Origin of the sequence: Leptospira mayottensis 200901116 (genome assembly GCF_000306675.2) — a bacterium.
In the GTDB taxonomy this organism is placed as follows: Bacteria; Spirochaetota; Leptospiria; order Leptospirales; family Leptospiraceae; genus Leptospira; species Leptospira mayottensis.
This window is the reverse complement of sequence record NZ_CP024871.1, coordinates 2157501-2215171: the sequence shown is the minus strand read 5'-3', so window position 1 is coordinate 2215171 and position 57671 is coordinate 2157501. Positions and strand designations below refer to the sequence as shown.

The window sequence follows — 57671 nt, the reverse complement described above, 5'->3', positions numbered from 1 at the left end:
ACGATCGGAGATCCGATCGAGAGATTTACCGAAGACGGTCTTCGCCCAATCCGCGCGATTCGTTTTGTAAGTAGTCTCGATTTCACTCTGGAGTCGGAAACCACAAAGGCGATTGTTCGGTGTAGAAACGTAACCGCAAAGGTTTCTAAAGAAAGGGTTCACGATGAACTAAATAAAATCCTCAAAAGCAAAAATCCGGTTCCTTCCTTGAAGTTATTCAAAGAGTTTCAAATCCTGGAATTATTTACAAGTCTCAAATTGTACCCAACAGAAAATACGAATGTAGAAAAAAAAATCCAGGAAGTTCCTATACTCCCTTTGAGTCTTAGGCTTTCTTTTTTACATGCTTGGTTATTCGGAAGTTTTCAAGATAGAAATTTGGCAAAACAATTTATGAAGGATCTCCGATATTCCAATCAAAACACGAAGGATTCCCTATTTTTCTCAGATATGCTTTCTATGATGTTAAACCGGAAAGATGACGCATCTTTGACCGATGCGGAAGTTCGAAAGTTTGTTTTGCATCCGATTTGTGTGTATGGAGGAAGAAAAAATCTAAAAGTTTTGACAGAACATATTCTTAATCTTGCATATACTTACGAACCCATTCTCAAGGATGTTTTCGACTTTCGGAAAATTCTGGATCTGACCGAACGAACTCAAGCTCTTGTTGTGACTGAGTTGGCTCTTCGGGGAGAGGATGTCCTTAAGGCTTGTCCGAATCTTCCTCCTAAAGAAATAGGATTTGTCCTTGAGAGACTCCTGTTTCATGTTCTGGAAAATCCGGACGAAAACCGAAAGGATTTCCTTTTTCCTCTTCTTTCCAAGTAACTCGTCCACTATTTCCTGCATTCGAATCGGATGAGAGTTCTTTCAGTAGACATACTCGATTGTCGTTTTTAAGAATGGCCCGATTCTTTTAATCTGGGAACTTGAGACAAGAAGGACTTCTAAAGTCTAAAAATTTCCAATTGCGTTCTAAAGTCCTATAAAAATCAAAAACTCTACAAAAATTGAATTAATTTTTGTATAAAAATTAAGCATAAAATTTAAAAAATAAATATAATGGAATTTATTTTCTATTTTATGGGCATTGAATGCATTTGAATGATTAAAATACGCCTGTTTTTTGGTCAAGTGCTCGGTTTTGAGCATTGGCATGCATTTTGCATGATAGAGAAGCATAGGAGATTTAGAAGAATGATGAGAATAAAAACAATAAACCTTATTGGTTCTGTTCTCTGCCTCCTGGTTTTTTCTCAGGTCTTTGCTCAGGCTGGAAAAAAATCAGGAGCAGATGCTTCAGTCGTTCCGGCGCCTGCTTCCCAGACGATGGAACAGGAAGATAAGAAATGGTATGATCAAGTTGAATTTTCCGGGTTCGCTGATGTATATTACATGTATAACCTCAATCCGAAACAAGGAGGAGACATTGATGCGACCCGTGCTTTTGAAACAAGCAACAAGAACTTTGCGGTCAACGCGGTAGCGCTTACGATCCAAAAAGCCGCTGAAAAAAGTTCTCCTTGGGGTTTTAGGATCGACCTCCAAAACGGTCAGAACAACGCATTTCAAGAAGCTCCTTATTCCCAAAGTAATAGCATTTACAATTACAACATGCTCAAACAGGCGTATTTAAGTTTGTATTTCCCCGTTTTAAAAGGAATGACCTTAGACGCCGGTAAGATGGCCACGCATATTGGTTACGAGGTTCTTGAATCTATGAGCAATCCGAATTACTCGATAGGCGCAATCTTCCAGAATACGATTCCCTTTATTCATACCGGTGTTCGTCTGACCACTCAGTTCACAGAGAAATGGGCAGGAACCTTTTATCTCTACAACAGTGGTGGTGGTACCGGTTATAATTCTCCTGCAACTACGACCACCGCTCCGTTGAATGTGATTACGGATCCGGCTTACAGCGGTAATGCGGCGGGAAAAAGCTACTTTGTGGAAGGTCAGACCGAAAGAAAGGCGATCGGAACTCAGGTTAAAGGTCAGTTGATTGAAGACAGGCTTTCCGTTACTTGGAACACTCTCTATTCCAGCGATGGAGCTTATGCTCGTGTCGATCCTTCCAAAGCGGCTATGGCTGCGGAACTGGCGAACGTTTTCGGAGATCCGAATATGGGAATGTACAATATCGCCAATCCTAGGAGAGCAAAATACAACAAAGACTACTGGTTTATGAATCACGTAATTCTTTCCATTACTCCTACGGATAAAATTACGATCGACTTGGATTACACTTGGAGTGAAAAAGCCGGAGCACTTGCAAATAACAGCTTGGATCAGAAACGTTATAATGTGGACGTAACAACAGGCGCGGAAGTTTTCAACAAGGACACTCTTTTTTGGGGGTTGAACAACAAGCGCGATTCTAAAACCACTTACAAAGCTTACGGTATTTTTGCGAAGTTCAAAATCAACGAAGCTTGGGGTGTGAACGTTCGTGTCGAATACATAGACGATAAACACAACAATGGTACTTTAACTACTTTCAATCCTTTTATGGGACCTAACACTTACATCAGCGCATATAAAAAAGCCACGGATCTTGCGATCGCGGACGCAGTGGCGACTGCTTTTGCAGCGGATGTTAGTTTAGGATCCTTAGGAATTACCAAAGAACAAATTCTCGAAGTGATGAGCGACGATTACAAGAACTACTCAGGAGTCAGAAACGCGGGACAATACAAAACTTTTACCGTTACTCCCGTTTGGAATTTTACCGAAAATTTACTGATCAAACTTGATCTCCGAAGAGATTGGGCGACCGGCAAACAATTTGTGGATCAAAAGGGCGATAAAACGGATCACCAATACGGTATGACCTTGGGAGCTGTCGCAAAATTCTAAAATTAGAGATTTTCCTCATTTTAGAGGCGTTTTTCTAAAAAAGCGCCTTCTTCTTTTAAAAAGAAAACGGTTCAAATACGATTCGTTCTTTGGAAAAGTTTGGATCGGGGGTCTCATTGAAAGATACCAAACGATTTGTAGAATATTCAAAATCCTTAATTCTTAAGTAGTTGATAAGTTCTTAGGGAAAAGTCCAGGATCTTCCTTTGATCTTTTACTTTGTAATAGCGATTCGGGTCCGGAAAACGAACCGCTATCTTTTCTTTAAATTGTTTTTCGGGAAGATTCGGGTCCCGAGGAGGTTCTGACTCGTATTCTAAGATAGAATACGAGTCGACTTGGTTCTTTTTTAAAGTCTGTTCCAATTGAATCGCGTCTTTTTCCGTGTTTACCGTGAAGTGGACGGAATTTAGATAAGAAAAACCGATTAAATAATTCGTAAATTGCCCCTTGTGAACGATGATTCCCTTGGATTGAAATTCATTTTGTATTTGCAAGTAAGGTGCGATCGATCCGAATAAAATCTTAAAACCTTCTCTCGTGAATTTGTAGTTATAATATAAACTCAAAGAGGTCAACAAAATCAAAACCCTTCCAATATTTGGAAATTCGATACTTCTTTGGTACAAAAAGATAAGGATTCCCGCAGATAAAAAGATAAAACCGGACTCCAAATAACGGAGTCCGAAATGATGAACTCCTGCCGTATAAGGGCTGAAAAAGGAAATTGAAAAGAGAGTTCCAATTCCTACAAGGCCGAGAATCGACTCACCGGAAAGTTTGTTCTTACGAATAAGATCGGAAAAAATACCAAAGATTAAAATCGCATAAGGAGATGCCTTTAGGAATCCGGATTTGGTCGCATCTCCCAAAAGATATCCTTGAAGAATTACGATTTGTTTTTCGATAGAAAACTGATTCATCGCGTCCTGTGAACTGACAAGAAAACGAATTCCCATTGGATGACCGGAATAAAAGAAATTCAAGACGCCTATAATTCCGAAAGAAAGAACTCCACCAAGAACCGAAAAAATCAAATATTCTTTAAGATTGTTTCTCGTTTTTTGGGAAAAAAAGGCAAGAAAACCGAATAAGAATACAGGAAATGCAGATTCGGTTCTTAGAAAGAATGCGGCTACCGCCAAAAGCCCAGAAGCAAACGAGAATATTCTAAAATTCGAATTTAGATTTTTGTTTTGAACTGTAATTTTGTCCACAAAAAGGGAACAAATCAAAAAATATCCGAAAGATAATAAAAGAAAATTATTGAGAGGAACTTCCGAAAACTCGACCGAGGATAGGGCCGGAAAGCTGAGAGTGAAGGGAACTAATGTGCCGATCAAAACAACCCAGGTTTTATCGATGAATAAGGAAAGAATTTTATCAAAGATCAAAAGACACCCGAGCAGACAGAGAAGAGGTAACAATGTAATGATTTTTGCTCCGAAAAAATACGCCGGAATTCCGTTTAAAAATGCAAATAAAGGAGGATACTGAAAGAGACATTTTCGGTTCTCATTTTCCTTCAGAAAAGCCCAGGGATAGTCGAAGGGAAAATACCTAAATTCAGGATCGTAAACCTTTCCAGGGTAGAGACATTCCGATTCAGTGATCGCCTTAAGTCCTTTTTCGAAGAACATTATAGTTTGATAATACTTAATCTCGGAGTCGCTGGAAACGAATGGAACTTTATTGTCGAGTTTGAAACGATTGAAAGTCAGGAATAATACTACGAGTATGTAGATGAAATAGCGAGAATAGGGAGAAAGAATCAATCGACTGAGCATTATTGTTTATTCCGTAAAAATGATATGGAACGGATCCGTTTTTTTTCCTTCTTCCAATTCTTTTCGGATATCTAAATTCGGATCTTTTTTTCTAAGAACATCGACTTTTTCTTTCCAACAAACGGAAGAATACGGATTTTTTCGGACACAGCGATCTAATAAGGATTCTATCAAATCTGAGTGACCCGGACTTTTACGAAGAATTAGGGACGCCAGAACTAAATTTTCTTCAGAACGGATCCAGATTTGATTGTTGGTAATTTCTTCGATCGGATGAGAAAACTTTTTACGGTTTCCAGAAACTTTTTTTTCTTTGTATATTAGAAAATTATCAAGTTCTATTTCGTCTTGAATGGAGACTATGATCAGATTCCTGAGTCTTTGCTCCCAAACCAACTGAAAAGAAAGATATCCTAAAAGAATCAATGAGATCGCGTAAACGGCCTTAAACGAACTGTTCTGATGGAACGTTCCCATCGTAGAACTGGATCGGGTCCGAATCAAAGATAACACAAGCACTACCGGAATGAAGAAATGTTGTTCCCCCAAATTGTAATCGAAGAACTCGTGAGCAGCGACAAACACAAGGACTCCTGAAATGAATATCCCTATATCGGAAATTTTTTTACTTTTGGAAACTAACATTCGGTAGGCGAGAAGAGAAAGATAAATGGTGATCCAAAGAAAAAAGAGGGAACCTAAAATTCCGAGACTCGTAAACGTTTCCACGTAGAGATTATGAGCTTGCGGGTAGGATCTGAAAGAATGCAGAAACTTATAAAAATCGTCGTACCCGATTTTTTCTGAATCTGTTCCGGGCAGATGAGCCAAAAGAGAATCTGCATCCAATCCGATCCCTAAGATCGGAAAATTTTGAAGCACTGATTGAAAGTGGAAGTTCCACAGAGAAAATCGAATGAGAAGGGTTTTTGGATCGAAATATTGAGAAACGGCTTCTTGGGGAAAGAAAAATACGCTTCCGACCAAGAATAAAATAATTAGACAGAATGCCGGAATAAAAATCCGGAAGAAGACTTTCTTTTTATTCCAACGGAAAAGAAAAATACAAAAAATTGCAAGACCAAAAGCCAATAAACTTGCGCGCGAATGATTGAAATACGTAAGGTAAATTGCAATAAGACCTCCTGGAACTAAAAACCAGAAATATCGAACATATTGGGATGCGGTATAAAAGGCGACTAACGCGGAAAATGCGGATATCACCGCGATCGACGACACAGGAAAACCGGCGTACGTAAGCAAAAGAGAAGGTTGTAAAAAGTCAAAGGGCCAAATCGTGTGGATCGCGGAGAACAAGTTTATGGTATTCAAAAGAAGATTTGAGGAAAGGATTAAAAGAAGTCCTTTTTTAATAAACAGACTTGGATAAGAAGAAACCAAAAAGAAAATCAGAATTCCGGAAAATAAAAGACAGAGTTGCAAGAGGGCCGCTTGGGATTTATAGGAAAGTAAGGATGAAATCAGTAGCACAAAAAAGGAAATGGAAACGATAACATACAATTTACGAAGCCGAATTTTTTTCGGAGTAAGATAGAATAAAGAAGCGGCTACAAAGAGTAAAAGCGGAACCGATTTGATGCTTGAAAAAAGAGGGGGAGAACATGCAAACGCAACGGTATGAACGAATAAGAAGATCGGATGGACGTTTTTAAGGAATAAATAAATTGTAAGACACAAAGCCGCTACATAGAGAAGTTTTAAATTCAACTTTTGGGAAAAGTAAACGACCGGAGCCCGGTTGATTCCGTTGATCGTAGAAAGTCCGATTAATAATAGACAGGCCAATAGGAAAAGAGGATGAATTTTGAATTTCTTTTTCCGAAAAGAAATTCCTAAAGAGACGAACCAAACAAAAAAACTAAATACCACCGAATCTCTGGAAAGAGAGGGATTCGAAGGATCGAAAAAAAACAGCAAAGAGAGAGAAAAAGCGAGTGCTATAAGTGGAACTGTTTTTAAGTTGAGAAGCGGACTCATTTATTTTTATTTGGTTTTGTAAATGATAAATAAATGCAAGATGTCCTCGCTACCCAATTTTAGCAATCAAGATTCTTCCGACAGAAATAAGGTTTGCGCTATAAGAAAAAATTATAAATTTTTTAGATACCATTCTCGTCTCTTTTTATCTTCTCCGTTTCGGAAGTAATAAAGATCGAATTCTGAAAATTTTTTCTTTCGGAGAATCGGATCAAGTTCTTTATATTTATGTTTGTAAGTGTCTAAATAAGATTCGAAGTCCACCGCTCGAAACGAAGGAATTTTAAGAAGTTCTTTCATTACGGAAGGTGAATACGTTAAAATCCTCCAAGGTGTGGAAAAATCTCCCGTGAGGAATTCGTCGTATTCCGTTTTAATCGGAAGTCCGCTCGAGTATAAAAGGAGATGAACGTTTCTATCCCGGAGATACTGTAACGGAACTGGTTTTCCATGGCCGACTCTTTCTCGATTTTCAAATTTCATCCTTGCGATTACCGGATCGGTGAGCCCCGCTTCTGTTTCAATTGCCAAAATCGGATTTAAGTAATAAATCAAAATACATTCCGAACCAGTAAAGGCGACTCGAACTTTGGAATTCTCAAAATGTTTTTTCCAAGGAAAAATCCGATTTCGGATTTGTTCCACCGATTCCCTTTTGTAGATTTGATTTTCGTCCGCGATTCCGGACACGACCGGCAGGGGAAGTCCTTTGTAAATATCCCAGCGTAATAGAATTAAAATCGGAATCGAATAAAAAATCACGTTCAGGATTTTTTTCCCTTTAGAAAGAGATTCTCGGAGCGAAAGAATCTCTTGTTCCGTCCAAACAAAAACCATAGGAAGAATCGGAAGATAAAATCGGGAAAACATAAAGTCCCCTCCGATCCAGGTGTAATAACTCGAATAAAGAATTGGAAATAAGACAAGTAAAATCCAATGAAAGTCCTTTTTTTCTTGAGTTGGAGAGAAATGTTTTCGGATCGTTTGAAAGAAAGAAAAGAAAACAAATCCGACGATCGGGATCATTCCGTAATACATCCTTAAGAAGGAAAAGAGATAGACGAATCCTTGCCATAGATTTGCGCTTCCTCCTGACTTTGCGTAAAAAGTATTGGGAAGTAGATTTCCATAATATTCTAATTTCCAAATATAAAAAAAGACCGGGGATAAATAGGTGATACAAAGGATTCCAAAAGAAGGTTTCAAAAGTAACGAATGCGTTTCGTTTGATCTGACTTTTTGGGAGAATTTTAGGATTAGATAAATTCCAGCGAGGATGTGGAATAAAAGTCCATCCGGTCGGTTAAAACAGCTCAATGAGGAAAAAACGATTCCGGGCAATATACTGTAAAAGGTGACGGTTTTGGAATTCGTTAGATAATAAGAAGCGGCTAAAAATAAAAATCCGTGCAATGACGTTTCCAGTCCTCCGGTTGCAAAAACCCGATTGTGATGGAGTAAAACAAAGCAGGAAAGTGCAAATGGAAATTCCGTTTCTAAAAACTTCTTTCGAAATAGAATCAGATAGATGCAGGTTCCAAGAAAAGAGAGAATTCCCCAAAAGTAACTCGCGTTTACGGGATCGATATGATCAGAAAGATGGAATGGAATGAATAGAATCGTCCAAAGAAAATTCGTATAACCCTCCACGAATTCCCCTTCATTAAAGACTAATCCTTTTCCGTCGGCAAAATTTTTGGCATACCGTAAACTAATAAACGCGTCATCCGAAATCCAACGCATTCGATAAGCGGATATAATGCCGAATAGAATCAACAGAATCGTAAAGATGAAATAAAAGATACGTTTCAAAATTAAATTCCCATAAAGTATATTGGAAAGATATAAAACCTTGAGAAGGTTTCGGGATCAACCCGGAAAAATTCATTATTTTCGAATGTAATACCTTTGTCTGAGACCTGCGAAAAACCTATAATTTCTATATATTCAATTTTATGAATGTATAGGATGCCGGATTTTTTGGATCTAATTCGAAATCAGAGTTGAAGTTGGCCGCTTTCCGCGAGAAGTCGATTGACGTTATCTATATATTTTTTTCTTTCCCCAGGCCTTGAGGAATTTCCTTCGATCGAAAGGCCTACGTAAAGATTTCCCTCCGCATCCTTGGTAATAGAGCGAATGAGTCCGAAAGCGGTGAGAGGAGCCTGCATCTTAAAAAAGATATCAAACGTAAATCCTGCCCTTTTCGTAAGATCTTGATTTAAGTCCGGGTGATTGATTTTAACTTTTAGACCTCCCGTGGAAATATTCACGATTGGAAATCTTTCTTTCACTAAGATTGTATTGGATTCCCGGATTCGATCTACCATTTCGAAAGTGAGGGTTTTAATTTCCATCACTTCCAGAATATCTATTTCCCTATTTCGATTTTGGGCGTGGACGAATCCAATCGGGATCGCCTGTTCCTCGTGGCTCAAATAAATAACCGGAACGATCAGTTCGGATTTGATTTTCTGATTTGCGTATTCTATGATTTTTTTACGAATGTCTTCCGCGTCTCCTAGTTCGGAAGCGTAGTCGATAAAACCTTCCTGATCATAAGCCGCATAACTTTCTTCCTTCTGAGTGTTCGGGATAAAAAGAATCTTACGCGTTTTTTTAACGAGATCTAACTTGTCCCCAATTGTTCCGAACACATCGATCTTTAGAAAGTCGTACTTCGATTTTAATTTCGTTTCATAGTCTGCAAAGTTTACTTTTACGGAGGTGGGAATATTAAAAAGATTCGCGTCGATTGTAGTTCTGCTCGTACGGATGTTTGTAATCCAAACAGCCCCTTCGGGAGGCGAGATTCGACTGAGACTTCTTTCTTTACTTGCAATTGAGATATCCGAAACGGAAAGAATCAATTGGTTGTTCGGTTTTTCGTCTATAACTTCGCAATTGAGTTCCACGTATTTTGCAAGGAGTTTTGTAAGGGTGACATGACTGTTTAACGGAAAGGCATTCGGTATTTCCGTTTGAATCAGGATTTTTGTGGCGTCTTTGGAAACTTGTAAGATTTTAATGATCTGAATTGTGGAGCCCGGAACACGTGCGATGATATCTGTTTGTACAAGAAATTTCGAGATAATGTGAAACTTTTTAGTGGGGTCGGAGATTGTTTCCTTCTCCCTTTTTTTTCTCTGAATCGTTTCCATAGTTTTTCAAAGCGAACGAGGGGAAATTCTCTTGATCTTAGTTCTCAGTTTACCTTTTATGTACTAGGTAATGTCAAACCAAACTTACCGCGACTCCGAATATTTAGATGGATTGTCCGGAGATGAATTATTTAGTCTTCAGATCGGTCTAACGTACAGAGATTTTCTCGTTCTCCCTGGATTTATCGACTTTCATCCGTCCGAAGTTGAGCTTGAAACCAGACTAACCCGAAATATAAGACTAAAGAGACCTTTCATAAGTTCTCCGATGGACACGGTAACGGAATCCCAAATGGCGATTGCGCAGGCTCTTATGGGAGGGATCGGAATCATTCATTACAACAACACGATCGAAGAGCAGGTCGCTCTTGTGGAAAAGGTAAAACGTTTTGAAAATGGATTCATTACAGATCCCGTGGTTTTAGGGCCGAAAAACATTATCCGTGATTTGGATTGGATTAAAGAACACAAAGGATTTACGGGAATTCCGGTAACCGAAGACGGCACAAGAAATTCTAAACTGATCGGAATCGTTACAAATAGGGACATTGATTTTGAGAAGAATCGAGAAATTACCCTCGACGAAGTAATGACTAAGAGCGTGATCACTGGTAAAGAGGGAATCACTTTGCAGGATGCAAACGACATCATAAAGAAATCTAAGATCGGGAAACTTCCGATTGTGGATTCCGATGGAAAATTGGTGTCTCTTGTGAGTCGCTCTGACTTAAAAAAGAATAAAGAATTTCCAGATGCTTCAAAAGACGAAAGAAAAAGGCTTCGTTGTGGCGCGGCGGTTTCCACTCTTCTGGAATCCAGAGATAGGGTGGCGGCGCTTTATGAAGCGGGAGTCGATGTAATCATCATCGATTCCGCGCAAGGAAACTCGAATTATCAGATCGAGATGATTCAGTTCATCAAGAAGGAATTCAAGAATTTGGATATAGTTGCAGGGAACGTGGTGACTCGTGCACAAGCAGAGAATTTGATCCAAGCCGGTGCCGATGGACTTCGAATCGGAATGGGACCTGGGTCCATTTGTATCACACAGGATACGATGGCGGTTGGACGGGCTCAGGCGACTGCGGTCTATCAAACTGCAAAACATGCTGCAAAATACGATGTTCCCGTTATTGCGGACGGGGGAATTTCCAATATTGGTGATATTGCCAATTCTCTCGCAATCGGTGCTTCTACCTGTATGATGGGATTTATGTTCGCCGGGACCACGGAAGCTCCCGGAGAGTATTTTTATGAAAATGGAATCCGTCTCAAGAAATACAGGGGTATGGCGTCGATTGAAGCGATGAAAGCAGGCGGTGATAAACGTTACTTTAATGAAGGTCAAAAGGTGAAGGTCGCCCAGGGTGTCAGCGGGTCGGTCGTGGACAGAGGATCGATTTTGAACTTCATTCCATACTTATCCCAAGGTCTTAGGTTGTCCTTTCAAGACATGGGTTATAAATCGATACCTGAAATTCATAAAGCTCTTCGGGAGGGAAAGCTTCGTTTTGAAAGAAGATCTGAATCCGCACAGGCTCAAGGTTCTGTTCATGGTCTCTATTCTTTCAGTGCGCCGACGATGAGGGCGGAATAAATTGGATCGGATTCTTGCGTTTACGGTGGTTTTTTTTGCCCTCACTGTATTAAGTAAAGAAACAAATTCGCAAGGATCCAATGTAAGGGTTGCCCAAGAGTTAGTGGCTAGACTCGATCAGGCTCTCGTAAAATCCAATCAAGGTTTGATCAAAGGGAATCTAATTCTCATTCGACGCAGTGGAGAAACCTGGAGTTGGGACGTAAATATGTTCAGGAAAGAAGAGGACACGCTCTATTTATTTGAAAGTAGGGGAAGGGGACTTGAATACAAGATTTTGATTAAGGATGAGGGAGAACAGATCTATACATTCAACGTACTTTCCAAAAAGATATTTCGGAAAGTAGACGAGGAAAAATACGAATCCCACTTATCGACCGGATTCAGTTTTATCGATTTATCCGGTGCTTCCTATCAGGCCAATTATAATCCAATCGTTCAGAGCGATCTCAAAATTGCCGATCAAACTTTCAAAAGGATTACGCTCAAGCCGATCATACCGTATTTTTATTCCAAGTTGATTCTCCTTTTGAATTTGGATTCTTTAAGACCCACACGATTGGATTTTCACGATCGGGACGGAGTATTGTTCAAAACGATGAACATCAAATACGGACTCATAAAGGTGAGACAAAATCAGAAGACTACAAAGGAAGAATACGCAAGCCGACTTGAGATGTTGGACTTAACTACTGGGTCCATCAGTGTATTAGAATATACGGAAATAGATAAGGGAGTAAGACCGGACTCTTCCTTGTTTGAGCTTGCAAACTTGAATCGATAAGGGCTCATTTTGGAAGAAGCGATTCTTTTCAGAAGAGGTTTCCGCTGCGAATCGCAGTTTTCCTTGAATAAAGAGGAGGTTTCCCATTTAAAGGCTCTTCGGATTTTTTCCGAAGATAAAAATCTTAGAGTGTTAAACGGAATTGGATCGGAATGGATCTACGAAGTAAAGGGAAATTCACAACAAGGGATTCTCAAAAAAACTGAGGTTCACGTAAAACCGGAATCGACTTCCGCGATCGCAACTGCAATTCCTAAAGGGAATCGTTTGGAATGGCTTTTACAAAAAGGAACCGAACTGGGCTTAAGTCATTTTTATTTTTTAAACTTCGAACAATCGGATCGGAAGGATTTTAATTTGAGTCGAGTTCAAAAGATTGTGGAGGAAGCGGCGGTTCAATCGAAAAGAATTTTTCTTCCTGAAGTATGTGCCCCAGTTTCCTTAAAAGAATTTTTGAATTTGCAAGAAAACCGAAATCTTTCCATTTATCAATTCGATCCGAAAGGAGAATCAAAACCGAAGCCGGAATTTTTTCAAAATTCGGTTTGGATTGTAGGGCCGGAAGGCGGATTTCGTGAAAAGGAGATTCATTTATTGCGAGAAAAGAATATACTCGGAGTCAAAGCGGGAAACACTATTTTAAAAATCGAGACCGCGGGAATTTTTGCGGCCTCGTTGTTTCGCTATTTTAACGATTGAGGTTGCTCAATTGAAGATACAAACCAAGAACGTTGCAGTTCGTTGTACAAGCGCTCGTACAGGAAGTCAGTGCTTGTAAATTTGCATTTGTTACGTCTGTTCCGTAAGTTGCTCCGCAAGCCGCATTGCAGGAATCAATTGTTCCACCAGGACCACAATATAAAATATAGTTAAAAAGTGCTTTTTCTTTTGTTTCGTCTTTTCTTGAACTACACATCAAAACGAAAAAAAAGGATGAAAAAAGTAAAATCGAAGACAATTTCCTCATAAATGTATGATCGCTCGTTTCGGAGTTCCGCGTAAATCAAAAAAGATTGGACGTTAAAAGATTCTTAAGTCAAACTTTCTAGAACCACTCTATGAAAGTAAACGTAAAATTGTTTTCTCCCTTCAAATTGGAATCTATAAGAATTTTTTCTTTATTAGAATATTTGAAACTTAGTTCGGGCATGTTTGTCATTCAAAGTAAGTCGAGGATTCTTTTGGGAAAAAATTTGAAGTCGGGGCCGATGGGAAACGGAGGCGACTTGAGATCGTAAAATTTGTTGCTACAGGTTCAAACTTTCTCTTGGCCGTTGCCTGGAATTTATCCGATTCTTGATTGGGATTTTTGTAAAAAGAAAGATCTCGATTTTTTAACTCTCCCCAGGATTTGGTTGGAATATCCGGATCTTGTTCCTTTTGTGCAGATCCGTGCCAAGTCGGCTTCCGTTCCCGAACTGGAATTTCTTGTTAAGTCCCTCCAGGATCGATATCCTCAATTACTTTTGATTTTAAACGATTTTTGGGAACAAGCGATCGAATGGAATTGTTTCGGCGCTCATGTCGGAAAAGAAGATTATGAGGCTTTGAATTCCGAAGAAAAGAAAGTTCTATTCAACTCGGAACTCTATCTCGGGACCTCGTCTCATACGTTGAAAGAAGTGAACGTTTTGGATTCTTCCCTTTGGAATTATACCGGGCTTGGACCGATTTTTCCCACCGATAATAAAGAAGATGCAAAGCCCGCAATCGGAACGGAAATTTTAGAGAAAGTTGCAAGAGAATCTTTATTACCTGTAACTTTAATAGGTGGAATCCAAGTTGGAAATTTGGATCTGATTTTGAAAATGGGGGAGTTCTTACTTTCAAGTATTTCCATGGCTTGTTTAGAAAGAGAATTTAGAGCAGCAGCTGCGAAAATACGAAAGTAAAATCGCTAAGTTTCAATTGACTTTGAACTTATGTCTTATAGGATGCCTTTAGATGAAGAAGCCGGATGAAATCGTACATCTTTCCGCCAAAGACGATAGGGATTATCTTTTAGATTATCAGGTCATTCAAACAGAAACATTAGGAAAAACCGATATTCTCGGAGTTCCATTCGATAATGTGACCCAGGATGAATCCGTAGCCAAGATTTATAGACTCTTGGAGGAAAAAGAAAAGTTTCACCACATTCTTTTTTTGGATCCGGTCAAAATCATGTCCGTTCGAAAAGGGAAAAAGCTCCATAGAATCACAGAAAAAGCGACTATGATTCTTGCCGAAGGAGCTGGTTTGCAGTGGGCCGCGACCCGTCTCGGCAAAGTTCTGAAAGAGCGGATTTCTACGATTGCTTTGATGATGGATCTGGTTCGTCTTTGTGAACTCAGAAATTATTCCATTTTTATGCTCGGTGGCAAAGAGGATGTTATCGAAAAAGTTTATTTTACTCTCTCCAGACATTTTCCTGGGGTGAGAATTGTTGGAAGACACGCCGGCTATATGAATCCCCAAAGGGAGTTGATGGTAAAGGAATCGATTCGTAAGACGAGTCCGAATCTCATTTTTCTTGCTATGGATTTTCCGGAACAGGAAATCTGGATCGAAAATAACACTGCGTTTTTCGGACATTCCGTAATTATCGGAGTCAGTGGTTCCTTAGATATTCTTTCCGGTAGGGTGAGAAAGGCTCCGAACTTCTTCAAACTCAGAGGACTAATTTGGTTGTGGAGGATCTTAAGCAAACCCTGGAGATTATTCCGTTTTTTTAGAATGTTTCAGTTTTTTACGATCGTATTCTTTAAATCTCTTTTTCAAAAAAAATCTTAAAGATCATTCCTTCTTTTTTGATTCTCATTTCATCCTAAAACTTCAAATTGATTTTAAATTGTAAGATTTCAGGTTTTACGAGTAACATAATGTTTTTTTGAATAAATCTCGGAGCCATGAATTCAAAAAAACGGATTTGATCCGTTTTTTAATTATGTACGGACTGGAAATAATGTGTAATTTTATTCCGGTCTCATCAATGGAAACAGAATGGTATCCCGAATAGAATGGGAATTGGTTAAAAGCATTACCAAACGGTCGATTCCGATTCCGAGTCCTCCCGTCGGAGGCATTCCGTATTCCAGCGCACGGATATAATCCTCATCCATCATAAATGCTTCATCGTCTCCAGCTTCTCTTTGTTTTACCTGATCTTCGAATCTTTCTTTCTGATCGAAAGGATCGTTTAACTCTGTGAATGCGTTTCCGATTTCCCTTCCGGCTACGTAAGGTTCGAATCGCTCCACATAACCCGGCTTATCCGGATTGGATTTCGCGAGGGGAGAGAGTTCTTTCGGATAATCGATGATAAAAACGGGTTGGATTAGATTCGGTTCCGCTTTTTCGGAAAAGACCTCGTCCGCCACTTTCCAGATCGTATTACATTTGGAAACATCTACTTTCAATTCGGAGGCTTTTTTCTTCGCTTCTTCCAAAGAAGTGATCAGACTAAAATCGATTCCGCTATATTCTTTGATGATATCTGTATAAGTCACTTTTCTCCAAGGAGGAGAAAGATCGATCAGATCTTTGCCGTATTGAATTTTTAACGCTCCGTGGATTTTTTGTGCTAAGTGCGTGATAAGCCTTTCGGTAAGATCAAGCATCGTAGTCATGTCCGCGAATGCGATGTAGGCTTCCATCATTGTAAATTCGGGATTATGTTTGGTTGAGGTTCCTTCGTTTCTAAAGTTTCGATTGAGTTCGAAAACTCGGTCTATACCTCCCACGATCAAACGTTTGAGATAAAGTTCGGGAGCGATTCTCAAAAACAACTGCATGTCCAGTGTATTATGATGGGTTACGAAAGGTCTTGCTGCAGCACCTCCCGCAATCGGTTGCATCATCGGAGTTTCCACCTCTAAAAAACCTTCGTTGGTGAGGAAATTTCTGATTTCAGAAACGATCCGGCTTCTCGTGATGAACGTATCTCTGACGTGATCGTTCACTATAAGATCTACGTACCGCATTCTATATCTCTGTTCGACGTCGGCAAATGCGTCGTATATTACTCCGTCTTTCTCTTTTACCACGGGAAGAGGGCGAATACATTTGGCGAGAAGTTCCACAGATGTGACGTGTAACGTGACTTCTCCTTTTTGAGTTTTAAAAAGATAACCTTCCAGTCCGATGATATCTCCCAGATCGAGAGACTTAAAAATTGCGTAGGAAGTTTCCCCTAAATCGTCGCGGGTCGCGTAAAGTTGAATGATTCCCGTGCTATCTTTGAGATGGGCGAAACTCGCTTTTCCCATTACTCTTTTGGAATGTAATCTTCCGCCTAATTTGAATTTGGTTTCTGGTCCGGTAGGATTTTTTTCGAACTTTTCAACGATGTCTTTTGATTTTGAATCCGGAAAAAAACGAACCGGATACGGATTGATTCCCTGTTTTTTTAATTCTTCGATTTTTTGAATTCTTTGTTGAATCAGTTCGTTTGAGTCTAACATTTTAGATTTTATTTTCCTGGGAGTATTTGATAAAACATTCTGGCTATGTTTAAAAAAACAACTTCGAATCCTTCTTCGCTTAAAAACCAATTTTTGAGTCCGATTTTATCCGACAAAGGGACCACATGAATTTTTAAACCCGCCGGACCCAATACGGATTCGTAGAGTTTTTGGTTTAGAGACGATTCGAATCTTTTGGAGAGAATAAGAATATTCTTAAGCTGTCTATCCAGACAGATTTTTAGAAGAGATTTAGAGAAATTCCTCGCGCCGATCGGATACGGTTCGAGTTTATAGATTAGAATTTTAGATTCTTCAACACCTAAGGCGACGAGTGAATTTTGAATTTCGGCCGTTAAGTCTTGAGTCACGCCTAAGTTGGAGTTTGTTGTGGCGGGAGAATAAAGAACGATGAGTATTCCCGCGTATCCTTTTTTGAATCCGTCGGCTGCATTCTTGAGTATGTCTTGCGGAATTGTTTCCTTTACCTCCAGTACCAGAGCGTCACTTTTCGGAAAGGGGCGGTCTTGGATCAAAAAGAGAGGGCTTAAAACGATCAATCCGAAAATTAAGAACAAACTGAGAAAGAATCCGGAAAAAAATAACCGCGCTTTATGTAAAACTTCCTGTACGGATATCGGTCCTGGATGTGCAGACATATAAAACGAGAGTTTTTTCCAGGAATCAAATTACAAGAGGAAATTAGGAAACGATTCGATGCTTTCTTTGTTTGTAAGATTATGGCTCTCTTTCCAGATCAATCGTAACCCTCGGTTCTACCAAATGAGCGACTTTTTCTACGATCTCCGCCGGAGGTTTATTCATAGAAAGCAGAATGTCTTCCCAGCAGAATCGAAGTCCTATAAATTTAATGATTCCATAACCTAGGAGAAAAGCGTTTCCTAAGTTGTAGATCGAATAGATCCAGTTTCTGTGCAGATAGTTCGTGATAAATCCGAAAAGCAATTGCGCTAAAAGAGAGTATTCAGCGACTACGTAAAGCGCAGGGATTGCAGTCCTACCGATCACCTTCGGGGTTCTACTAAATGGAATTTGTTTTCCCGTAATCGCCTGGTTGATCGACATAAAAACGCCGGCTAAGTTTACGGGAATCAAAAGTAAGTTGAGGGAATAAACCTGAATTAGATCGATCCACTTATATCCGATTCTTACCAAGTCCATCCCGTATAAGATGAAATATGGAAGAGAAGAGATCGCTATCCAATATGTTTCCATTCCTTCTCCTAGGGGGCTGCCCATGAGAATGACAAGGCCTATGTTCACTGCCGCGATCGACCCGAGATAGTGGACTCGAAAAAAAGCTTCCATGAATTTTATAAGACTCCAAGGTCGCCGAAATACGTAACGAAGAAGTTTTGGAAGAATAATAAGACCTCCATTGGCCCATCTTCTTCTTTGAATTAAAAGAGATCCGAAGTCTGGAGGAGTTGCACTGTAGGCGAGTCTTTCTGGATAATTATAGAGATTCCAATTTGCATCCAAAAGATCGATGCTGGATTCCGTGTCTTCAATGACCGTATTGTCTTGAATGTATTTATGAATTTGAAAACCGCGTTCTTCGTAAACGGTCCTGATATCCAGAAGCGCTTTGTAGCGAAGCATCGCGTTTGCACCTACCCAGAACGTGGCTCCGAAATGTGTGAACCCTTGATGAATCTGATACTGAATGTCCGTGGTTGCTCCGGCCATGTTTTCTAAAACGTTAAGCGCTCCCGGAAAAGAACTGTAAGGAGCTTGTACCACGGCTATTTTTTCATTTTCTGAAGAGGACATGACGCGGGACAATTTCAGAATGTAATCGGGAAGAAGAACGCTATCCGCGTCTAACGTAACGAGTAAATCTGTCTCAGGAATTTCAAAAGAAAAATCGGTATTGTTGGATTCTTCCAAAAAAATTCCGTGAGAATCTTCTCGTTCTTTCCATCTTTTTCCCAAGAGAGCTATATAGCTGTTCAAGTTCATCGCTTTGTTGGGAAGATTAGAAAGGTTCAGGTATTTCTTTCTTTCAAAAGTGGAAAAATTTACGCAAAATAAGAATGCAAGACGATTGTATTCTTTTTCGATTCTTTCTGGATCGGCCCCGCCTTTTGCCCAAAGCAACTCCAGTTCGGAAACTCTCTCTAAATGAAGTATGCCCCATTCCTTAAAAAAGAAATCCCTCATAAAAGTGCGGATATGTTCCGGAAGTTCCTTTCGGATCGCAAGATCGTCATACGAGTTCACCCGATTGTGAAACCAAAAGGTGGCATCCTTATAAAGTTGAATCAAACGTTCCGTTTCTTTCAAAGGTTTGGATTTGTGAGAAAGTTTACGTTCCAGATATTCCTTCTGGGCTTGAACAAAAGGATAGGCAGCCTCGTTGAATTCCTTCTGGAGAGAATTCGGTAACGCTCTCATATTTTGTAGGGCTTCAAAATCCGCATAACTTTTCGGTTTTGGAGGATCGTCGATGAGTAATACAACTCTCCGATTCGGATAATCTTGAAGTGCCGCCGAAAGAAGTGTTTCGCGAACTACATCTAATTCTTCCTTGTAGGAAGGAACCAATATCGCCAAGGAAGGACAATCCTGTTTGTAGATCTTTTCTAACTCTGCCCGGCTCAGGGGGGAATGTTTCAAAAGTCTTTTGAAGTAACCGATTCTGGTAAATTGATAGACGAAGTTACCGTAGGTTAGAAGGGCGATGATGATGAAAAACGCGACTTGTCCTATAGCTGCAAAAGGCCTATGATCGAGAAGCTGTTCCCAGAAAATTCCAATCATCTCAAAACCCGCGAAAGAGCAGGCGACGATTGTTAAGAGAAGAAAGATTTTTGTGATCCAGATCTGGTTCCGGTAATACCGGTTATTCTTCAAATGCGTGGATTTCGTTGCAGAAGCTGGATTGATGCTCATTCAAATTTACTTAGATTTACAATAAACAAAACTATGCTTCCACGATGAAATCATAATAATTCTCCAAGGAAGAAAAATTTATTTTGGGAGATAAATTTAAAAAATTTTAATGAGAATAGGGAGAATTTCCCTGTGTGGGTTTTTTAGACTTTTGACATACGATGTATCTTGGATTTTCCAATTGTTTAATAAAAGAAATAAGATCACATTTTCCATCTATAAAGACACGTTTGATTTTCAGAGGGTCTCCTCCCGGCAGATTGGTTCCATCTTCCGTTGTAAGTATCGCTTTATAACCTGACTGCACTGCTAACTGTATGAGTTTATCATTATACCAGCCGCAGGGCCAAGCTATATAGTCGACAAGGATGTCTAACTTGGACTCAAGGATTCTTTTGGATTCTTTCAATTCAAAGAGCGCATTTTTTTCACTTTTTCCATCGACACGATTGTCGACCCAAGTCACCAAGTTATCATTTGGATCCCAGGGATGACTGTAAGTATGAGATCCAATTTCAAATCGAGGATTTTTGGCAAGTTCTTGGATGTCGGACCATTCCAGATATTCTCCGTTCCCGATACCTTTCGGTCCGGCTATGATCCAAAAGGAAGCTGGAAAGGAGTATTGATTGAGTACTGGAACTGCGTTTAAGACGTTTTTCCAACCGTCGTCGAAGTTTAAAACCACGGACTTGTCCGGTAAAACTTTTTCTTTCCGTATATAGGAAATAAGGTCCTTCATCGTAATCGGGTTATAACCTTTGGAAAAAAGATATTGCATCTGTTCTTCGAACTTTTGCAGAGAAATCACGGTTTCTCCGGTTTCTCTTTGAGGATCGGTTACGATTTCGTGGTAGATAAGAACCGGGATTCCGTTCGGATTGGTTTTTGAAGAAAGGGAGGTTTTGGATTCCCGAAAAGGAGAATTACAAACATTGAATGTGATCCAAAACGTTCCGATCCAAAAAATTGGCCATCTTAGAATTGCGAGAGATTGTTTCAAGAAGTCCTCTGTGATTGAGGTTCACTTTTAAGCGGCATTTCGCCGAGGTAATTTTTCTTTCCGATATCAACCCCGTTGTGACGGAGTATGGAATACGCAGTCGTGATATGAAAGTAGAAATTGGGAATCGCGTGTTGAATTGCGAATTCTTTTCCGGTCAGATATTTTCCATCCCAGCGCGGATGGAAGATCTTTCGTTCGTTGGAATCGGCGAAGTCCTTTTCCGTAAAGGTCAAAAGATAGTCTAACGTGGATTGGATTCTTGCCTGTAATTCCACGATGGTTTTTTCTTGATCATCGTGTTTTGGCGCTTCCTTTCCGGTAAGCCTGGAAACCCCCAGTTTTGCCGTATCGCAGGCGGTTTGAATTTGTTTGATGAGATGGAACTGATCGGGAGCCAGCCTAGAGTTCAATAGGATTTGCACATCGAACTTTTTAGATTCCGCGTATTCTAGGATAAGTCTTAGATTTTTGAGCATTTTGGAAAATTGAAGAATTGTGATTTCGTAGAGCATAGGATTGGTCGTCTTTGGGGTTTATAGTTTTTCTCATTTTTTGAAAAGGCTTCTATCGAGATAGGATTTTTCGGTAAAATAACGAGAGGTTATCTCAAAAACTCCTAATAACGATCATGATACATGCGAGTATCAGAATTCCATAAAAGTTTTGATCGTTTCGTTCGTATCGAGTTGCAAATCTTCTGAAGTTCTGTAGCCAAGAAAAAGTTCGTTCAATTTTCCATCTTCCACGATATTTCCGCAGCTTACGTCCATCCTGTGTCTTTTTCTTTTTTCGATTTGATTTGTGTGGAGCGATCAAATTTACTTTATATTTCTTTTTAAGATATTCATCTAAAGGATCAGAATCGTAAGCACGATCTCCGACTAAATCTTTGATTTTGCCTTTGACTTTTTTGCGGATGATTGCACCTTCCGCGAGCTTACTTTCATGCGGCGAAGCACTTTCAATCCCGGCGGAGATAGGAATACCATTTTTGTCGACGATAACCATGACTTTTGTACCCTTTCCCCGTTTAGTTTTGCCAATACGTAGGCCCCTTTTTTTCCAGGAACAAAAGTCCCGTCAATGAAACACGTACTTAAATCCATCTTGCCTCTTATTTCTAAGTCATGAAGAAGCGCTTCTAAAATTTTATCCAGGGTTCCATTTTTGCGCCATTCTTGAAATCTTCGATGGCATGTTTGATATGCGGGATATCTATCAGGTAGGTCTATCCACGGAGCACCAGTGCGAAGAATCCATAATATACCGTCCAAAATTGATCTTGAATTTACACGCGGACGACCTTTACCGTCATCTCTTGCTTCGGGTTCTACAAGTAAATCGCAAAGCAAATCCCATTGTTCGTTCGTTAAGTCACCTAATCGGCTCATAACGATCAATTATATTATTTATAGTTTAAGTACAAGAAATTTTAAGTCTGACTACACGGATGACGGTTTTTGAGATAACCTCGAGTAAAACAATCGCATTGAAATTTTTTGTCTCTCTAAAGCTGAAAGACTGAAATTTTAGGGGAAGGCTTTGTGATAGGGAAATTTTTTCGGTATTTTCGAATTTAATCCCGCTGGTTGAAAGTGTATAACTCTTATCTTTTTCTAAAAAGCACAGAATAACCTATGAATGTCAAAAGAATTCCCAAGTTAGAAAAAACGATCCATTGAACGTCTCTAATTTGATCTTTAATATTTTTTAAGCCACTTAATATTCCTTCATTAGGAATTGTCGAAACAGGGGAGATTATTTCCGTATTTTCAATAATTCTTGAGGGTAATCTTTGTATTAGATTTTTTCCTTCTGAAACACTTTTTAAATTGTTGAGACATTTTCGGATCTGACTTTTAACGTGATGATTGTTTGCCCATTCCTTATCAACTTTCGAATAATAATTCAAAGCTAAGTCGATGGATCCTTTTTGAAAAAAACTGTCCGCATAAGCAATCCACAATTTGTTCTGGTATAATTGTAAAGTCGCGTCGTCTGGATAAATCTTTAAAAGATCCGACAAGCTTTCCTGTGCAATTTTGAGATTTCCTCTTTCAATGTAAGACTTTATGTTTTGATACGGTTCGCTAAAATCTTCTCCGAAGAGTTCAAAGGCGAAAAATAGGATGAGCAAATAGACAAAAGTCCCTTTCATATTAATGACTCAATATAATTGATTTATGGCCGTATCTTGGAAGTGGCATTTTAGAATTTACGGATTGCCATTGAGAGGTCGCGGGGGTGGAAAGATCTAGGCTGAAAACCCCGTCGCTTAAACTACCTAAGGATGTTTCGCCGCCAAAGACAAATGCACTTCGACGATCGTATGAAATTTCCATAGAAGGGTAATAAAGATCGGATGGAAGGTTAGCATAAGAATTGAAAGCGGAGGGATTGATTTGACTATATTCGAACGAATTCGTTGGTAGAATCCCGGAAGAAGGTTGGATTAAATTTGATGAAGTAGATCCTCCCGCTATTAAGATTGCTGGCGGATCCGATGGAAAAGGATCTTTTGAATTGGGAATATAACAAGCAGCAGCTGATCCGTGTCGGGCTACGTTCAACGGACTTTCGACGATAAAGGTTGTGGAACTTATACCTGGAATGTATCCATCGGAAGTAGCAAACGGGCTTCCATCCGATGCCCTTCGACCTCCGGCAAAAAAGAGTGAACCCCCGGTATTACAGGAAGCTATGTCGATTCTCTGGAAGATTGCACTATTGGAAACGTATTTTGTCCAAGTTCCTAAAGAAGGGGAAAATTCGTAAACAGTATTTGTCAATGTGCCTGTTTGCATCGCTTCAGATGTGGTTCCGGCGATAATTACGATTGAATTTTCAACCGATAAGGAATTGCCACTTTGATGAGTATTCGGCATCGGAGAAAGGGTTTTCCATAAATTTAAAAACGGATCATATTCATCCACTCGATCGGTAGCGTTGAAAGAAGGCCCAGACTTTATCAAACCGCCCATGACATAGATTTTATTTTTATGCGCAATAATATTTGCGAAAGCTCTCGGAGTTGGCATTTGCGTAATATTAGGGTACCATCGGTTTTCCACCGGATCATACAAATCGATTTGTGAAATTGGATTCCCGTCCGTTCCTATGCCGCCTATAAGCCAAATACCTCTGGTTTTGATTGGATCGTCACTCACTGCGGATTGAAAACTGTTGATCCAAGTTATATCATCGAGATTATTTCCACAAGAAACGGTATAGACGTAATCCGTTTGCGGAATCAATCCGGTTAGGGTGAGGATATGCGATTTTCCGAAATTTAAACTGGGAATTACCTTATCCAAGGTTTCTCTTCCGTAAGTCACGTAAGCATTCATTTCGTCTTCGCAATTCCAGACTAAAGTTGCTGAATTTGGTCCTATGTTTAGAAAGAAAATACTTTTTATGTTATTTTTGCGAGTTTTACTTCCCTCAAATAAAGTAGAATCTCCACACGATAAGAATAACGTGAACGTAACAATAAAGTATCTCATAACAAATACATGGCTCCTAATTCGACTCCTGTCGCACAAAATGTTCCGGCTCTCTCAAATGTACAAAACGAGTCGATTCCAATTCGGAGTTGAACCGAACTGAAATTAATTCCCTGCCATCCAAAACCTAAAATTGCAGAGGGACTCGCTCCGCTATGTTGTTCTCCATTTCCTGTAAAACTTGTAATCGAGGCGCCTAATCCGATATTGAAATAAAAATTCAAACTAGGATTATCGAAGAACACTTTTCCTTTGTTGAAATAGACAAACTGATTTAGAAATAAGTAATTCGCTTCCGAGGTCTTAGATTGTAAATAATCCATTCGAAAAGATAACCGATAACCGGAAAAATCGAAAGCGGAAGGTTCAATAAAAAGAGAGCCTCCATACGATACGGGGTTTGATCGGGAAATTGGAGAGTGGTTTGCTAGAAGATTCAGACTGAATCCGAATCGATTGTTCCAGATCTTACTATGATAAGATAGGTATTTTCGATCTAATTTCGGATGAGGTTCTAGGTTTGAATATGTTTCTAAGAGTTTCTGTTTTTCAATATTAATAAAACCTAAATTTGTTTTTATGACAATTAGTTCTTCTGATTCTTCGACTACAACGCCTACAATTACACTTCCATCTTTTAATTTGAGGGAAGAATAGTGGTAAGAGGTGTCTGCTCCTTTTTTCTTTCTGTCGATCGAAGAAATATCGGATTTGGGAATTTCATACTCTTCGCCTTTCCATAAAAACTTCGTTTTTGCTTCCGTTTCTTCAATTACGGATCCGATAAAAGAATTTCCGTTTTTTAAAACTAATTCCGCCGCATTCAGATCCGAGAAACAGATCACAAATACAATCATTGAATTCCGACCAAAATGTTTCTTGAAAAATGACATTTTAAATGATTCGCAAGTCTTCGGAACCGAGGGAAAAATGAGTTTTCCGGAAGTAGAGGAATTCAATCCATAGGATAAACAAAATTTTCTTATTCCATATTAGGAGGGATAAAAACGGCTCTTCTGATTTCAAAATTATTATGAAACGCTGTCGGAGAATCTCGGATTACCTGCCAGATGTAACCGATTTGATCGGAAGAGGTGCTTACTAAAAAGCTGTTTCTCTGGCATGAAGCAAGGTTGATTCTGACATATAATTCAACTAATCTTCCTCCGGTCCAATCACTAGGGTTGGTCGGATAACTCGCCAATGGAAGACTCTTGACAGTGGATTTGGAACGAGAGGGAACTGTTCCAAAATCGTAAACGGTTGGAAGTCCAGGATACTTTGGGGCAGCATTTGGGTCACAAGCGGAATTATCATAGATCGCCGCCGCAACGGGAACGTCTCTTTGGTTGTCGACTCGTATGAGGGTGTTCATTTTTAAAGTAGAACCAAGTAAAAAGAGATCCTCAAAGTTATTCATGGTGATTTTATTTTCTTTTGGTTTATTAAAGTTTTCGCATGAAACGAAGGATAAAAACAAAACGGAAAGTATTAAATTCTTATTAATATTCATGGTTTTTAATTTCACTCTATTTGAATGGATATTTATTGTTTTCTCTTTTATCCGCAAATCCCCGCAAAGAAACAAGCCGCAATTTCATCAATGGAATTGATTACGACTGGAAAAACTTGCATATTTCCGGTTGCATCGATAACGATTACGGAGAACGGATACAAGCCTAAGAAATTTGCGGTTGCAGGTCCGGTCAGTAGACCGGAAGTCGATAAATTCACTCCGGGCGGATACGCATTCGGATCTCCGGCAATGTACCATTGATAAGGTGAAAATCCTCCTGAAGCGCTGAATTGTATGGAATAAGAGTTCAACCAATTCACTTGACATTCCGGTTGGCAGGTAGAAGTGGAAGGGTCCATTGGAACACCATCTTGCTGAACGGAATACACGAGCGTTATATCAATTTCTTTACCATCGATATCTAAGCCTTTTACGCTTAACGTTCTTCCTACGCCCACGGCTCGGTTCGATTGGCCCGGGATTACAAGTCTATCGTTAAAAAGATCAGCTCGATTGATCTGAAATCGATTCCCGATACTGGAACCAATCGGACCAGAAAATGTAAAAGAATCCGATTGAGTGGATTTATCAAATTGAATTTGAATCGGAGAACTTTGGTAAATTCTCGTGGTATTGGAAGGACTTAGAGCTTTCAGAATGGGGGGTAGAGGAATAAAATTAGTATCATTGATATATTCAGAGTTATGGTAATTTTGGGCTATTCCACCATCAGATTTAACACAAGTGCTTACATCCATACAGCCCATCGAACCGTTAGGAAGTTGAACCGTTTTTCCACAGTATTTTCCATTCGGATCGATTTCCCAGTGGGATGAATAGCCATAAGGAGAACCATATCCGATTTCATCGTCTTTGCAATAACCAAATGTAAATCCATATTCACATCCTTTGCAAGCTGGACTACGCAAACTTATAGCCGTTTGACTCACAAATGCACACACTGGAGGTTTGACACCCCAATCTGCAGGCCAAAACGTGCACGTTCCAATTAAAATGCTTTTTAATTGTTCTTTGCTGATTTTACAATTGTAATAACTGTAACCTAAGCCAATGATTGCAGTGATTAACAATAGTTTCGGAAAATAGCTCTTTTTCACAAATTCCCCTTCCAAGATTGAACGATTTCTTTTATACCAGGTTGATCGAAAATACTTTTGTTCGGATCATACCCGCCTGAGTTTACTAAACTCTTAAATGCATTTTCAATGGAATCCGATTGAACCGGTAAAATCCATTGAAAGTCTTCACTTGGATTATTTGCAGAGTCTTTCAGAATTTCTAAGGCAGATCGATTTGAAACATAAAGGTATTCATTCCTTTTTGAGATTAGAATCTTATGGGGGCTGATTATCTTTTTATAAGGTCTGATCTCGGGGAGAAATTCATATACGTCGGTGATTCTTAAATCTCCGTTAAATGAGTAAATTGCGTCTTCAGAAGGACAAGTTGCGTAAATGACGCCGCTTGAATTGACTGCAATACCTAAAAATTGAGGGGCGTTGTACCTGGCTCCTTTTTGTGTGACAAAAGAAAAGTCTTCCAGAGAATTTGTGAAGTTGAATCGTCCGTTTCCTTCGGAGAATAAAGTTAATTTGGTTCCTTTATTTTCTAAAACACCTAGGAAACCGTTATTATAGGCTAAGGAAAACACTTCTGTCGGTTGCGGATTTATATTCAAAGCGGTTAAAGAATTATTGATTGTATTGAATCTCTTTAATTGTTTTTGGTGATCCAATAAAATCACTTCCTCGTTATCGGGCTTAAACTCAAAAATTGAATAAGCGCCTATGTTTGTTTTGATACAGTTCGGAGTGAAGGTAACGTTACCAGTTGCATTGTATGTGTAACACAGATCTAAAAAGTTATCAGAGGAAATGAAGAGGATTTTTCCGTTAGGAAGAACATAAATTTGCTTATAGTTTTCGATACGATCGTCATGAAAATATCGAATGCTTTGGTTTGAATTGGAGTAAATAATGTTCCCTTTTGGCGAATCTAAGATGAAAAGATTCACATCAGTCTGTGAAAGATTCGTATCGCGAATGGAATCGTTTAGATGAACCACGGAAAAGTCCTGAATCCTACGTAATTCGGGGAAATTCAAGTTTCGGGTGTAAAGGAAACCTACGTTTTCGAAAATTTCTGGGTTGAGTTGGAATTTTGAAACTAACTGAGAACTCTGTAGGTTTGTTGATTTACTGTTATTCCCTTCAAGACGGTTTATCGGAGAGCTATTTTGAGAAAAGAGGCTCAATATTTGAAGTGAAGTAGCGCGGAAATTTCGATCCCCTTCTTGATTCTTACAATGTATGATTGTTGATAAAATAATGGCTAATGTGATTTTTTTACACAAATTTAACATATATTGCAGCATAAGGAATTTAGATTATACTTTATGTCAAATAATAAAATATAATATGAAAATAATTTATTATATTTTGATCTGATTTTATTTGAGTCATTATATTGTTGGGTAAATTGTTTTGTAAATTATTGTCAAATTTTCGAGTTTCATTTGTTTAATTGAAATTTTATTCACCTAAACTTTTTGAAATAAACAGGCTCAGCTTTTTTAAAGAATAGAAAGGGATCAGGAAAAAATAAGGTGATTCGGGAGGAATGTTTAAGGGTGAATGGATTTAAAATTTAGTTTCACAGTTTTTCACTTTGACCTCGCCGCACCTATGTGGCTCGGAAGGCTTTCACTTCTTAGAATTCAATGTATTGCTTCCTATGGGGCGCAATATAAGCTCGAAACACTTTACTAAGTCTCGTTTCGAGCCCCGAATTTGATAGTGGTTGATTGTTGAATTTTAAAAAGAGAAGTATTTTTTTGCTCGAGAGGGGACTCGAACCCCTACACCTAAACGGCACAAGCACCTCAAGCTTGCGTGTCTACCAATTCCACCACCCGAGCGGGTTGCAATGACAGAATGAGAAAAGAGTCTTGGGAGTCAAGGAACTTACGATCAAACCAATTCGTATTTCTTTCGAGTCTTTTTATCTGCGGGATCGATTTGAATTTTTTCCGGATGAAATACGATATTCCAGTAGCGTTTGGAATAAGCGAAGATTCCCGCACAAAGAATCATAACGAGGATGTAACCGGAGATTTCGGGGTGTTTCAAAATACTTTCTCCTGGAATTCGAAATTTGATGAGAGGGATACACATATACCAGAAAACTGTAATCGCTACGAGCCCAACTCCGAACTTTCCCCACCAATTTGGTTTTCCTTGAATTCCCCGTTTGAGGTAAAGAAAGCTTCCCAACCAGATTCCTAAAATTTCACGGATGATGTAAGCGATTAGAATCCAAAGCGGAAACCGAAAATAATGAACGATGACTGAAAGTCCTCCGATTGTCACAATCTTATCGCAGATAGGATCTAAGTATCTCCCGAGAACGGATTCTTGATGGAGGAGCCTTGCAAGAAATCCATCGAGATAATCGGTAAGTACTGCTAAAAGGCATATAAGTATGGCGTAGAAAAGGAATTCAGTTTTTTCCGACGAAGCCATATAAGTTTTTGTGAAAGTGATGAAAAAGGGTAAAAGAAAAACTCTACTGATCGAAAGCAAATTGGAAATGGTGAAGATCCTGTCTTCTAAAAGTTCTTGAGGTTTTTTTTCCTGAACGATCATTTTTGCTTTCGTTCCAATATTTTTATGGAGAGAATTCTGTATTCCAGTAAATGAAAGAATGAATTTCAGGAATAGAATTTTTCGAATTAATTTAAATGAAATCGATTGACCGGAGATGTTCTTTTGAAAAAGTATCAAGAGAACAAGGAGCTGTAGCTCAGCTGGTTAGAGTGCCTGCCTGTCACGCAGGATGTCGCGGGTTCGAGTCCCGTCAGCTCCGAGATTTTCCTTTTTTAAAATCCCATTTAACGTCTACAAATTGTTTAAGGACTCGAAGCTTAGAAGCGAGAGCGTTTTTTCGCTTTCGTAAAAAGTGTAAAAACGCGAAGCGAGTCCATGGATGGACGAGCCGCGACTAAGACGCCGTGGAGCTTACTCTTTCATGATGAAAGAGTGCGTAATGGCGAGTCCCGTCAGCTCCGAGATTTTCCTTTTTTAAAATCCCATTTAACGTCTACAAATTGTTTAAGGGCTCGAAGCTTAGAAGCGAGGACGTTTTATACTTTCGTAAAAAGCATAAAAAAATGCGAAGCGAACCCACCAGTAAGACGCCGTGGAGCAAATTCTTTTGACCCATAGCGAAGAACCTGCTTATAAAAGGCGAGTCCCGTCAGCTTCGGAATTTTTTCTTTTTTCCAAATCAATTTCTTAACTCGATACAAAGTAAACTCGAAGTTTTCGTTTTCATTCAAAAGTTTGGAAGCGTGGTGCGAATTCCGGTCGCATGTTTTCCTGGGAAACTGCTTATATGCGATCTACTGTCTATTGGCATTTAATTGTATAGGTGAGGTAGGTTTGAACTTACGTTATTAATTATTCACCTACGAAATAGAAAATTTTGTTTGTTTTTGAATAGACTGAGAAGCTCTTTTCGTGGAAAATATACGGGGTTATAAACGTACTTGGAGAGGAAATCATGAAAAAGATTATAATTTTAATACTTTTCCTATTTGGATTTTCCAGTGGAATTTTTGCAATTTCGGAAATAGAAGAGTTGTTAATCAAAGAGGCAACGAATCCGGAATTAAAAAAGATCGCAAAGGAGTATCTGATTAAGAAAGCGAAGGACCATAAGGATCTTGCGGAAAGGTATAAAAACCTATCCAATTTGAGTAAAGGTGGAAAAGCGATTTCTTCTATTGAAGAACACAAAAAATATAAAAAATTAGCGGAGCATTGTGAAAAAGAAGCGAGTATTTACGAGCATGAAGCTAATAATCTTTAGGACTTGTTCCAAAATCTCGATAGAATTCTTGAATAAACGAAAATTTTAAAAGACTCGAATAATTTCGGTACGGGCTCAAAGAAAATTTCGCATTTTGGAAGAAGTTTCCGAATCCTTTTTTTTCTTTCTCAGAAAAAGAATTAGAATCTTGTAAATATAACTTGTCGAGGCTCCTAGATTCCGAGGTTTTAAAACAGACTCCTAAATATATTCTTCTCCGTCCTTTTTAACAAAGATGGTTCCTTCTTCTTCCAATTCTCGGACGAAGTTTAAGATGACGTTTCTTGCATCGTTGATTTCTCGTAAGGTGAGTTTGCCTCTGATTTCCATCATGTCCAAAATTTCCGCGGCCCGGTTTCGGGACATGGCATTCAAGAAATGATTTCTGAGTTCGTCTCCAGCTCCGCGCAGAGCCATGCTGAGACAATCGTCGTCACCTATGCGGTTGATTAAAATTCTCATTTCCTTCTGGTCCAAAGCGAGGATGTCTTCAAAAGTGTATAACTTTTCTTTGACTTGTTTAGCGAGTTCCGGAGAATTCGCTTCTAACTCTTTGAGAATATTCTCTTCTTGGGATTTGTCCATATGATTGAGAATGTTTGCAAGTGCTTCCGCTCCTCCCGCCTCGCTGTATTCGGAACGATCTCTTTGTTCGTATTTTTTCTTGAGAACTCTCGCGATTTCTTTGATCGCATCGGGATGGGTTTTAGTCGTATTTGCAAGACGATAGGCGACACTTGCTTGAAGTTCGCTCGGGAAAAATTTTAGAATGTCAGCGGCTTTTTTGGGGCTCATGAACGCGAGAGTAACTGCGACCGTTTGGGGGGATTCGTGTTGAAGCAGACTTGCAAGAGTTCCCGGTTCGGCCTCGCTTAAGAATGAAAAATCGTCTTCTATATCTTTTCGGGAAAGTTTACCGAGAATATTTTCCGCTTTTTCTTTTCCTAGGGATTGTTGCAGAATTTCCCGAGCGGCATCCATACCACCTTTGATTTCTCCGTCACCTGGAAGGACTGAATTCTTAAATTCTAAGAGAACTTCTTCTTTTTCCTTTTTGGAAACCGTTTTAATCTGTGCCATTTCCAGGATAATCTCTTCGATCATAGAATCGTCGAGTTTCGATAGAACTTTGGCGGCGTCTTCTTTATTTAAAGAGAGGAGGAGCAGGGCCGATTTTCTGGTTTTTTCTTTTCGAGCCGATTCTTTTTCCACTAAAATAAAATCCTTAACCTGTAAGTAGGCGAAGGGGATGTTCCATAAGATCTCGGAATAAGGAAAGAAATCTAGCTCCTGTCGCTCCATCTATGACTCTGTGATCACAAGAAAGTGTAACGTTCAAGATTTTTCCTGGAACGACGCTTCCAGCCTTGAACACCGGTTTTTCAACGAGAGCGCCTACTGCGAGAATTGCCGCTTCGGGTTCGTTGATGACTGCGGTAAACGAAGAGATTCCAAACATTCCGAGATTGGAGACGGTAAAGGTGCCGTCCGTGTATTCCCCCGGTTTGAGTTTTCTGTCTCTTGCCCGGGAAGCAAGTTCTTTTATCTCTCGACTGATTTCGAGAACGGTTTTCTCTTCCGCGTTTCGAATATAAGGAGTGATGAGGCCTCCTTCAATCGAAACTGCGACTCCGATATCGACTCTTCCATACTCAAGGATATGATCTTCTCTCCAGGAAGAATTAACTTCTGGAACTTGCAACAAAGCATAAGAACACGCTTTGAGAATGAGATCGTTTATGCTGACTTTTCCCTGGCCGCTGAGTCCAAGGTCTCTATTGATAGAGTTTCTGAGATCGTCGATCGGCTCCGCGTCCAATTCCATCGTAAGATAAAAATGAGGGATGGTCGAAGTGGAATGTGAAAGACGAGAAGCGATTGTTTTTCTCATTCCTGTAAGTTCCAACTTACGGTCTTGTCGCTTAACAAAAGAATTTCTGTCACCGCCACCCGACTGATAAGAGAGAATGTCTCGTTTGATGATCCTCCCTCCGGGACCGGAGCCAATCACTTCACCAAGATTGATTCCTTTTTGAAGGGCGAGATTTTTTGCTAAAGGAGAGGCTTTGATCGGACGACCGTCGCGCACCGATCGAAGTGGAGAATGTTCCGATTCTTCCGAGCCGAATGCAGAGGATGTTTTTAATCCGGAAGATTTTTCTTTGGTTGTGGATAAACCGTCGTTTCCGACATTCTTCCCTGCGCCCGACGTTGGGGAGGACGAGACAGAAGCTTCACTTTGCGCGGGAGAAGTTGACCCTGTTGCGGATGACGCGCTCGGTGTAAAGGTAGTAGCTTGGCTTGGTGCGGCCGAACTTTCTTTTTTAGCTGGAATGGATTTCTTTGCGGTTTCGACTAATGTTGAAATGTCTTCTCCCGATTTACCGATGATTGCGACGGGGGCGCCGACGGGAAGTAGGGATCCTTCGGGTGCGAGAATTTCCAATAAGACTCCAGTTTCAAAAGCTTCCATTTCCATGACGGCTTTGTCTGTTTCCACTTCGGCGATGATTTCTCCTGGAGAAACTGAATCTCCTTTTTGTTTGAGCCAGCGGACGATCTTGCCTTCCGACATAGTAGGACTGAGTTGAGTCATCTCTGCAATTTTAGCCATTTTGAATCTTCCTCGCTCTTTTTATTCGAGCATCCCCCGAACCTTCGCAATGATTTTTTCTTCACTCGGAAGAGAGGCTTTTTCCAGGTTTGCAGCATAGGGCATGGGAACATCTTCCTGAGTGATTCTTTCCACTGGAGCGTCCAGATCATCGAAAGAATTTTTCTGAATGAGATAAGCGATTTGAGAACCGAAGCCCGCCACCTCCCAACCTTCTTCCACGATCAAAGCTCGGTTCGTTTTTCGGATCGAAGTGTAAATCGCTTCTTCATCCAAAGGTCGGATGGAACGAAGATCCAAAACTTCCACCGAAATTCCTTCTTTCGAGAGTTTCTCCGCAGCAGGTAGGACATACATTAAGCCTCTCGACCAGCTAACAATCGTTATATCGGAACCCTCTCGTTTGAGATCTGCTTTTCCGAAAGGGATCGAATATTCCTGATCGGGAACTTCTCCTCTGGTTCCGTATAACACTTCGCTTTCGATAAAGATCGTAGGATTATTATCTCGGATTGCCGTTTTTAAAAGACCGCAAGCATCCGAAGGAGTATAAGGAGCGATCACTTTCAAACCGGGGATGTGTGCATACCAACTTTCAAACGATTGAGAATGTTGGGCTGCGAGTCTTCCTCCGGCGCCACCCGCACCTCTAAAAACAATAGGAATCGGAAATTGACCCGCGCTCATATAGTTCATCTTGGCGGCAGAGTTGATGATCTGATCGATCGCGACGAGAGAAAAATTCCAAGTCATAAATTCGATGATCGGTCGTAAGCCCACCATCGCCGCTCCGATTCCCACGCCTGCGAAACCGTTTTCGGAGATAGGAGTATCGATGACTCTTTTTTCTCCGTATTTGGTGAGCATTCCTTGCGAAACCTTATAGGCTCCGTCGTAGTGGCCGACTTCTTCTCCCATGAGAAAGATGTTCGGGTCCTTATCCATTTCTTCGCACATCGCTCTATTGAGAGCTTCTCTATACGTGAGAATCGCCATTACAGATCCTCCGCATAAACATTCTTATATAGCCAACCTAGTGGAGGTTCTTCGCTTTGGTCTGCGAACCGGATTGATTCTTCCACTTGAGTTTGTATATCTATATCTAGTTTTTCTAATTCTTCTTCTTTCCATTCGGAATGAAGAAGATCGTCCTTTGCTTTTAAAAGAGGATCGCTTTTTTTGTAACGATCCAATTCTTCTTTGGTTCTATATTTTGCGGGATCGGACATGGAGTGACCTCGAAAACGGTACGTGGAAATTTCCATGAGAGTGGGGCCCTCTCCTCTGCGTGCACGCTCTACGGCAACGCTAACGTGATCTCGAACCTTACGAACTTCGTCTCCCTCAATGTGATCTCTTGCGATATCGTAAGCTCCTGCACGAACCGAAACGTCCTTCACCGAAAGTGCTCTATATTCCGGTGTTCCCATTGCGTAGTGGTTGTTTTCGCAGATCATTACGAGAGGAAGTTTCCAGATTGCGGCGAGATTCATTCCTTCGTGAAAGGAACCGATGTTTGCGGCACCTTCTCCGAAAAAACAGATTGTGACCGAGTCTTCGTTTTTGAACTTGGATGCGTAAGCGATTCCCGCCGCCAGGGAGATATGACCTCCCACGATTCCGTGTCCACCCATAAAACGTTTGTTCTTATCAAAGAAATGCATTGAACCTCCGTAACCTTTGGAGATCCCCGTCCTTTTTCCGAAGAGTTCGGCCATCAAAGCCTTCGGATCCAAGCCTCTTGCAAGCGCGTGACCGTGATCCCTATAGGTGGAGACGATGTAGTCTTGTTCTTTGAGGGCTGCGATCGATCCGACTCCCACTGCTTCTTGTCCAATGTATAGATGGCAGAATCCACCGATTTTGCCGATACTGTAAGATTTAGCGGCGCCTTCCTCAAATCTTCGGATGAGAAGCATCTGTTTGTAGAGTTCGAACAGGTCCAGGGTTTCTTTTTTGGTTTTGGGATGATTGTTCATAAAATTAGATTTTGAAAACAATCGCAAAGTATCTTTCCGGAATCGACTTATGCAAACCGATTTCGTTTCCGCTTAAAAAAAAATCCAAAGATTTGAACTGGACAAAAACTTCTTTTCGTAAAAGAAGAATTGGATTTTCATTCATTGTTATGCGTACGATTTTACTCACAGAAGACGAACCGGGAATTCGAGATACGATTCGAGTCGTTTTAGAATCAGAAGGTTTTAAAATGATCTATGCGATGACCGGTAACGAATGTCTTTCTCTTTTAAAAGAATCTCCCGATCTGTTGGTATTGGATGTAGGACTTCCGGATGGAAACGGTTTTGAAATTTTGAAAGAGCTTAGAAAGAAAAACTCTATCCCGGTCATTTTACTGACCGCCAGGGAATCGGAACTTGACCGGGTTCTCGGTCTGGAATTAGGCGCGGACGATTATATGGTAAAACCGTTTAGTCCTAGGGAGTTGGTAGCTAGAATCAAAGCCGTTCTGAGGAGATATGACGGAAACTCCGAAAAAAAACAAACTGAGTTTTTAGCGGACGAGGATCGTAAGGTTATTTATTATTACGGTAAATCTTTAACTTTAACTCCTTACGAATACAAAACACTTCTTTTATTTTTAAAACGACCCGGAAAAATTTTCACTCGGGAGGAAATTATGGACAATGTTTGGATGGAACCGGAAGAAAGTTTTGATCGAGCCGTGGACACTGTAATCAAAAATATTCGATCCAGGTTAAAGGAAATTCGACCGGATACGGATCCGATAGAAACTAGACGAGCCCAAGGTTACGGATTGAAGGAAACATTATGAGTCTTTGGATACGAATTGTGATTGGTTTTTTTTTGCCTTTTTTGCGGGTTATTATTACTTCGTAGATAAAATTGAAGATTCGATTCGACCGCGTTATATGGAAACCGTGGAGGAATCTTTAAACGATACGGCGTACCTTTTAGCCTCTTTATTGGAAAGTGAACTATTTCAAAGGAACGTTTCCTTGGAAAAAACAAGCGAGCGCGTGTTTTCACCTATATTAAGAATCTCTAAAGAAAAAAAATTAAATTCTAAAATTTTCGAAATCACCAAGAAGAAAGTAGATTTGCAGTTGTATGTGGTTGATGAGCGTGGAATCGTGATCTACGATTCGGAAGGAATTAGAAAAGGACTCGATTATTCCAAAAAGAACGACGTGTATCTCACCTTACAAGGGAAATACGGAGCGAGGTCCAGCCCTTTGATGGTTTCCGAATCCGATAAAGGATTGTTTATCGCAGCCCCGATCCGACGAAACGAAAAAATCATCGGTGCGGTTACGGTAATCAAACCCAAAAAAAGTATAGTTCCTTTTATCGAATCGACCCGAAAGAAATTTTGGAATCTGAGTCTGTATGTGGCTCTTTCCATAATTGTTTTGTTTATTAGCATTTTATATTTCTTGTTTTCGCCGATTCGAAAATTATCCGAGTATGTTTCGGCTTTAAGATTTCAAAAACGGGTTCCTTTTCCGAAAATCAGTGTGCCTGAGATACGAGGATTGGGAGAAGAAATGGATCGATTGTTTCGGGAACTTGCGGGAAAAGAATACGTGGAAAATTATGTGCAATCCATGACTCACGAGATCAAGAGTCCTTTATCTTCTTTACTTGCCTCTTGCGAATTGATTGTCGAAAATCCGGATCGTTTAGAATCTTTAATTTCTAATATTCAATTAGAAGGAAAAAGAATCCAAGCGATTTTAGAAAAACTTTTAGAGCTTAGTTCTTTAGAAAATCAATCTCAGTTGGAAAAAACTTCGAATCTCAATTTACAAGACGTGGTTCAAGAGACGATTGTTTCTTCTATTTCGGAAGCCGTCCGAAAAAAAATAAAACTGAAAGAGTTAACCGAAACTGTATGGGTGGAAGGAAATTCTTTCTTTTTAGGAATGGCTCTTCGGAATTTAGTTCAGAACGCATTGGATTTTTCAAACTCGGGATCTGAAATTACGGTTCGTTGCGGTAAAAAAAACGGATTTCCCTTTTTAGAAGTGGAAGACTCCGGTTCTGGAATTCCATCGTATGCTTTGGAAAGAATTTTTGAGAAATTCTATTCTTTGCCTCGTCCTGACACTGGACGTAAAAGTTCCGGATTGGGTTTGGCATTTGTAAGAGAGATTGCAAAATTACACGATGCGGATTTGCAAGTGAAAAACGGAACTTCAATGGGTGTGGTAGCTCGGATTTGTTTCAAAAAAAAATTTCAACAATAGAACCGGTTTTTAGCTACGGATTTTAACGGCAAATTCTTTGTCCCAATATAGAATTTCTTTCAAAATTCAGGTTGTTTAATAAGGATCAGTAAGTGCGAGTCCTAAGGTCCTCACACAATCCTCACAATTCGCCCATCAGTTTCTCATTCTTACGTTACATACTCTTAAGGCAAGGGTAGGTAGTATGATTAAAATTCAATCTTTTGTAAGTATCAGAATGTTGTTCTTTTCCATATTTTTGATCGGACTTTTAATTCCGACTTATATGGTCTGGGAAAGTCGAGGAAGAATCTTAGTGGAAAAAGCCCATTTGAGTAAGAGTGACATTTTGAGCAGGGAAGAAAAAATGAAATGGTGGGAACAATCATACCGAACGCACGAAGATGATGGATGCGCGGATTGATCATTGGAGAAAATAATATGTTTAAAATTCAATCGTCTGTGAGTCTTAGGATTTTAATTTTAGGAATAATGCTTGGTTTACTGTTAATTCCGATCGGCTTGGTCGGTTCGTTGGTTTTTGAAAGACAGGAAAGAGCCGGAGAAGCGTTAGGAGAAATGAGTTCCAAATGGGGTGGTAAGCAGGAGATGGCCGGCCCTTTTTTAGTAATTCCTTATCAGGCGCTCGAAGAAGAAATAAGAGCAGATAAGCATGGAAAGGAAATCAGTGTTCAAGTAAACGTATTCAAAGAAATGTATTTTCTTCCGGAAAAACTCAGTTTAGAAACGGATTTAAAAGCAGAAAAGAGAAAGAGAGGTATTTATGAAGCGGTTTTATATCATGGAAATGTAAAGTTCCAAGGAAATTTTAAACAACCGTCCTTTTCTGATTTTCCAATGAATACAAAAAAAATTTTCTGGGCGGAATCAAAAATGATCGTTGTTGTCAATGACGCAAAGGGAATTGGAAATGATGTTAAATTGTTTTTAGCTGAAAAAGAAAAAACGTTTCAACCGGGTTCTTCTTCCGAACATTTTACATCTGGGTTACATTCCAAAATGAATCTTTTGGATTTTAAGTTTCCGCTTACGTTTCAAATTCAAATTCCAACTCAAGGTTCTGATTCTATGGGTTTAATTCCACTGGGTAAAGAAACTAAGATCCAAATTTCTTCGAATTGGAAAGATCCGTCTTTTGAGGGAAGTCTTTTACCAAAGGAAAGAAGCATCTCTGAAAATGGATTTCAAGCAACTTGGGAATCTTCTTATTTTTCTAGAAATTATCCACAAGTAATTTCTTCCGAGGAACGCTCAACTTTGGGTACTATTTTATCTTCTGGACTTGGAGTTCGTTTGATCGTTCCTGTGGATCATTATTTAAAATTAGAAAGATCTATCAAATACGCGATTTTATTGATCGCAGCTAGTTTTGCTCTTTTCTTTTTATTAGAAATTTTTGGAGGAAAAATTCTTCATCCATTTCAATATCTAATGATTGGATTTGTTATGGTGGTATTTTACATTTTAAACTTATCTTTGTCAGAACATTTAGGTTTTATAATATCTTACGCGATTGCATCTCTTGCGGTTTCGGGTCTCATATTTTATTATGCGACTTCCATTTTACAAAGTAAAAAGAGAGGATTCATTGCTGGAGGATTTTATTTCGGTCTATATTCTTTCTTGTATGTGATTTTATCTTCCGAAGACTACGCCTTACTTATCGGTTCCATTGCGGTGTTTGTATTTTTAGCGCTTTTAATGCATTTCACCCGAAAGATCAACTGGTATTCTTTTGGGCTTCAAGGATCGGAAGAAACAAAGTAAAATATTTCGAAACGGTTTAAAATTTTTCAGAACCGTTTGATAACGTGAGAAATAGGAAAATTTTTTCTAAAAGTAGGAGTTCCTACAGATACAAAGATGATTTTACGCCTAATTTTCTGGTTTCTAAAAGGTAAAAATGTGGGAACTACCACATTTTTACCTTCCGAGGTACGCAAACTTTTGAGAAATGAATTCCTTACTTCGAACTCACGTTAATTACAATGGAAATGTGATTGAATTTGTAGGAACTCACACCTTCAAGACGCTTCTGTAGGAACGCTAACTTCTTCACCAACTGCTTTTTTCGGGTTTTGAGATTCCTATACATTTAAAAGGTTATAACAATAATTATGAATGAATCCAAATTATTTGATGTGATCCGAGAGTGAAATTGGAGACCCTAAAAAAAAAATTAGACGAAGGTTACAATCCATCCGCTTTTGAAGAAGAGGGATACAACAATGCACTTTCTTTGTCCGCTTATATGAAACAGTCGGAAATGATCGAGTATCTTTTGAAAAAAGGAGCATCTGTCAACGATAGAGTCAAAGGCGGGCCTACTGCGCTTCACAATGCAGTTTGGTAATATGATAAACGATCGATGGAACTTCTTTTGGAGGCCGAGCGGAAATTAACGCAGCGGACGATGTAGGTTGAACTCCTATTTGGCTTTCGGATCGATGGAGCCATTTTCCATTTTGATTGAACGTGATGCTTGAGTGGACGGTGTATCAGGTGGAAAAACTCTTCTTGAGAGAATCACTTTGGACTGCTCCTTTTTAACAGGAAGAGGGGATTAAAATGTTAAACTGAGATGCCCCCATTTTTAATACCAGTGTGATGTGTCAAAATCCACTTAAGTAGAACGTCTTAAATATTCCTTCGGAGTCATCCCCCGAGAGAACTATGCGGCCTTTCCGAATTATAGAAATTTCTCCAGTCTTCGACAAGGCGCTGAGCTTCTTCCAAATTTTTGAACCAATTTTCGTTTAAACATTCGTTTCGCATTTTTCCGTTAAAGCTTTCGATGAAAGCATTCTCGGTAGGCTTGCCCGGTGTGATAAAATGAATATCGACTCCTTTTTCGAAAGCCCAACGTAAAAAAGTTTTTGATGCGAATTCGGGACCGTTATCCACAACAATTTGCTTTGGTAGCTTACAGACTTCAGATGCTTCATTCAAAATTCTTACTAAGCGTTCGGAAGTGATTGAGAATTCTGTCTGCGTTACCACGGCGAATCTTCCAAAGTCATCGATAATATTCAAAATTCTGAATCTTCTTCCCGAGTAGAGTGAGTCCGACATGAAATCCATGGACCATCTTTCTCCAGAATTCTTAGGAACAAGCTTTGGAACTGATGGTAACGATAGTTTCTTTCGCTTTGGTTTGATTCGATATTTTAAGCCCAATTCGGAATACAAGCGATAGATTCGTTTATGATTTACTCGTTCTTCTTGCCGTATGAAGTCATGGATCTGTCTGTAACCCGCCCTTTTATACTTATATGCTAAAGAACGAATTCGATCTTTTAGTTCTATGTCTGGATCCTGAATTTTGGAACGATACCGAAAGCCAGTCCGCGAAACGCTCAAGAGTCTACAGGACTTGCGTTCCCCGAGCTTTGATTTGATTAACATGACCGCCTCTTGTTTCTGCTCTCGGCTTACCACTTTTTTTCAAGTAACATCTTGATTGCTTCATTTTCTAAAGCTAATTCTGCATACAGTTTCTTGAGCTTACTATTCTCTTCTTCCAAAGTTTTCATCCGCTTTAGATCGCTCAGTTCGAGACCACCATATTTCGAACGCCAACGGTAAAATGTATTTCCGCTGATTCCATACTTCCGACAAATATCTGGGGTCGAAACTCCTGATTCCGATTCCTTTAGAATCTTATGGATTTGTTCTTCGCTGAATCGTTTCTTCATATTTTCCTCCAAGTTTATGATTCTTCTGGAGGATTTCAAACATTCTAACTGGTCCTAAATTCGGGGGATAGGTCAAAACAAACTTGTAGAACTTGGTCTTAAAGTCTCTAATGAAAAGTTAGATGAATCGATGGAGACTTTTTTGATGAAAACGATCTATCTTATGTGTCACAGATTTTAAAGGCAAACGAAAGGGAAGAAGAAACGATCTATTGTGCATGAGGAACTAGAAACAGGGGTAATGCAATGCAGCATTAATCGCCACAGGCGAGGAAATATATCTTGAGCTTCTTAACGATTACATTCATTCGATTGATATTGATCATACGCTTCATTTGCATGAACTGATAGGGCGTAGCACGCAAAGCCTATTTTAAAGTTCAATTGGCCTCCATTGAGAACGCACTTTGACGAGCTGGGTTTGACTCGTTAGGCTATTCCCATGAAATATTTCTAAGAATTTCAATTTTCGCTCCAAAAATGTGAGAGTTCCTACATTTGTGCCCCGTACAAAAATTTAAATTTACGAGTGTGATATTTTAGCAAACGGATTCCACAAAAGCGTTCCATTGTTAGAAAAATCCAATGCAAAATAAAAAATACTTACGAGAATTTTGAAATCGATCGAATCTAAGATTAGCCCAAAAAAGAATCAATTTTTTCAAAAAAAAGTATAAAATTTGAATTCCTAAAAAACTGTCATTTTCTATTAAAATCATCGAAAAATGGCGATTTTTAAAGAAAATTCTCACTTATCCTAGACTTAATCCAGAAGACCGAATCACCGAAGATAGAGTAGGAAGAAAAAGGACTCGGGTATGATTTCCCGTTCGTTCGTTTTCTTCTAAAATAAAGAAATCAATTAGGCCAAAACCAAACTCACAAGGGGCTCGGGCACGGATGCCGGAGTCATGATCAGTTTCAAGGAGGAAACCCATGATCATCAATCACAACTTAGCCGCGATCAATTCCCATCGCGTTCTGAAATTTCAGAATAACGAAGTAGCGAAGAATATGGAAACTCTTTCTTCCGGTATGCGTATCAACCGTGCCGGTGATGACGCTTCCGGCCTCGCCGTTTCTGAAAAAATGAGAACGCAGGTAAAAGGCCTCAGACAAGCTGAGAGAAACACCGAAGACGGTATGTCTTTGATCCAAACTACGGAAGGTTATCTGCAGGAAACGAACGATATCATTCAAAGAGTTCGGGTTCTGGCTATCCAGTCTTCCAACGGAATCTATAGCGCCGAAGATCGCCAGATGATTCAAGTTGAGGTTTCTCAGCTCGTGGACGAGATCGATCGCATCGCTTCTCAGGCTGAATTCAACAAGATGGCTCTCCTTCAGGGGGACTTTGCAAGAGGTTCTAGAACTTCTTCCATGTGGTTCCACATCGGGCCGAACCAGCACCAAAGAGAAAGAGTGTATATCGCGACTATGACTGCGAAATCTCTCAACCTCATTAAGGCTGATGGTTCACTCCTGACGTTGTCTACGGCTGAATTCGCTAATGACTCTATCGGGGTTCTGGACGATGCTCTGATGAAAATCAACAAACAAAGAGCAAACCTAGGAGCATACTTCAACAGACTGGAACACGCTTCCAAAGGTCTGATGGTTGCTTACGAAAATATCCAGGCTTCAGAGTCGAGAATCAGGGACACAGATATGGCGGAGGAAACCGTTGCATTTACGAAGAACCAAATTCTGGTTCAATCGGGAACAGCAATGCTTGCTCAGGCTAACGTAAGACCTCAGTCGGTTCTCCAGCTTCTTAGATAAGATTTTGACCTCAACGGTTAAGATCTTACGGTCGCCGAAAGTTTCGGCGGCCGTAAGAGCAGGTGAATAACTGACCGGAAGAGGAATACATTTCTTCGGGAATGTGTTTCCTTCCGGAATTGATTCCTAAGGTCCGTTTGATTCGACCTTTTTAAGAAGCCGCTTTCGCGGCTATTCTGGCTTGAAGTTCCCTAAAAGTACGACGGAAGGTTTTGTCAAAGAACATTCTAAGAAAGAATTAAAATATTAGAATATTCTCTTTCCGTGGTCCTTTTGAGGATCAAAGAGGTTTGTTGAATTGCTGATAGCTATATAATAAAGTATCTAATATTTTGTATTGAAACAGTGTTTCGTCATAAAATTAACGATACTCAACTTTATAGAAATTAGTAATAACGATTGATAATCGAATATAACTCCGTGGTAGGACGCCTGGTCTGTCAGGTGGTCTGATTTTTGTCCATCCCGGAGCACCGGACAGACCATGTCCGGCCGACGAATAGGGAGATTTGTCGGTTCATCTCTACAAAGGAGTGTAGAATGATTATCAATCACAACCTGAGTGCGGTGAATGCTCACCGTTCTCTAAAGTTCAACGAGCTTGCTGTGGACAAGACGATGAAGGCTTTGTCTTCCGGTATGCGGATCAATTCCGCGGCGGACGACGCTTCCGGCCTCGCCGTTTCCGAAAAGCTAAGGACGCAAGTAAATGGTTTGCGTCAGGCTGAAAGAAACACCGAAGACGGAATGAGCTTCATACAAACTGCCGAGGGTTTTCTCGAACAGACGTCGAATATCATTCAGAGAATCCGGGTGCTTGCCATCCAGACCTCGAATGGTATCTACAGCAACGAAGATAGGCAGCTTGTGCAGGTGGAAGTATCTGCGCTGGTGGACGAAGTCGACCGAATCGCTTCTCAGGCTGAATTTAATAAATTCAGACTATTTGAGGGGCAATTCGCGAGAGGATCCAGAGTCGCTTCCATGTGGTTTCACATGGGACCGAATCAAAATCAGCGTGAGAGATTTTACATTGGCACGATGACTTCGAAAGCCCTGAAGCTTGTAAAGGCGGACGGGAGACCGATCGCGATTTCTTCTCCGGGAGAAGCCAACGATGTTATCGGTTTAGCGGATGCGGCTCTTACGAGGATCATGAAGCAGAGAGCGGATATGGGGGCTTACTACAATAGGCTCGAATATACCGCAAAAGGTCTGATGGGTGCGTATGAAAATATGCAAGCATCGGAATCCAGAATTCGGGACGCCGATATGGCGGAGGAAGTTGTCTCGCTGACCACAAAACAGATATTAGTGCAGAGTGGTACGGCAATGTTGGCGCAGGCAAACATGAAACCGAATTCAGTTCTCAAGCTTCTGCAGTAGCTCTAGGAAGCCTTCCAGGAGGGAAGGTAGACAAAAAGGTTCCACCGGAAGGCATCTCTTCCGGTGGATTTTTTTTTACTGAGAGTTGGAATTTTTTCCAAAAATTCAAAAAGATTATTAAATTTTCTATGAAGATTTCGAATTATAAAATTTTACAGAAATGCTCGTAGAGTCCATAATTATTTTTAAGAATATTCTAATTTTTGAATTTTAGAGATTAAAGCTGATTCCTAAATCGCCCGATGCCGGAAGCTTTTACGGAGATTTTCTGCGAAAAGGCGATTCAAAATCGCAAAAATAATACGACGCGATGTAATCTACGGCAATTCCTTCGTTTTGTGAGAAGTTCACGATGATATTTTTATCCGAGTTTTACTGATCCCGCACAAATAAATACCGTCAATTTTAACACAGTCCTCATTTAAAGACAGAATCTTGGAACTCTATTATTAATAGAAGATCGGGCCGATTGCGCTGCCTCTTGTTTTACGGCGTAGTGCGTTTTTTTAATACCGACCATTTTGTTCAGACTCGCTCGGTCTGGTCCAATTCCTAATTTCAATCACCAAACAAATAACTTACTGAGCCTTCCGATTGCTCTCAACGCAAACAGATTTCAAGTCATTCTTTTTTATAACTGAAGACATTCCATATTCTTTAAGTACTTTTTCAAACTGAATTTCCCCGAAAAAGCGGACCTGCGGAAGTTTAACGACGATAAAGTCTATTTAAGATCCAATAAATTACCAAAGTATTTTAGCGCTTTGATTACTATGGTGTGATTTTTATTCTCATATTTTTACGTTAGTCGATTTCGGTCTAGTTTTATATTTATCGTATTTATTTGAGTTTGTTGAAAATGAATTGAATTTTTAGCCTTAGGTTTTTTTGCGAACTTATCGGTTTTAAGTTTTGTGTGACTCAGGGAGTATTGTAATGATTTGTACATATATTATTAAATATTAATGTTATGTTAAAAAATATTTTTTATTTGACGTATGTTTATAATTTTGAGCAAAAGTAACGTTATCTGAAATTGTATGATGTTTTGTGTAATCGATTTTTTTGTATATTCCTTGTGTGACGTTATTCGAGTCTTTTTGTAAAGTTGGGTTTTTGGTTCTATAGTGCTATGATAAGGCGTAATTTGGCTCTGGCACGTTATGTTTTATTTGATTTGTGGAAATAGGTATCTTTATGAAAAAAGCGAATATGATCGGGAGGTTGATTATTTAAGTGTAAAGAGGCGATAAGGCGAAATTCGATTTTATAAAATGTTCGGTGCGCCTTAATTTCGAAACCGCACCTTGCAAGTATCTGTGTTTTGTAAAATAGAAGCGAAGTTAGACAGCTTAGACTGAAAATAAATTAAGCAAGGGCATGATGTTAGGATGAAAAAAGAACAAGAGACTTTGAAAGCAAAGTTTTCAAAGTTATATTTATCAAAAATGGCTGGAGTAGGGAGTAGGTTTTTTCTACTCGTTTTTGTTATTTCGACGACGTTGTTTTGTATTCCCGGAAAAAAGACTTCGAACAGTAAGGTTATGCTTCTGGCGTGGTTGGTCGGGGAGATGAATTCGTATAAAGAAGGTCAAGTATACCAAAACGCTAAACATTTAACCGGACCTCTGGGTCAAGTCGAGTACCGAGGTTTGGATTTTTTTGATAATGTCGCCTTCAATGGGGTCGGAAGACATAATTGGCAGGAAGCTGGGGATGCAACTTTCAACGTTGGAGTAATGTTAGGCGCGATGGCTTGGAGGTATAAAAATACCCGTGATCCGGATACCCTCGCTCTTATAAGGAGATACGTAAATTATTATAAACTAATGCAATCTCTGAATAATGGAGGGTTGGGTCGAAACTTCGTCAATATAGAGGCATATAACCAATTTTTACCTTGTAATAAAAATGGAACGCAGGGTGCTCGGGCCGACAATGCATCTTGTGGGACCATGAGATATACCGATTATGCGTTCGAAGATCAATACTATAAATTTAGATATGATTTTTCTCTAGACGCAGCGATTCATTCTCTCGTCGGACTTTACTGGACTTATGTATTTGTCGATGAGTTGAAACCAGATATTGTCCAAATTTGCGAAAGTCTTTTGAGATATTATGAGGCTAGGAATTATATGGTTCGAGATTCTAATAACGTAGAACTTCGATATGGTAATCATAATCCTGCAATCAATCCGGTGGCTAAAATCAACGAAGTGATATTGAAATACATCGCCCGGGGACAGATAACGGATTTGGGGGCTTGGAGAGAGATTATAACTCTTGGTTCCGTTGTCATAGGATTAGTGGTTCAGTCGGAAGACGCCAATTTTTTCAACCACTACATGCTTCTCAAAGGAGTCGGTGTTTTAGTTCATATGGGATACCCGTTGCAAAATGGATTAAAAAATTTAATCAATGCGGTGCATGATCAAAGTCATGAACTCGCGGATTCCATGGATATTTATTTTTTTCAGACTTCTAAAATACACGTAAAAGATAAGGGTGGATTTCCTCTCTACAATTATCATTGTTTGGTAGATCAAACTTTTTCAGATATATTAGGACTTTTTGATAGAAAACCTTACAATAAGTGGGAGTTTTCTCCTTATCGGAGATGTGTCGTGAGACAACCTTCCGCTTTAGGATTGAATCCAGATTTCTTAGAGGCTTATTGGTTGTGGTAATCATCAGAAGGATAATCAAGAAAATTGAGTTGAAAACTTTGTATTGAAACTTCGTTCAATTTATCATAAATTTGTTATGATAAATTGAATTGCTTCTTCAAATGGATTTATAATGATGAAGGCGGGTTGAAAAATAAAATTCCGCCTTCGTTATTCTTATGGTCTACATGGGTTTTTGAATTTGAAAAACGAAGTCTATTTTAAAAAAATAAATATGAGTGTATTAACTGATAGAGTGGTATTTGATTCGATTTGTAAGTTACATAGTGAGAGAGTATATGATTGAAAAATCGAAAGATTTTATATAGGCCACTTTTGTATTTAGAATCCGCCTTAAAATTTTAGGATGTGGGAACTCCTATATTTTTAGCTTTTAAAAACCAGAAGATAATCAACTTCTAACTTCTTAAATAGAAGGACTTCTACTTTTGAAAAAGTTTTTCTAATTTTCTTACGCCGATCTCGCGTTGTTTTAAAGTTTTGAGAACAGGATTAAAAGAAAAACAATGATTTGAGGTTTGATCAAAATACCAAAATTTTTTCACAATTAGAAATTGCACGGATTAAAACGTATGAGTTTCGCTAACCGAGCTATTGTTGCTTTTAGCGAAAAAAATGCAATAAAGAAGCCAAACGTCAGATCAAACAAAATATGATTCATATCATTCTAAGGTTTTGGAACAAGTCCTTAGTATAAAAAAATACCCGAGGAAAGACTTCCTCGGGTATTTGATTTTTCTTGGAATGAGATTAAAAACTTATTTCAAAGGTTTGAATTCTAAGTTAACTACTCCACGACTTGCGGATTTTACTTCCAAAGACTTAGTCGCTAAAAAAGAGAAACCTCTGTCTTTTTTATAAACCAATTCCTCTTGAAAGAGAGAATCTTTGCCTGGATAAATCACTTCCCATTCGGAACCGTTCGTATCGGAAGTTCTAACGTTCACTTCTTTTACAGCGGTAAACTCGGTGAGATCGTCTTTGAACTTGGTCGCTTCGTCGGCACTCAGTCCGGTGAACTTCAAAACGATTGGATTATTTTCCGTAAGATTGAACCATTCTTCTTTCAACTGAGCGTTTACTTTTTTAGAAACGGAAGTTGCCCATTCGGAAATCGCTTTTTCTCTGGAAACTTTTTGAGTGATATCGGCTCCTCGACCGTCCGCGCTACCGCTATCAACGATTTTTCCATCTCCCCAAAGAAGAACCACTTTGTAAGTTCCGGTTGCCGCCGTGTTGTAAATGGTTCTTTCCAGAGCTTTTCCGTTTACAGAATCCAAGGGTTGTTGGTCTTCTGTTTCTACAGTTCCAAGAACTAACACCTCGGCCTGAAGTGCTTCCGCAAGAATTTTGATCAAGGGAGAACCTTCTACATTTTCCGTATCCACTTGAGTTTTACTTACTTTTTTGGCGGTAAGAGCTGGATCAATAATTTTGTTTCCATTCTTTTTCAAAGCTTTGATGATTTCGGCTTCCCCAAAATTGTTCGCACTTGCAGGTGCAACCGGCGCGCCACCCACTTTACCGAGAACTAAAACAGCAACTCTCGGATTACCGACGTCGGCGAGAAGATTGTCAACTGCAGTGGAGATTTTAGATTCTTCCACTTCGCATCGAACGGTAAGTTTTAACATAGGCTGAGTATCGATTTTACCTTCGGCTTCGTCGATGATGTCGTAACTTTTAACGAATGCGTCTGTTTTAGAAAGAAGGCTAGAACCTAAACTTTCTCCGTCGGACGCCTTACTTTTGTTACTGATTTCTTCGCCGATCACTTTGCGAACCGCGTTGATTTTTGCGTCTTTCAAAGCTCTTTGTTTTGCGATTTGTTTGTCGCCGTTATAAATAGGAGCTTCTCCGATCACGGTAACTTTGTTACCTTCTTTTTCGTAGAATTCTTTTTTCTTACCGCGAGTGGATCCGGAAGAACCGCAGTTTACTGCGAACGAAATAACTGCTAAGGCTGAGATGAGCCTGGTAGTAAGGAAACGATTCATTTTGTCGTTTTCTCCTTGAAGAATAAGGTTTGGGAAATTTTCTTAAACAGAATAGGAAGGAAGTCTCAGATGCTCAACACAAAAATAAATAAAAAGTTCTTTCTTTCAGTTATTTTTTTTCTTTTGTTCCCTTCGATTGCGTGCGCGGAAAAAAGTTTCCGCAAACATATCTCGGATTCGAAATACGTTCCTTCCGAAATCGAATTTTATTCCGATGTTCTCCCCGGCCTTTCCGGAAAGAACGTGATTCTAATCACAAATCCATCCGGAATTGGTAGAAGTCCCGAAAAAATTCTGAGAGAATTTAAAAAGCATAACGTAAAAATCAAACATCTGATCGGGCTCGAACACGGGTTTTTGGGATTGGAGGAAGATTTCAGCAAATCTCCGGTTACGATAGATGAATTTTTCAATCTTCCGATCTATCATATTTATCGAGTGAAGAATGCAGAACTTCCCGCGATTTTGAAAGGCACTGATGTGATCCTTTTCGACGTTCAAGATATGGGAATGAGATGTTATACTTACTTAACGGTTTTAAAAAGAATCATGGATGGAATTCCGGACTCGAAGAATACAAAATTGATCGTTTTGGATCATGTAAACCCCGCTCTTTATTTAAAAGGAAGGGGAGAGATGATCGATAAAAAATTTCTCAACTTTGCAGGAGAATTCCCTTCCCTTTTCTTCGGAGGTTTGACTTTAGGAGAGTCGGCTGCTTATTACAACGCGGAATACTTGGAAAATAGAGTTCAGTTGAAAATCATATCACCTAAAAACGCAAAACGTTCTTTCGATTGGGATAAGGAAGGAATTCCTTGGATTACGCCTTCTCCGAATTTGCCGACCGTAGACTCGGCGGTTAATTATCTAGGACTCGTTTTATTGGAAGGAGTGAATGTTTCTGTGGGAAGAGGAACGACGGCCCCTTTCGTATATTTCGGAGCTCCTTGGATGATCGAACCTGAAAAATTAGCGGAAGAATTGAATCAAAACTCAGGAGGAGACTATTATTATCAAACCGTGTTCTTCAAGCCGGTGTTCGGTCCGTATAAAAATGAGATCTGTAGGGGATTACGACTAACGGTCATAAATCGAAAATATGATCCTCTCAAAATGGTGTTTCAGTTGATCGTTGCCTTAAAATCGAATTATAAGGAATTTAAATGGAGATTGTATCCAGATGGAACCTATAACATTGATTTCCTTTGGGGAACGGAATCCTTTCGAAAAGCGGTCGACTCCGGAAAAAACTACGACCAATATTCGAAATATTTAAGCTCCGCCGAGAAAGAATACAATGAGAAGATCAAAAAGTATTATCTCTATTAAGATGAATATCAAGTTCGACGTTTTTTTAAGGACTGTTGCGTTTTTTATTCTATTCTTATTTTTGAATGTTTCCGTCTTTGCACAAAATTCGGATTGGAAGGAATATTCACTTAGAGAATTGATAGGACGGCTCAAGTATTATACGTATGCGAAAGTTGCGCAAAGTTTAAAAAAAGAATACGCGATTAATCAAGAGCAGGTGTGGGAAGACGAAGTTTGTACGATCCCCGTTCCTCCACTTCCCGGACCTTTTTTCTGCGGGCTCTTAAAACAGCAAGTTCCGTCCGAGTCTCAAAAGTTGACACCTTCGCCTGAAACGATGTCTTCTTCTCCAATCTCCGAAAAGCTCCCTACATCCGCTTCCGAAACTCTTTCTCTTAATCCGAGTTTGAAAGTATATAAGAATATTCAATTATACTCGGGAACCACGATTTCCGGAAAAAACGTGGTGAAAATCGATTCGGAAGAAAATCCGGGAGAATCTTTACGGGCATTTTATCTAAACAACGGACAACTCAGTCATTACGAGTTTCAGGACAGGATTCTCATTTTTGACTGGGTCGGTTCCAAATTGAACGCGATCTTGGAAGTGAAAACTGATCCAATACGCAGACCGCTTGGCGGAAGAGAAATTTTGTTTCCATGAAACAAATCGCTTCCGGTTTTTTGAGGATGATGGATCATCAGGGGATTGATCCTGTTCGGTATATCTGGGTCACCGCGACGTACGATTCAGATTCTTCCGAAAAACAAAAAGCTCATATTCAAGAAAATTCTGATATTCTAAACTACCTCGGCAAAAAGGTAAAACTTGAGTTTACCGGAAAAATCCGCTGCGTTTCCTGTGGAAGAATCACCAAAAAAAGTTTCAACCAAGGAAACTGTTTCACTTGTTTTCAAACTCTTGCGGAAAACGATCTTTGTATCTTAAGGCCCGATACTTGCCATTTTCATCTCGGGACCTGTAGAGAACCGGATTGGGGAGAGTCTCACTGTTTTATTTCTCATACGGTTTATCTCGCGAACAGTTCCGCGATTAAGGTCGGAATCACGAAAGAGAATCCGGTATCGAATCGATGGGTGGATCAGGGGGCCGTTCAAGGAATTCCTCTTGTGGAAGTCGTTTCTAGGAGGGACGCTGGAATTATAGAAAAAGAACTTTCCAAGGTTTTGTCCGATAGGACGACTTGGCAAAAAATGGTAGCAGGTGATCCGGAACCGATTGATCTTATCGAACGGAAAAAAGAATTCATCCAAAAAATCGAAGAGCTTGATTTCGACTTGGATTATAAGATTTCTACCCAAGAAACTCCGACTGATATCCGTTATCCGATTCAATCTTATCCGTCCAAAATACAATCACTCGCACCTGAAAAAAATCCGCTTATCGAAGATGTTCTCACCGGAATCAAAGGACAATATCTTCTTTTTCAATCCGGGGTCATCAATATCCGAGCTTATGGCGGTTACGAGACAATTTTGAGTGCGGAGTAGGTGACTATTTGTAAAGTCTTAAGCATCTCATTTCTCAGGAATTGAAATGTAAGAGTTCCTACAAATGATCGATTCCTGAAAAATATCGATTCTAAAATAGAGATCTTTCGAACTCCAACAGGTGTTCAAATTTTTTAAAAAAAAATTCTTACACATCAGAAGGATAAAGTTGCAGTTTTCTCTTCGGATTGGAATGAAAAATGGTTCGAAAAAGTTTATGATCCAGGTTTTTTATTGAATTTGGTTTTTAAGCATCCAATTATACGATTTTCGAATTGAATGAGAAAATGCTTTGAAGGAATTACGGAAAAAGCCGAATGTGAGTTTGGCTAAAGTAGGGAGTGGAGTTTTTTTTTAAAGTTCTCCTTTCGATTTTTCGTTTCCTAAAAACGTTCAAACGATTTTTGCAAAATCAAAGGTATGCCGACTTGGAAAACGCAAGAACTAAGGTTGCGATGGCAAGCACTTAAAAAAATGCGATGGAGTTGTAAGACGATTCAATTTTTTCACTTTTTAGAAACAATTTCGAGAATCGCTTTCAAAGAGACTTCTTCTTTTTGTAACCGGCATGGACCATTTTAAAAAGAAATAACTTAAAATTCTGCTATGAATCTTTCGTTCTTTCAAAAATAAATGTCTTCGATGAAAAGTTTTTTTTCGAAGATATTTTTACTTTCTACCTTCTTTTTGTTTTCCGCATGTGACGCCATCATTGATTCTGCAGTGCCTATCGAATTGGATCTACAGATCGGAAAGTCGTTTTTAGAAAACGCAAAAGACGGAAAAGAAGGAATGCATATTCTAAAGGACGTTGTCCTTGAAAAATACGTTAAGTCCGTTGCAGACCGGATTCTAAAATCGGATCAGATTCAGTACAAAAAAGAATTTCCCTATAAAATCTCTATCTTGGACGACGATGATACGATCAATGCAGTTTGCACTCCCGGCGGTTATATCTTTGTCTACACAGGATTATTGAAGCTCATCCAGAACGAAGCTACATTAGCGGCAATCCTTGCACATGAAATTGCGCACGCGGAAAAAAGGCATTCTGTAAAACAAATCATCAGTTCTTTGGGGATCTATTTTACGATCTATATCGCTCTGACGATTTTTCTGGGATCGGACGCGGCTAATCTCATCAATCTGGGATCAAGGGTAGGAGGAGAGATTCTCACTTTGGCCAACAGTCGTTCCGCCGAAGCGGAAGCAGACGCAATGAGTTTTGAATATTTGAAATCCACGAAATACTATCCGGGCGCTCTGGAATCTTTTTTCGTTCTCATTGAAAAAAAGGAAAAGGAAGAAGGAGGAAGCCGCTCTGAAAAGCGGATGATTCAATTCCTTTCCACACACCCCTTGAACGATGAACGAATCTCAGAAAACAGAAAACGTCTGGAAAGTATCGGAAATCTCCAAGCGACCCCCGAAAATCTTTATACGGAACGTTATCAAGCCGTTATGAAGCGTGCGTTTGGAGAGGAATACTGACAAACTCATTTTCACGAATTCAAGACCTGTTCTAAAATTGGATTGGGAGAAATAACCTGGAAAATGTTTCAAAATATTATTTTCTGTGTTTGTCGTTGAGGATTATGCCGGTTTTAAAATTGTCAGAAACGAAGATAGAGGCTCTACAAATCCGGTTTATATTTTTCCGTTTTCTTTTGGTCAGACCATTTTTTGCGGTTATAAGTAGAATCGAAATGCAACTCTATTTCGCATAACGTTTTCTTCGTCGTTAGAAACAAGTGACGAAACTGCCTATTGTCCGAATGTTTGCGAAAATTAAAGAAATTCAAATGGTTCGGCGCAAGTCGTTCTAAAAACTTCTTGCAATCGGTTAGATTTTTCCCTAAAGTCTTTCCATCTATGCGCTTGGAACAGAAACTAAAACGATGGGTGGAAGCGGGATTGATTCGCTCCGAACAATCGGAAGCGATCTTAAACTTCGAAGAAACCCGTAAGACCCCGTATCTCTACTATTCGTTTATCATTTTAGGTGTGATCGTCATCGGCATCGGTGTCGTCGCAATCATTGCCGCCAATTGGGAAGAAATTCATGATTTCGTAAAGTTAGGTGCAGGTCTGAGCATCCTCGCACTTATCGCCGGGCTTGCGCTTTGGAAACGGGAAAATCCTAATTTGCTGACTGTTTTTATCCTCCTCGAATCGATTTTGATCCTAGGGATGATCGGACTTGTGTCGCAGGTTTATCACTTGGAAGGCAAGTATTACGAAGCAGCAAAACTTTGGTGTATTCTTACTTTTTTATTTTTGATTGCAACCGATTCCAAAACTCTAATATACCTTTGGTTGATCGGATTTCAGATTGCGGTTACGGGATGGATCTTTGAGCAAATCGAGCATCGAGGGGGGCACGAGTGGGGATATTATTGGAATACCTACTATTATTATTCGGTCGTAGGCTTTACCGGAATTTGGTTGGCTGCGGAAAAATTCACCTTAGAGTCCAGAAGAGCTACTTTGTTTTTTTGGGCTGTATTGTTTTTTATCGCCGGGACTTTTTTCCGGGGATTTTTCCAGGATTGGAATAATGATTCTTATAGCCCTTCGGAAAATTTAGGGTATTTCGGTTATACGACGGATTTTCCTTGGCTGATGGTGGGACTTAGGTTATTTGTTTTGGCTCCTCTTTTTTATCTTCTATTCTACAATACGGAAATTTCCTCAAATCAGAAGAAATCTTTGAGTGTAAGTTTATTTTTACTATTCTTATTGTATTTTCCACATCCGTTTCGGTACGTTTTGGCCGATGATTCGATCGGATCTTATGTTTGGAATTATTTCGTGAGGTTATTGCCTTCTTTTTTGTTTATTCTTTTTTGGTTGGGAATCGCCTCCTCGTTTCGAGATCACAAAAGAATATTCGATCTTTCTTTGGCGATTGTAGGAATTCGATTCTTATATTTTTATTTCGATCTACTCGGAACTTTGACTTACACAGGATTCGGACTTATCGTTTCCGGACTGCTCATTATAGGACTTACGATCGGATACTTGAAATACAAATCTAAGGTGAGAATTTTATTGGGAGGTGAAGAATGAAACTCCTCAAACTGTTTCTTCCGGTTGCATTGTTCCTTCCGATCGTGTTCTTCGGTTGGGAGATCGTAACTCTTGAATTTTCAAAGAGTTCGGGAAACGAACTGATTCTTCCCATTACCGGATATGATCCGAGAGATCTTCTTGCGGGACATTATCTGCGTTATGACATCTTGTATCAATCGGATTCTATCTGCCAAAATCTGAATAGGAATTCCTATAATAAATCCGACTCGAATCAACGACACTGTGTTTGTTATCCTCATTTCGGAAAAATAAAAGAAGGAGAAGGGGCTTTTATAAAGGATTGTAATCCGGATATACTGAAGGATAAAAAGGCATGTAGATTGCATTTACGTGGAACCTGTCAATATGGAAGATTCAAAATTGGCAACGAACGTTTTTATGTGAACGAAGAAAAAGCAATGGAATATGAAACGCGACTACGAAAAGAGAATGTGCATATTCGTTTAAAAGTCGACTCCGAAGGAACGGCGATTACGGATTCTCTGATTTGGGAGGATGGATCTTCGCTGTGACCTCGTTTAAGCTACAGAAGTCGTTTTCTCCAAAACCAGCATTCATTCCCGAGTCGTAAATCGCGGGAAGATTTTGACAAAGAGAAAGGTTCGTCTTATTTTCTTTTGCGAGTTCCATTGCGTGATAGACGTCCTTTCTCATATTTTTCAAAGAAAAATGAGTTTCATAGTTTCTTGAGAATACGAAGGGAAACTTAAATTCGGCGATTCCTGATTTTGCAGCGGATCCAAGAAGAATATCTTTTAGGATTTCTGGTTCTATCCCTGAATTTTTTGCGAGTTCGAAACCTTCCATATAAATTTGAAAAATTCCCGCTTGAATCATATTGAGAGCAAGTTTAGCCTTTTGACCACTTCCTAAAGCGCCGCAGTATTCCGTATTCTTTCCACAAAGTTCGAAGAAGAATTGAATATCTTCAATTTCCTTCTTTTCGGCTCCGATCATAAAAAGAATTTGTCCGTCTCTCGCCGCGTTTTTGGAACCGGTCATCGGAGAATCGTAAAAGCGAATTTGTTTTGCCGAACATAGTTTCGCAAGTCTGAAAGTCATGGAAAGGGAAGTGGTTCCGCAGTCTAGGATGATTGGAGGTTTTGTCTCTAAAAGTCCGGATGTGATAACTTCTTTTTCAACGACTGTGTCTTCGGTCAGACATAATACAACTATATCTGTGTTTTTGGCCGCTTCCATGGGAGAATTGAAGATCTGAACGTTGTCGCTTATCAAATCTGCGATTTTGAGCGTGTTTCTTGCGTAGAGTTTTAGATTTTGATTGGCTTTTGCAAGATTGGATGCTATGCCCCTACCCATGATTCCGGTTCCGATGATGGATATTGTATGTTTCTTTGTTGGCATGTGGTATAAAAGTAATTTATAATATTAAAAAGCGCTTAAGGCAGCTCGAATGAAGCTTGTGACCGGGGCTTGTTCTCTTGTGTCTTCAAGTCCTTCCCTAAGTTCGCGAAGCACGATTTGTGCGTCTGTTAGAACCGTGTTTACGTTTTTATGGACGTCGTCATTGTTGATAAGTCGACCCAAACTTCCATCGCCTGTGTTTATTTTAGTCGTAATATCCGCGATATTTGAAAATGTCTTACGAATATCGCCTCTGTTTTCGGAAATCAGCTCTGACAAACTCACGAGAGGATCTTGTAAAACGCGACCTTTGAGCGTTCCTGCTGCCTTGTAATCGATCATAGTTACGGGTGTGGATCTGGTTTTCAGTCGTTCTGATTCGGGGTCCATGGTTCCGGGATCAATGGAAATTACACGCCCAGTCAAAAGGCTTTCGTTTTTGATAATGATATCGTAGTTATTGTAGAGTTGTATTTTCTCTCTGAGAAGCATCGTGATTTCTACTCTGGTTCCGATTCCGGTTTCTCCTGCCGAGACCTCAGCTCCGTTTTCGTCGATTTGTATGAGACGAATCGCAGAGATATAACCGAAAGGAACACCTTGCACGGTCACCTTATTTCCGATTTTGATTCCTTCCGCATTTCGGAAGGTTACTTTCATAAATTCTCCTCTTTTTTTTACAGGGCCACCTTCGGTAATGATCGTAAAATAACCGACCACGGCGATGGCTACCGTAAAAATAACCCCAACGAGTAGGTAACGCAACGAACTCATATTCAATTCTCCTTATGTTTGCGATAGTTCTTACTTCGATTCCAGAATCATCGGACCGGTCGTTTTTCCTTGAATGAATTGTTGGATCAGTTCGTTGTCCGAATTCTGGAGTTCTTCCGGCGTTCCCGTAAATACGATCTTCCCTTTATAAACAAAGCTGATACGATCTGCAATCATATAAGCGCTGGACATATCGTGTGTAACTACGACTTGTGCGGCTCCGGTTTCTTTTTGAATTTTGAGAACTAATTCGTTGATCACATTAGACATCACGGGATCTAATCCCGAAGTAGGCTCGTCGTAAAGGATGATTTCGGGATTAGTCGTAATTGCCCTTGCGATACCCACTCTTTTTTTCATACCACCGGAGATATCATTCGGGAAATTGTCCTTAGCGATTATCATGTCCACTAATTTCAATTTTTGCATTACTATTTCTTGAATCTTTTCTTTTGAGGCCAATTTATGTTCTCTCAGGGGAAGTGCCACGTTGTCGAATACGGTTAACCAGTTGATGAGTGCGCCGGATTGAAACAGAACTCCCATCCTCGCTCTAAGTTTCTTTTTTACATTGAGACTGACCCGGGAAATACTCTCTCCGAAAATAAAACAATCTCCCACATCTGGTTCCAAAAGTCCGGTGATATGTTTGAGAGTGACTGATTTTCCCGTTCCGGAAGGTCCGAGTATCACGAGTGTTTCTCCTTTTTTTACATGAAGGTTCATGCCCGAGAGAATCTTTCTTTTTCCGAAAG

General features: G+C 39.6%; 49 protein-coding genes, 2 tRNA genes and 3 pseudogenes (2 of these 54 cut by a window edge). 26 read left to right on the top strand and 28 right to left on the bottom strand.

The genetic code is table 11. The annotated features are described in order from the left end of the window. Both LEP1GSC190_RS10015 and LEP1GSC190_RS10010 read left to right on the top strand, forming a co-directional pair. Window positions 1-831 carry the 3' portion of a CCA tRNA nucleotidyltransferase gene (locus LEP1GSC190_RS10015; RefSeq protein WP_002761863.1) on the top strand. 468 nt of this gene lie to the left of the window's left edge, so 831 of the gene's 1299 nt are visible here — the last part of the coding sequence; the start codon falls outside the window, past its left edge; its stop codon occupies window positions 829-831. Between the two features lie 369 nt (window positions 832-1200). After that, on the top strand, window positions 1201-2862 hold the full coding sequence (locus LEP1GSC190_RS10010; protein WP_004279624.1) for an outer membrane beta-barrel protein: 1662 nt from the start codon (window positions 1201-1203) through the stop codon (window positions 2860-2862). Between the two features lie 155 nt (window positions 2863-3017). Here LEP1GSC190_RS10010 and LEP1GSC190_RS10005 read toward each other — a convergent pair whose 3' ends face one another. The 4 genes from LEP1GSC190_RS10005 to LEP1GSC190_RS09990 all read right to left on the bottom strand — a co-directional run bounded on the left by LEP1GSC190_RS10005 (window position 3018) and on the right by LEP1GSC190_RS09990 (window position 9808). Next, a complete protein-coding gene (locus tag LEP1GSC190_RS10005) occupies window positions 3018-4649 on the bottom strand; it encodes an LA_3751/LA_3752 family putative glycosyltransferase (RefSeq protein ID WP_002761816.1) in 1632 nt (543 codons plus the stop codon). A gap of 6 nt (window positions 4650-4655) precedes the next feature. Beyond that, window positions 4656-6647: an O-antigen ligase family protein gene (locus LEP1GSC190_RS10000; protein ID WP_004279569.1), complete on the bottom strand. Its 1992-nt coding sequence runs from the start codon at window positions 6645-6647 to the stop codon at window positions 4656-4658. 111 nt (window positions 6648-6758) lie between these two features. Continuing rightward, a complete protein-coding gene (locus LEP1GSC190_RS09995) occupies window positions 6759-8459 on the bottom strand; it encodes a hypothetical protein (RefSeq protein WP_004279551.1) in 1701 nt (566 codons plus the stop codon). 185 nt (window positions 8460-8644) lie between these two features. Next, window positions 8645-9808: a DUF1577 domain-containing protein gene (locus LEP1GSC190_RS09990; protein WP_002761839.1), complete on the bottom strand. Its 1164-nt coding sequence runs from the start codon at window positions 9806-9808 to the stop codon at window positions 8645-8647. A 70-nt stretch (window positions 9809-9878) separates the two neighbouring features. Between LEP1GSC190_RS09990 and guaB the strand changes: the two genes are divergently transcribed. Genes guaB through LEP1GSC190_RS09975 form a run of 3 tightly spaced genes read left to right on the top strand, consistent with a single transcriptional unit; the run spans window position 9879 to window position 12888 of the window. After that, window positions 9879-11405, top strand: coding sequence for an IMP dehydrogenase (gene guaB / locus LEP1GSC190_RS09985; protein ID WP_036035584.1), 1527 nt, complete (start codon window positions 9879-9881; stop codon window positions 11403-11405). 1 nt (window position 11406) lies between these two features. Next, window positions 11407-12189 (top strand): outer membrane lipoprotein-sorting protein, encoded by a 783-nt coding sequence (locus LEP1GSC190_RS09980; protein WP_002761820.1) that lies wholly within the window; start codon window positions 11407-11409, stop codon window positions 12187-12189. Window positions 12190-12198: 9 nt separating this feature from the next. After that, window positions 12199-12888, top strand: coding sequence for a 16S rRNA (uracil(1498)-N(3))-methyltransferase (locus LEP1GSC190_RS09975; RefSeq protein ID WP_002761889.1), 690 nt, complete (start codon window positions 12199-12201; stop codon window positions 12886-12888). Here LEP1GSC190_RS09975 and LEP1GSC190_RS09970 read toward each other — a convergent pair. Next, complete coding sequence (locus LEP1GSC190_RS09970) at window positions 12878-13156, bottom strand: hypothetical protein (RefSeq protein ID WP_004279363.1); 279 nt, start codon at window positions 13154-13156, stop codon at window positions 12878-12880. The genes LEP1GSC190_RS09975 and LEP1GSC190_RS09970 overlap by 11 nt on opposite strands. Before the next feature lie 91 nt (window positions 13157-13247). Here LEP1GSC190_RS09970 and LEP1GSC190_RS09965 point away from each other — a divergent pair, with 91 nt between their 5' ends. Genes LEP1GSC190_RS09965 through LEP1GSC190_RS09955 form a run of 3 tightly spaced genes read left to right on the top strand, consistent with a single transcriptional unit; the run spans window position 13248 to window position 14961 of the window. After that, window positions 13248-13427, top strand: a complete 180-nt coding sequence (locus LEP1GSC190_RS09965) for a hypothetical protein (protein WP_002761875.1) — start codon at window positions 13248-13250, stop codon at window positions 13425-13427. A gap of 36 nt (window positions 13428-13463) precedes the next feature. Further along, window positions 13464-14081, top strand: a complete 618-nt coding sequence (locus LEP1GSC190_RS09960; RefSeq protein WP_002761904.1) for a thiamine phosphate synthase — start codon at window positions 13464-13466, stop codon at window positions 14079-14081. A gap of 52 nt (window positions 14082-14133) precedes the next feature. Next, complete coding sequence (locus LEP1GSC190_RS09955; RefSeq protein WP_002745691.1) at window positions 14134-14961, top strand: WecB/TagA/CpsF family glycosyltransferase; 828 nt, start codon at window positions 14134-14136, stop codon at window positions 14959-14961. A 182-nt stretch (window positions 14962-15143) separates the two neighbouring features. Here the strand turns inward: LEP1GSC190_RS09955 and lysS are convergent, their stop codons facing one another. From lysS to LEP1GSC190_RS09880, 14 genes are all read right to left on the bottom strand, one after another. Next, window positions 15144-16631, bottom strand: a complete 1488-nt coding sequence (gene lysS / locus LEP1GSC190_RS09950) for a lysine--tRNA ligase (RefSeq protein ID WP_002761948.1) — start codon at window positions 16629-16631, stop codon at window positions 15144-15146. Between the two features lie 8 nt (window positions 16632-16639). After that, a complete protein-coding gene (locus LEP1GSC190_RS09945; RefSeq protein ID WP_004279550.1) occupies window positions 16640-17290 on the bottom strand; it encodes a hypothetical protein in 651 nt (216 codons plus the stop codon). Window positions 17291-17369: 79 nt separating this feature from the next. After that, entirely contained in the window at window positions 17370-19508 is a 2139-nt protein-coding gene (locus LEP1GSC190_RS09940; protein WP_004279620.1) for a glycosyltransferase family 2 protein, read from the bottom strand. A gap of 145 nt (window positions 19509-19653) precedes the next feature. After that, complete coding sequence (locus LEP1GSC190_RS09935) at window positions 19654-20550, bottom strand: polysaccharide deacetylase family protein (protein ID WP_004279578.1); 897 nt, start codon at window positions 20548-20550, stop codon at window positions 19654-19656. Further along, a complete protein-coding gene (locus LEP1GSC190_RS09930; protein WP_002761902.1) occupies window positions 20547-21065 on the bottom strand; it encodes a DUF1993 domain-containing protein in 519 nt (172 codons plus the stop codon). The genes LEP1GSC190_RS09935 and LEP1GSC190_RS09930 overlap by 4 nt, the downstream gene beginning before the upstream one ends. Before the next feature lie 94 nt (window positions 21066-21159). Beyond that, window positions 21160-21944, bottom strand: a protein-coding gene (locus LEP1GSC190_RS21060) for an IS5 family transposase (RefSeq protein WP_420844245.1) whose coding sequence is annotated in 2 segments (ribosomal slippage) — window positions 21160-21596 and window positions 21596-21944 — 786 coding nt in all. Because the reading frame shifts where the segments join, the coding sequence is not laid out codon by codon here. A gap of 215 nt (window positions 21945-22159) precedes the next feature. Further along, on the bottom strand, window positions 22160-22711 hold the full coding sequence (locus tag LEP1GSC190_RS09915) for a tetratricopeptide repeat protein (RefSeq protein WP_002761919.1): 552 nt from the start codon (window positions 22709-22711) through the stop codon (window positions 22160-22162). Window position 22712: 1 nt separating this feature from the next. Beyond that, complete coding sequence (locus LEP1GSC190_RS09910; protein ID WP_004279344.1) at window positions 22713-24056, bottom strand: Kelch repeat-containing protein; 1344 nt, start codon at window positions 24054-24056, stop codon at window positions 22713-22715. Next, window positions 24053-24949: an LA_3334 family protein gene (locus LEP1GSC190_RS09905; protein ID WP_420844250.1), complete on the bottom strand. Its 897-nt coding sequence runs from the start codon at window positions 24947-24949 to the stop codon at window positions 24053-24055. The genes LEP1GSC190_RS09910 and LEP1GSC190_RS09905 overlap by 4 nt, the downstream gene beginning before the upstream one ends. 89 nt (window positions 24950-25038) lie before the next feature. Beyond that, window positions 25039-25569: a hypothetical protein gene (locus LEP1GSC190_RS09900; RefSeq protein WP_004279700.1), complete on the bottom strand. Its 531-nt coding sequence runs from the start codon at window positions 25567-25569 to the stop codon at window positions 25039-25041. 47 nt (window positions 25570-25616) lie between these two features. Beyond that, window positions 25617-26705, bottom strand: a complete 1089-nt coding sequence (locus LEP1GSC190_RS09895) for an Ig domain-containing protein (RefSeq protein ID WP_174232273.1) — start codon at window positions 26703-26705, stop codon at window positions 25617-25619. Next, on the bottom strand, window positions 26687-27904 hold the full coding sequence (locus LEP1GSC190_RS09890) for an LIC_11904 family protein (RefSeq protein ID WP_036035605.1): 1218 nt from the start codon (window positions 27902-27904) through the stop codon (window positions 26687-26689). The genes LEP1GSC190_RS09895 and LEP1GSC190_RS09890 overlap by 19 nt, the downstream gene beginning before the upstream one ends. Window positions 27905-28427: 523 nt before the next feature. Beyond that, window positions 28428-28510, bottom strand: a tRNA-Leu gene (locus LEP1GSC190_RS09885). A gap of 52 nt (window positions 28511-28562) precedes the next feature. After that, a complete protein-coding gene (locus tag LEP1GSC190_RS09880; RefSeq protein ID WP_036035602.1) occupies window positions 28563-29237 on the bottom strand; it encodes a CDP-alcohol phosphatidyltransferase family protein in 675 nt (224 codons plus the stop codon). Window positions 29238-29383: 146 nt separating this feature from the next. On the opposite strand from LEP1GSC190_RS09880, the gene LEP1GSC190_RS09875 reads away from it, so the two are divergent. Both LEP1GSC190_RS09875 and LEP1GSC190_RS09865 read left to right on the top strand, forming a co-directional pair. Further along, window positions 29384-29457, top strand: a tRNA-Asp gene (locus tag LEP1GSC190_RS09875). A gap of 696 nt (window positions 29458-30153) precedes the next feature. After that, window positions 30154-30462 carry an LIC_10421 family protein gene (locus LEP1GSC190_RS09865; protein ID WP_002761864.1) on the top strand — a complete coding sequence of 103 codons (309 nt, stop codon included), beginning with the start codon at window positions 30154-30156 and terminating at the stop codon, window positions 30460-30462. 201 nt (window positions 30463-30663) lie between these two features. On the opposite strand, the gene fliG is transcribed toward LEP1GSC190_RS09865, so the two are convergent. From fliG to pdhA, 4 genes are read right to left on the bottom strand one after another with little or no spacing between them, the layout of a single operon-like run. Next, complete coding sequence (gene fliG, locus LEP1GSC190_RS09860; RefSeq protein WP_002761845.1) at window positions 30664-31674, bottom strand: flagellar motor switch protein FliG; 1011 nt, start codon at window positions 31672-31674, stop codon at window positions 30664-30666. 13 nt (window positions 31675-31687) lie between these two features. Continuing rightward, entirely contained in the window at window positions 31688-33076 is a 1389-nt protein-coding gene (locus LEP1GSC190_RS09855; protein ID WP_004279353.1) for a dihydrolipoamide acetyltransferase family protein, read from the bottom strand. 21 nt (window positions 33077-33097) lie between these two features. Continuing rightward, window positions 33098-34072: a pyruvate dehydrogenase complex E1 component subunit beta gene (locus tag LEP1GSC190_RS09850; RefSeq protein ID WP_002761841.1), complete on the bottom strand. Its 975-nt coding sequence runs from the start codon at window positions 34070-34072 to the stop codon at window positions 33098-33100. Next, window positions 34072-35055, bottom strand: coding sequence for a pyruvate dehydrogenase (acetyl-transferring) E1 component subunit alpha (gene pdhA, locus LEP1GSC190_RS09845; RefSeq protein WP_036047593.1), 984 nt, complete (start codon window positions 35053-35055; stop codon window positions 34072-34074). Before pdhA ends, LEP1GSC190_RS09850 begins: the two co-directional genes overlap by 1 nt. Before the next feature lie 149 nt (window positions 35056-35204). On the opposite strand from pdhA, the gene LEP1GSC190_RS09840 reads away from it, so the two are divergent. The 5 genes from LEP1GSC190_RS09840 to LEP1GSC190_RS21055 all read left to right on the top strand — a co-directional run bounded on the left by LEP1GSC190_RS09840 (window position 35205) and on the right by LEP1GSC190_RS21055 (window position 39661). Further along, entirely contained in the window at window positions 35205-35873 is a 669-nt protein-coding gene (locus tag LEP1GSC190_RS09840; protein ID WP_002761830.1) for a response regulator, read from the top strand. Between the two features lie 4 nt (window positions 35874-35877). Continuing rightward, complete coding sequence (gene creC / locus LEP1GSC190_RS09835; protein WP_004279636.1) at window positions 35878-37308, top strand: two-component system sensor histidine kinase CreC; 1431 nt, start codon at window positions 35878-35880, stop codon at window positions 37306-37308. A 184-nt stretch (window positions 37309-37492) separates the two neighbouring features. Beyond that, on the top strand, window positions 37493-37711 hold the full coding sequence (locus LEP1GSC190_RS09830) for a hypothetical protein (RefSeq protein WP_002761868.1): 219 nt from the start codon (window positions 37493-37495) through the stop codon (window positions 37709-37711). Next, a complete protein-coding gene (gene creD / locus LEP1GSC190_RS09825; RefSeq protein ID WP_002761877.1) occupies window positions 37699-39075 on the top strand; it encodes a cell envelope integrity protein CreD in 1377 nt (458 codons plus the stop codon). Before LEP1GSC190_RS09830 ends, creD begins: the two co-directional genes overlap by 13 nt. Before the next feature lie 391 nt (window positions 39076-39466). Next, window positions 39467-39661 (top strand): ankyrin repeat domain-containing protein, encoded by a 195-nt coding sequence (locus LEP1GSC190_RS21055; RefSeq protein ID WP_004279586.1) that lies wholly within the window; start codon window positions 39467-39469, stop codon window positions 39659-39661. A gap of 270 nt (window positions 39662-39931) precedes the next feature. Here LEP1GSC190_RS21055 and LEP1GSC190_RS09815 read toward each other — a convergent pair. After that, a pseudogene (locus LEP1GSC190_RS09815) lies at window positions 39932-41003 on the bottom strand (IS3 family transposase). A 162-nt stretch (window positions 41004-41165) separates the two neighbouring features. Between LEP1GSC190_RS09815 and LEP1GSC190_RS09805 the strand changes: the two are divergent. From LEP1GSC190_RS09805 to LEP1GSC190_RS09775, 4 genes and pseudogenes are all read left to right on the top strand, one after another. Further along, a pseudogene (locus LEP1GSC190_RS09805) lies at window positions 41166-41436 on the top strand (ankyrin repeat domain-containing protein); the annotation flags it as partial. Window positions 41437-41939: 503 nt separating this feature from the next. Continuing rightward, a complete protein-coding gene (locus LEP1GSC190_RS09790) occupies window positions 41940-42785 on the top strand; it encodes a flagellin N-terminal helical domain-containing protein (protein WP_002764028.1) in 846 nt (281 codons plus the stop codon). A gap of 540 nt (window positions 42786-43325) precedes the next feature. Next, window positions 43326-44171 carry a flagellin N-terminal helical domain-containing protein gene (locus LEP1GSC190_RS09785; RefSeq protein WP_002763946.1) on the top strand — a complete coding sequence of 282 codons (846 nt, stop codon included), beginning with the start codon at window positions 43326-43328 and terminating at the stop codon, window positions 44169-44171. Window positions 44172-45562: 1391 nt separating this feature from the next. After that, window positions 45563-46861 (top strand): hypothetical protein, encoded by a 1299-nt coding sequence (locus tag LEP1GSC190_RS09775; RefSeq protein ID WP_002764005.1) that lies wholly within the window; start codon window positions 45563-45565, stop codon window positions 46859-46861. Between the two features lie 758 nt (window positions 46862-47619). On the opposite strand, the gene LEP1GSC190_RS09770 is transcribed toward LEP1GSC190_RS09775, so the two are convergent. Continuing rightward, window positions 47620-48858 (bottom strand): lipoprotein LipL46, encoded by a 1239-nt coding sequence (locus tag LEP1GSC190_RS09770; RefSeq protein WP_002763937.1) that lies wholly within the window; start codon window positions 48856-48858, stop codon window positions 47620-47622. Window positions 48859-48927: 69 nt separating this feature from the next. Between LEP1GSC190_RS09770 and LEP1GSC190_RS09765 the strand changes: the two genes are divergently transcribed. From LEP1GSC190_RS09765 to LEP1GSC190_RS09740, 7 genes and pseudogenes are all read left to right on the top strand, one after another. Beyond that, window positions 48928-50190 carry an exo-beta-N-acetylmuramidase NamZ family protein gene (locus tag LEP1GSC190_RS09765; protein WP_004279591.1) on the top strand — a complete coding sequence of 421 codons (1263 nt, stop codon included), beginning with the start codon at window positions 48928-48930 and terminating at the stop codon, window positions 50188-50190. Further along, window positions 50159-50836 carry an LIC_11883 family protein gene (locus tag LEP1GSC190_RS09760; RefSeq protein WP_036036618.1) on the top strand — a complete coding sequence of 226 codons (678 nt, stop codon included), beginning with the start codon at window positions 50159-50161 and terminating at the stop codon, window positions 50834-50836. Before LEP1GSC190_RS09765 ends, LEP1GSC190_RS09760 begins: the two co-directional genes overlap by 32 nt. Then, window positions 50833-51684 (top strand): DUF2797 domain-containing protein, encoded by an 852-nt coding sequence (locus LEP1GSC190_RS09755; RefSeq protein WP_002764007.1) that lies wholly within the window; start codon window positions 50833-50835, stop codon window positions 51682-51684. The genes LEP1GSC190_RS09760 and LEP1GSC190_RS09755 overlap by 4 nt, the downstream gene beginning before the upstream one ends. A gap of 254 nt (window positions 51685-51938) precedes the next feature. After that, a pseudogene (locus tag LEP1GSC190_RS20230) lies at window positions 51939-52266 on the top strand (SPFH domain-containing protein); the annotation flags it as partial. 60 nt (window positions 52267-52326) lie between these two features. After that, entirely contained in the window at window positions 52327-53175 is an 849-nt protein-coding gene (locus LEP1GSC190_RS09750) for a M48 family metalloprotease (protein WP_476737953.1), read from the top strand. A 381-nt stretch (window positions 53176-53556) separates the two neighbouring features. After that, entirely contained in the window at window positions 53557-54753 is a 1197-nt protein-coding gene (locus LEP1GSC190_RS09745; RefSeq protein ID WP_036036653.1) for a DUF2157 domain-containing protein, read from the top strand. Beyond that, complete coding sequence (locus LEP1GSC190_RS09740) at window positions 54750-55289, top strand: GDYXXLXY domain-containing protein (protein WP_002763938.1); 540 nt, start codon at window positions 54750-54752, stop codon at window positions 55287-55289. The genes LEP1GSC190_RS09745 and LEP1GSC190_RS09740 overlap by 4 nt, the downstream gene beginning before the upstream one ends. Here LEP1GSC190_RS09740 and LEP1GSC190_RS09735 read toward each other — a convergent pair. The 3 genes in view from LEP1GSC190_RS09735 to LEP1GSC190_RS09725 are tightly spaced (at most 30 nt apart) and all read right to left on the bottom strand, a layout consistent with a single transcriptional unit that may run on beyond the window. After that, window positions 55249-56142, bottom strand: a complete 894-nt coding sequence (locus tag LEP1GSC190_RS09735; RefSeq protein WP_004279613.1) for an NAD(P)-dependent oxidoreductase — start codon at window positions 56140-56142, stop codon at window positions 55249-55251. The genes LEP1GSC190_RS09740 and LEP1GSC190_RS09735 overlap by 41 nt on opposite strands. Before the next feature lie 24 nt (window positions 56143-56166). Then, the gene (gene mce / locus LEP1GSC190_RS09730; protein WP_002763953.1) at window positions 56167-56916 is read right to left on the bottom strand and encodes a mammalian cell entry protein Mce; all 750 of its coding nucleotides are present in this window, start codon (window positions 56914-56916) and stop codon (window positions 56167-56169) included. Between the two features lie 30 nt (window positions 56917-56946). After that, window positions 56947-57671 carry the 3' portion of an ABC transporter ATP-binding protein gene (locus tag LEP1GSC190_RS09725; RefSeq protein WP_002763919.1) on the bottom strand. Its footprint extends 40 nt past the window's final position, so only the last 725 of its 765 coding nucleotides appear in the window; the start codon falls outside the window, past its right edge — the gene reads right to left on this strand; it ends in the stop codon at window positions 56947-56949.

What these genes read in the sequence shown, in the direction of transcription:
- LEP1GSC190_RS10010 (WP_004279624.1), top strand. Translation starts at nt 1,201, where the DNA reads ATGATGAGAATAAAAACAATAAACCTTATTGGTTCTGTTCTCTGCCTC.
- LEP1GSC190_RS10005 (WP_002761816.1), bottom strand. Translation starts at nt 4,649, where the DNA reads ATGCTCAGTCGATTGATTCTTTCTCCCTATTCTCGCTATTTCATCTAC.
- LEP1GSC190_RS10000 (WP_004279569.1), bottom strand. Translation starts at nt 6,647, where the DNA reads ATGAGTCCGCTTCTCAACTTAAAAACAGTTCCACTTATAGCACTCGCT.
- LEP1GSC190_RS09990 (WP_002761839.1), bottom strand. Translation starts at nt 9,808, where the DNA reads ATGGAAACGATTCAGAGAAAAAAAAGGGAGAAGGAAACAATCTCCGAC.
- guaB (WP_036035584.1), top strand. Translation starts at nt 9,879, where the DNA reads ATGTCAAACCAAACTTACCGCGACTCCGAATATTTAGATGGATTGTCC.
- LEP1GSC190_RS09970 (WP_004279363.1), bottom strand. Translation starts at nt 13,156, where the DNA reads ATGAGGAAATTGTCTTCGATTTTACTTTTTTCATCCTTTTTTTTCGTT.
- LEP1GSC190_RS09965 (WP_002761875.1), top strand. Translation starts at nt 13,248, where the DNA reads ATGAAAGTAAACGTAAAATTGTTTTCTCCCTTCAAATTGGAATCTATA.
- LEP1GSC190_RS09955 (WP_002745691.1), top strand. Translation starts at nt 14,134, where the DNA reads ATGAAGAAGCCGGATGAAATCGTACATCTTTCCGCCAAAGACGATAGG.
- lysS (WP_002761948.1), bottom strand. Translation starts at nt 16,631, where the DNA reads ATGTTAGACTCAAACGAACTGATTCAACAAAGAATTCAAAAAATCGAA.
- LEP1GSC190_RS09945 (WP_004279550.1), bottom strand. Translation starts at nt 17,290, where the DNA reads ATGTCTGCACATCCAGGACCGATATCCGTACAGGAAGTTTTACATAAA.
- LEP1GSC190_RS09930 (WP_002761902.1), bottom strand. Translation starts at nt 21,065, where the DNA reads ATGCTCTACGAAATCACAATTCTTCAATTTTCCAAAATGCTCAAAAAT.
- LEP1GSC190_RS09915 (WP_002761919.1), bottom strand. Translation starts at nt 22,711, where the DNA reads ATGAAAGGGACTTTTGTCTATTTGCTCATCCTATTTTTCGCCTTTGAA.
- LEP1GSC190_RS09910 (WP_004279344.1), bottom strand. Translation starts at nt 24,056, where the DNA reads ATGAGATACTTTATTGTTACGTTCACGTTATTCTTATCGTGTGGAGAT.
- LEP1GSC190_RS09905 (WP_420844250.1), bottom strand. Translation starts at nt 24,949, where the DNA reads ATGTCATTTTTCAAGAAACATTTTGGTCGGAATTCAATGATTGTATTT.
- LEP1GSC190_RS09900 (WP_004279700.1), bottom strand. Translation starts at nt 25,569, where the DNA reads ATGAATATTAATAAGAATTTAATACTTTCCGTTTTGTTTTTATCCTTC.
- LEP1GSC190_RS09880 (WP_036035602.1), bottom strand. Translation starts at nt 29,237, where the DNA reads ATGATCGTTCAGGAAAAAAAACCTCAAGAACTTTTAGAAGACAGGATC.
- LEP1GSC190_RS09865 (WP_002761864.1), top strand. Translation starts at nt 30,154, where the DNA reads ATGAAAAAGATTATAATTTTAATACTTTTCCTATTTGGATTTTCCAGT.
- LEP1GSC190_RS09855 (WP_004279353.1), bottom strand. Translation starts at nt 33,076, where the DNA reads ATGGCTAAAATTGCAGAGATGACTCAACTCAGTCCTACTATGTCGGAA.
- LEP1GSC190_RS09850 (WP_002761841.1), bottom strand. Translation starts at nt 34,072, where the DNA reads ATGGCGATTCTCACGTATAGAGAAGCTCTCAATAGAGCGATGTGCGAA.
- pdhA (WP_036047593.1), bottom strand. Translation starts at nt 35,055, where the DNA reads ATGAACAATCATCCCAAAACCAAAAAAGAAACCCTGGACCTGTTCGAA.
- LEP1GSC190_RS09840 (WP_002761830.1), top strand. Translation starts at nt 35,205, where the DNA reads ATGCGTACGATTTTACTCACAGAAGACGAACCGGGAATTCGAGATACG.
- LEP1GSC190_RS09830 (WP_002761868.1), top strand. Translation starts at nt 37,493, where the DNA reads ATGATTAAAATTCAATCTTTTGTAAGTATCAGAATGTTGTTCTTTTCC.
- creD (WP_002761877.1), top strand. Translation starts at nt 37,699, where the DNA reads ATGCGCGGATTGATCATTGGAGAAAATAATATGTTTAAAATTCAATCG.
- LEP1GSC190_RS09790 (WP_002764028.1), top strand. Translation starts at nt 41,940, where the DNA reads ATGATCATCAATCACAACTTAGCCGCGATCAATTCCCATCGCGTTCTG.
- LEP1GSC190_RS09785 (WP_002763946.1), top strand. Translation starts at nt 43,326, where the DNA reads ATGATTATCAATCACAACCTGAGTGCGGTGAATGCTCACCGTTCTCTA.
- LEP1GSC190_RS09775 (WP_002764005.1), top strand. Translation starts at nt 45,563, where the DNA reads ATGAAAAAAGAACAAGAGACTTTGAAAGCAAAGTTTTCAAAGTTATAT.
- LEP1GSC190_RS09770 (WP_002763937.1), bottom strand. Translation starts at nt 48,858, where the DNA reads ATGAATCGTTTCCTTACTACCAGGCTCATCTCAGCCTTAGCAGTTATT.
- LEP1GSC190_RS09765 (WP_004279591.1), top strand. Translation starts at nt 48,928, where the DNA reads ATGCTCAACACAAAAATAAATAAAAAGTTCTTTCTTTCAGTTATTTTT.
- LEP1GSC190_RS09760 (WP_036036618.1), top strand. Translation starts at nt 50,159, where the DNA reads ATGAGAAGATCAAAAAGTATTATCTCTATTAAGATGAATATCAAGTTC.
- LEP1GSC190_RS09755 (WP_002764007.1), top strand. Translation starts at nt 50,833, where the DNA reads ATGAAACAAATCGCTTCCGGTTTTTTGAGGATGATGGATCATCAGGGG.
- LEP1GSC190_RS09750 (WP_476737953.1), top strand. Translation starts at nt 52,327, where the DNA reads ATGAAAAGTTTTTTTTCGAAGATATTTTTACTTTCTACCTTCTTTTTG.
- LEP1GSC190_RS09745 (WP_036036653.1), top strand. Translation starts at nt 53,557, where the DNA reads ATGCGCTTGGAACAGAAACTAAAACGATGGGTGGAAGCGGGATTGATT.
- LEP1GSC190_RS09740 (WP_002763938.1), top strand. Translation starts at nt 54,750, where the DNA reads ATGAAACTCCTCAAACTGTTTCTTCCGGTTGCATTGTTCCTTCCGATC.
- LEP1GSC190_RS09735 (WP_004279613.1), bottom strand. Translation starts at nt 56,142, where the DNA reads ATGCCAACAAAGAAACATACAATATCCATCATCGGAACCGGAATCATG.
- mce (WP_002763953.1), bottom strand. Translation starts at nt 56,916, where the DNA reads ATGAGTTCGTTGCGTTACCTACTCGTTGGGGTTATTTTTACGGTAGCC.